Here is a 57,671-nt window from a genome sequence, read left to right on the forward strand (position 1 = left end):
ACCTGACAGTCTGCCTCTGCACGCCCTGAGCGAGGACAACCTGGCCTCGGCGAGTCCGGATCTGCTGCGCTCGATGGTCAAGACGTTCACCGACGCGTTGATGTCGGCGGAGGCCGACGCGATGTGCAACGCGGAGTACGGGCAGGCCAGCGACGAACGCGTCAACCACCGCAACGGGTACCGCCCGCGGGAGTGGGACACCCGGGTTGGGACCGTCGAACTCGCGATCCCCAAGCTGCGGCAGGGAAGCTACTTCCCGGCCTGGCTGCTGGAACGTCGCCGCCGGGCCGAACAGGCCCTCATCAGCGTGGTCGCCACCGCCTACCTCCTGGGTGTCTCTACTCGGCGGGTGGAGAAACTCGCGCAGTCCCTCGGCGTTACTCAGCTGTCGAAGTCGCAGGTCAGCGCGATGGCCAAGCATCTGGACGAGCAGGTGGCCGCGTTCCGGAACCGTCCGCTGGACGGCGGACCTTATGCGTTTGTCTGGGTCGACGCCCTGACCCAGAAGGTCCGCGAGGACGGCCGGATCATCAATGTCCATGCGCTGGTAGCGGTCGGTGTCAACGCCGACGGGCACCGTGAGATCCTCGGCATCGACGTCGCCACCGCCGAGGACGGCGCCGGCTGGCTGGCGTTCCTTCGGTCGTTGACCGCCCGCGGCCTGGGCGGCGTCCAGCTCGTTGTCTCCGACGCCCATACCGGCCTGGTGGCCGCGATCGGAGCCGTCCTGCCCGGAGCGTCCTGGCAGCGCTGCCGCACCCACTGAAGCCGTAAGGAATCAACCTGTCGGTGTGTCGTCTTCGCTTCGTCCTGCGGCGAGGAGGGCGGCCGCGGAGCGGTAGCGGGTGCCAGCCGGGGCTGGGAGGAGTCCGGCTTCGGCGAGCAGAGGGCGGACTTCGCGGATCGTGTTGCCGATCGAGGACCTGCTCACGTCGCCCAGCGCCTCGGTGAGGACATCCATGGTGCACAGCCTGCGCAGGTAGAGGAGTGCGAGGACGACGCGCTCTTCGTCGCCGATCTTCTTTGGGAAGACCCCGCCGCGGCTGCCGGGCTGGCGATCGGCGCCCCGGCGCTGGTAGGAGGCTCGTTCGGTCTGAGCGAGCTGGCGCGGGGCGAGTCGGCGGGCGAGCGAGCCCAGGTCCTCGCGTGACATGCCGGTCAGCCTCGGATGGGACAGGATCGACATGATCGAGGTGCGTCGAGGTGCCTCTGCCGTGTCGAGGAAGGCCAGCAGTTGGGTCGCGGTGGTGAAGCGGGTCGAGGCGTATCCGGGCTGGTGACGGTGGTCCTCCAGCACCCGCCGGGTCTCGGCGACGAGTTGGCCGATGCATCCGGGAGTCACCTCGAGCATGTCCGCCAGCAGTTTCATCGAGCAGACCTGCCGTTGGTAGAGGAGAGTCAGCATGACCCGGGTCGCATCATCGAACAGCGGCTTGGCCCGCTGTTTTCCAGTGGCCCGTCGGGCGCGTCCGCCGCGTTGCTCGCTGTGGCGTTCCTGGGCCCGTGCGGCCTGGAGCGGCGCCAACTCGGTGCATGGTTCGGCGAGTTCCGTATTGTCCATGCCGGTCAGTCGTGGATCGGCCAGGCGAGACAGGAGAGATCGGCGTCGTTCGGCGACGCCGTACGCTTCGCCGCTGACAGGCAGGTCCGTCGGCGCGGCGGGGCCGGGCAGCAGGGTGTAATTCCACTGCCCGTGGGTCTCGTGCTTGACCAAGGGCAGGGCGGCGAAGCGCTCCTTGCTGATCGCGATGCCGGTGGGGTAGTCACCGGTGTCCAGGTGGGCCTCCACCGTGAGTCCGGTGCGGGTGCGGGTGGCTGCGATTGTCTGCAGTACGACGTCGTGGCTGGTCAGCGGCCTTCCGCGCCAGTTGTGGGTGATGTGGGAGAAAAGCCGGTGCTCGATCTTGTTCCACTTCGACGTGCTTGGCGGGAAGTGGCAGACCGTGATCGCAAGGCGGGTCTCGGCGGCCAGCGCGGCCAGCTCGCTCTTCCAGACGCGGTAGCGGTATCCATTGGATCCGCCGGCGTCCGCGGTGATCAGCAGCCCCGGGTCGCGGTCGGGTAGTCGGTCTGCCCGCGAGTCTTCCACCAGCGGCGGATCGACTCGACAGCGAAGGTGGCGGTGTCGTGGTCGACGCCGACGTTGACCCAGCCGGTGTTGCGGGCGATGTCGTAGATTCCGTAGGGGATGGCTTGCTCGACGTCCGGTCCGCTGAAGAAGAAGTGGTGGTCCTCGACCTGGACCGGGTCGCCCTTGGGGCGCCACTCGCGTCCGGCCATGGGCAGGCGGCCGATCTGCTCGCGCTTCTTGGTGTCCACGCTGATCACCGGCTCGCCCGCAGCCTGGTGCTGCTTGACCTGCTCGTTCAGGTAGCGGAACTTCGCGTCGCGGTCGGGGTGCTGAGTGCCTTCGAGGGTCTTGGCGTTGCCCTGCAGGCTGAAGCCGGCCTGCTTGAGCAGCCGACCCACGGTCGGCGCCGAGACCCGATGGCCCTGCCGGCACAGTTCCTCGGCCAGGTGCCGCAGCGACTTCGTCGTCCAGCGCAGCGGGGATTCCGGGTCCCCGCGTTCATCGGGCTCGACCAGGGCCATCAGCGCGTCGACCAGGCCTGGAGCGACCGTTTCGGCGCGCCTGCGGCCTCCACCCGCGGCGCGAGTCCGCCCGCCGGGCAGTGGCCCGGCGCCGGACTCCAGCTCGCCGACGCCCCGGCGCACGGTGGTCTCGCTGATCCCAGCCGCCCGGGCGGCGGCTCGCACTCCGCCATGGCCGAGCAGCCTCGCCTCAGCCGCGACCGCCAGACGCCGCTGCCGCTCGTTCAGATGGGGCAGCAACACCGCAAAGCGGCAGCGGAGTTGGGACAGAATTGCCTCTGGGATCGCCATACCAGGCCAACGAGCCGAGGCCCCCGAAGCAATAGGTTGATTCCTTACGGCTTCACTACGCAAGGAATCTGCTCTCTCAGGTCCCGAAATCTGCCCAGCCCTGGGTGGCGACCCTGCTGCGGACGGTGTTCGAGCAGCCCGACGCCGACGCCGTCCGGGCCCAGATGCGGCACGTCCTGGACGCGCTGGAGTCCAAGTTCCCCAAGGCCGCCGACCACCTCGACACCGCCCAACACGATCTGCTGGCGTTCACCGCGTTCCCGCGTGAGATCTGGCGGCAGATCTGGTCCAACAACCCCCAGGAGCGGTTGAACAAGGAGATCCGCCGCCGCACCGACGTCGTCGGGATCTTCCCTGACCGCGCCGCCCTGATCCGCCTGGTCGGCGCCGTCCTGGCCGAACAGAACGACGAATGGACCGAAGCTCGCCGCTACATGAGCCGCGAACTGCTGGCCAAGGCCCACCACCCGATCGAGTCAGAAAACCACGAGACGGTCCTGCCCACCGAACTCACCGCATAGCGTCAAGAGCAAGATCGCCGAGAGGCCGTCGATACACCACTCCAGCGGACGTGACCGCGGTCGGCCATGGGCGGCAGGCGTTCACCGAGGTGACCTGGCGTGAAGGCTCCCGCGGGCCGATGCGCTCACGCTTCCTGGCCCTTCGGGTGCGGCCGGCCGGGGTCCGGGCCCGCCGCCTGGCCCAGGCCGCCGCCACCACGCGATACCGCTGCTGGGACGGTGTCCTGCCCGAAGTCACACTGCTGCTCGAATGGCCTGCCGGAGCCGAAACACCCACCGACTACTGGCTGTCCAACCTGCCCGCCGACACACCGATCGCCGAACTGGTCCGCCTGGCCAAGATCCGCTGGCGCATTGAGCACGACTACCGGGAACTCAAGCACGGCCTCGGCCTGGACCACTTCGAAGGACGTTCCTGGAGAGGCTGGCACCACCACGTCACCCTGGTCACCGCCGCTCACGCCTTCCTTACCGAACAGCGCCTGGCCCCAAAAGCCGATACAGCGGACTCACCCTCTATCAGACCCTCGAAGCCCTCCAAGACCTTCTGAACTGCTGGACCGGCACTTGCACCACCTGCCACCGCCCCCTGCCCAGAACGCCCACCACCAGCCTGAACCCAAGAGCCAGATCAACCTAACGGAGTCCTACTAGTCAATTCGTGTCAACTCTGGACGAGGAAATCCCAACTCTGGTCGACATACTCGCCGCACGGGTATGTATTGATCGGCGCTCCGGCGTCCGTGCGAGCTCCGGGAACAGAGATGCACCATTCCTGAGGCGTCTCCACTGTGCCGTCCCACGGCAGGGGGGCCAAGAGCTGCGTGTTCACGTTCCCGTTCGCCGCATGCGACCCGCAATACTGAAGCGTCAGCTGAGCGTAACTACCGGGCACGTAGGTCGCGCACAGACTGGCGTTCTGCCGGGGCTGAAAGTAGAACCAGCCGGGATGACTGTCCGAGGACTCCTCAATCCAATACTGGTCCGGGTAGAGTCCGCAATTCCATTGGTCGATCACCGCTCCCGCGTAGATATTGTCACCAGGTACGGACATGCAGAGGCCGGAGTGGTCGTTTTTGATAGCGGTCACATCAGCAATCGCACTGCTGGAGGCGGAAGCGGGGATCGTACTTGCGCAGAATCCGACGGACGCCAGGAGGCCCACCACGAGGGCGTACCACCTGCGGCTCGGCTTCCGCGCCGTGAGCGCTGTTGACATGCTGCTCCCTTCATGGTGGGGCAACCGGATGCCCCTCGGGAACGCTACGGACGCGGGTACGTGAACCGTCCTGGTTTCGTCCTAACGCCAGGTCAGGCCGGTCTGGGCTCTTCCCACGCCAAGCTGGGGGGAGCGCGTGCCGGGCGTCGGGAGCCCGGCATTGATCTTCAGTGCGCTCCTAGCGTTGATCATCTGGGCGGGCGAGTGGATTTGCCGTGGTGCGGGAGGCCAGTTCCGCTTCCTGGTCAACGTGGTCGGCGAGATGGATCAGCGTGGCTTGGGGGTCCATCCCGAATGCGGCGGCGACCGGCTTGGGGTCCATGGTGTTCACCAGGTCGACCGAACGGGTGCTGCGGATCATCCGGCGCGGGTATCCGCAGTCGTCAAGGACGTGAGCGAGATAGGCAGTTGAGGCCGGGCTGCGCTTGGACTTGGTTCCTTTGGTGACCATCTGTCGGTGTACCACGGCTTGTGCTCGAGCCGGTACAGGTGGACGCGCTCAGTTGAGGGCGGCCGTCCCGATAGGCGCGCATCTCGCCGAGTACGTCGAATCCAAGCCCGGGGATCAATCCAACCTCCTGAGGAGAAGCGATACGGCCGCCTCGAAGGCGGTGGTCCGTCCCCCACACCACTGGCACAGAGAGCCCGCACGACTTCACTGGTCCGCCGGTTCGTGTACCGGACCGGCGGACCTGGGTCAGTCGGTGTCGACCGAGTGCTGATTCAGCCCTGGCTCAACGGCGTGTGCTCGGGCCACCATCGCTGGACGGCCTTGACGGTCGTCGTCGGGCTCACGTTGAAGCAGATCTTCGCCTTCGGCGCCAGCTCGTGCGTGGCGTTGACCAATACTTCCAGGAGCGGCGTCAGCGCCGGATCCAGCCGGACGCCGGCGCCGATCACCACGAAGTCGTAGTCCCTGGCGGCCAGCGCGGCACGATAGACCGCCTCGGCCGTACGGCCGTAGTCGAGGAGGCAGACGTCGACGGTGAAGCCGAGTTCCTCGAGCCGGGCCTTGCCGGCGGCCACCCCGGCCCGGACCGCCTCGGCGTCCATCTCGGGGAACGCCGCCCGCGACGAGGGTGCGTCGTCCACCAGCGCCGGGTCCAGTCCGACGGTGAGCATGGACTTATTCATGGTGCGGTGCCTCCAGTTGCTTCGGTGTGTACCGATCGACGCTACGCGTCCGGAGGCCGCGTGACCCTCCCACATTTCTGGGACATCCGTCATCTCTGTGATAAACGGCTGGGATAAGGTTCGCCCGGTGAACCTTCCGCTGGGCCTACGCGAGACCGTACGTGACATCGAGGCCGTCTGCCGTCTCGATCTCGACTCCCGGGAACTGCGGCGCCGGATCACCGGCCGACTGACGCGACTCGTCCAGGCCGACTCCTACTGCTTCGGCGCGACCGACCCGACGACACTGCTCACCACCGACGAGGTGAGCGCCGGACTCGTACCGGAAGCGGCAGCCGCTGTCGCGCGCAACGAGTACCTGGTGGACGACGTAATGAAGTTCGCGGAGCTGGCCCGCGCCGAGGTGACCGCCGCCACACTCGGCACGGCCACCGGCGGCGATCCGGAGTCCAGCCACCGGTACCGCACCGTACTGCCGATGGTCGACGCACGGCACGAACTGCGGGCGGCTTTCGTGGTGGACGGCCGCTGCTGGGGCGCCATCGCCCTGTTCCGCGGCGGTGGGCGGCCCGACTTCACCCCGGCCGACGTCGATGTGCTGCGGCGGCTGTCCGCACCGGTCGGTGCCGCCCTGCGCCGGGCCACGCACCGAGCGGCCGACGCCGCCGCCCAGGGCCCCGCCGAAGCGGGTGTACTGCTGCTCGACGACGACCTGCGGCTGATCTCGGAGAACTTGGCTGCCAAACTCTGGCGGGACGAACTGGCCTCGCCGGGAGCCGGGCTGCCCCTCGCGGTTCTGGAAGTCGCCGCGCGGGGGAAGGCCGCGGACCTGCCGGCGTACGGGCGGATCCGTGGCCGGTCGGGCCGGTGGCTCTCGCTGCGCGCCTCCCCACTGAGCGGCGGCCCGCCTCCGGCGCCGGTGGCCGTGACGATGAACCCGGCGCCGACCACCGACGTTGCTGAGGTGCTGCTGCTCGCGTACGGGCTCACACCGCGTGAGCGGGACGTACTGAAGCGGGTCGTCGCCGGTCTGCCGTCTCGGGCCATCGCCATGGAACTGCACATCACCGTATCGACCGTGCAGGACCATCTGAAGAGCGTCTTCGCGAAGACCGGTGTCCGCAGCCGCAGCGAGTTGGTGGCGACGATCCTGAACCTGTGAGCCGGCGGCCGGGCGACACGTACTGTCCGCCCGTTCTCGTCACACGCTCCCGACGGCGGCACCGCGGGAGGGAGGTCGCATGCCGGGCGTTCATGCGGACCTTGGTGAGAAAGCGCCGAAGGCCGGAAACACAGGCGCTGTTCGCGAAGAGGTGCGGGTCTCGCCGGCGTCGGGCGGCCCCGGTTCGGTTGCTGTCGCCGGCTGTGGCGCGCTGTTCGATTGGGGTGGCGGTGCGGCTCAAGGTGACTCAGTGCGGCCAGGGGGCGGTGCCGCCGTCGACGCCGAGGGTCATGCCGCTGACGTAGCTCGCGCGGTCGCTGAGGAGCCAGGCGGCGGCCTCAGCGATCTCGTCCGGTTGGCCGGGGCGGCCCAGGGCGGCGAGGGAGCTGAGGTGATCGACGATGCTCGGATCGCGCTGCTGCCAGGAGACCATCATCCCGGTCATCGTAGCGCCTGGCGCGATGGCGTTGACGCGGACGCCGTCACGGCCGTATTCGGCTGCGGCGGCGCGGCTCAAGGCGATGACGGCGGCCTTCGTCGCCCCGTACACGCTCTGCCCGGCAGCGCCGAAGGTGCCTCCAATGCTGCTGATGTTCACGATCGAGCCACCAGCGGCGCCCTCCGCGGTCATCGCCTGCAGTTCGGCGCGCATCGCCAGCCACACGCCCTTGAAGTTGGTCTCGAGGACGGAGTCGAAGGTCTCGTCGGTGACCTCCGCGAGGCGGCCGCCGCCCTGGGTTCGGCCGGCGTTGTTCAGGGCACCGTCGAGGCGCCCCCACCTCTCGACCGCGGCCGCGACGGCTCGTTGCAGTTCGCCGGCGTCGGTGGTGTCGGCCTGAACGGCGAGCACGTTGCCTCCACCGGCGGCGATGTCCTCGGCGACACGGTCGAGTTCGGCTTTGCGGCGGGCTGTGATGACGACGTTCGCGCCTTCGCTGGCGAACAGACGCGCGGCGGATTCGCCGATGCCGGACGAGGCGCCGGTGATGAGGATGGTCTTGCCTGCGAGCAGATCGGTCATGGATGTTGCTCCATTGTGCGGGTTCTCGCTCGGTCCGGGGCCGGATCGGCGAGGAGTCAGTTACGTGTCCGGTCCCCGACGAGCGCGTGGATGAGCGCGTCGCGGACGACGGCGGACGTCGCTTCGTTGTCGCCGTTGACGGGGTTCGCGGCGACGGCGTGGGCGACACCGCGCAGGGCCGCGCGGAGCGCGTTCGTCGCCAGCGCTGCGGTGATTCCGGGCCGGAGGGCGCCTGCCTGTTCGAGCTCGTCGAAACCGGCGCGCAGCAGCGCACCGCTTCGTTCGACCTGGCTCGGCAGCGGCCCCCATGTCGGGTACATCGCCGGGTAGAGACCTGGGTAGGCGAGCGCGAATCCGATGTGCGCGTCCCATCCTGCGGCGACGCGGGCACGCGGGTCCGCGTCATCCACCGAGGCAGCGGTGTCCTTGCGGTGGAAGTACTCCTCGAACGCCACGTCGACGACCGCGCGGATCAGTGCCGACCGGTCGCCGAAGTGGTGGTACAGCGACGGGGCCTGCACACCTGCGGCGGTGCAGACCGCACGCGTGGAGACCGCGTCGACACCGTCACGTGTGGCGATCTCGAAGGCGGCGGCGAGCAGCCGCTCGCGGGCGCCACCGGCTGTATTCTGTAGCACCACTACAATGTAGCATCGCTATAGACGCTTGAGCAACATGGCTCCCAGTGCGCGGCTGTTAGAGGTCGTCCTGCTTGACGAAGCCATAGTTCATGGTTTGCGCCAGATTATGGTTGTTTCGCCCGTTGCTCCTTTCGCGAGGTTGGAGATCATCGCGAGGCGGATCATGCTCTCGGAGTGCGCCGGTTTGGTCTCATAGTCGCGGGCGAGACGACGGTGCATCATGATCCATCCGAAACTTCGCTCCACGACCCACCGCCGCGGGATCACGGAGAAGCCCTTGACCTGCTCGTTTCGTGGAACGACGTCGACGTCGATGCCGAGCGAGGCGCCGTGCTCGATCGCCTTCTTCTTGTAGCCGGTGTCGACCCATGCCTTGGTGATGGTGGGGTGGTCGGCGGCGACGCGGGTGAGTAGCTGTATGCCGGCCTCGTTGTCCGAGACACTGGCGGCAGTCACCATGACCAGCAGTAACAGGCCGAGGGTGTCGACGACGATGCTGCGTTTGCGTCCGACGATCTTCTTGCCGGCGTCGGTGCCCTGGGTGTCGGTGGGCACGCTGGTAGCGGTCTTGACGCTCTGGGCGTCAATGACGCAGGCAGTAGGTTCGGCGGTGCGTCCTGCCTGCTCGCGGACCATCCGGTGCAGGTGGAGGCCGAGTTTCTCGATGGTGGGCCTTGACCCCGGTTCCTGGACACACGAGACACTGGATCGGTCCTGAGGCTCTGAGGACGGACATCTCGTGGTCGTGAAGAACTATCCGCCGCAGTTCAAGGCGGACGCTGCTGGAGCGGCCACAGTCGCCCACCCTGACGCAGATCGAGGACGGCGACGAGGTGGTGACCGTCGCCGCGAGGCTGAACCACCGCCTGGCCGTCCCCGCACCGCCCGGCCTGCCCCGGCTCCATGAACAGGCCGACACCTGGCAGGAACCGCTCCGCAAGGACGCCCAAGAGCCGACACACACGCTCCCGCCCCCGGCGCCGGATGCCGCCCTGACGACCGTACGGGAACTCGGCCGCGTGCAGCCGGACACCCTCATCCACGGCGACCTCCACGCCGGGAACATCCGGTCGCTGCCGCGTGCGCCGCGCTTCCAGCCCGCCTCCGCAAGGCGGTGTCCCCCCGGTCAGCGGGCGATCGATATGGCGAAGGGTGCGAATCCGCTGGACCGGATGACGTGCGGCACGAACAGGATCGCGGCTTCCGTGGCGCGGGCGGTCCGGATTCCGCCGAGGTCGGTGATCCACTCGTGGCGCCAGCCGATGTCGGTGAGCGGGTCATGGACGGTCTGCTTGGCCTGCGGGTCGTCACCGGACAGGAAGGCGTCGGGCGGCCGGGTGAGCGTGGCCGGCGCGGTCATCACCGGGAAGAGCATGGTGTTGAGTGTCTTGACGACGCGCGTTGCGGGAAGCGCTTCCTGGAGTTGCTCGGCGAGGCTCGATCCCCCGGCGACACAACGCCGACTGGACTCGTGCCAGTACTGGACCCGCCGGGTGCGACTGTGGCGGTCGGCGAGGGCGTGGGGTGGGTCCGTGCGAGGGGCGACGGGGAAGTCGTCGCCGACGGTCGCAACGGCCGCGTGCTGTCCACCGGCGTCACCAAGCCGACCGCTGAAGCGGTGTCCAAGCGATGCGAGCGCAGCGTCGTGCGGGAGAAGGAGCCGTGGCGGGCACTTCCACCAGGTGCACACCGAATATGAATCAAACAATTTGACGAAAATGCCCATACATCACCCACGGGGCTGTGTCGCGGGCTACGGTGCGGTCGAAGTGATGCTGCGCCGGAAGGGCCGGCGCAGACGGGAGGAGAGATATGCGCGTCTCCATACGGACCAAGGCGGCCCTGGTCGGCGTGGCGGTCTCAGTGGCCGGCCTGCTGACTGCCACATCCGGGACGGCCTCGGGGGCCCAGCCCTCGACCGATCCGATACCTCCCGACAAAGGCGTCTGGACCGCCACGTTGACGTGGGAAGGCCACGTCAGGGGGGCGGCGATCTGGCACGCCTACGGCGACTCGCTGTATGCGCGGGACTCCTATGCCGACGGATTCGGGATCACCGCGTACCTGAGCACCGGTCGCAAGATCTCCACCGCCGGGAAACCGTCCCCCGTGACCGTGGGGCCGGCGACAGGGAACCTTCCCGAGTACCAGCCGTACGAGATCTGGGCCTGCCTGGAGAAGCACGGGGTCATATACGTCTGCACCAACACGGAACTCGTGTACTCCTGACGCGAGGTCGCAGAAGCCGGTAGCGGCTGTGTGCCCGGGGCTGCACTGAGACCCGCGGGCCGCCGCAGGTCACAGTCCTGCATCAGCCACGCCCGCGGCCTCCTGGGCTTCATCATCCACCTCCGGACCGGCCAGGACGATCCCGGCGACGTCGCCGCCACCCCGGAACCTCTGCGAGACGAACACCCGCGCCGGCGGCTCCCGCGGCCGGCTGACCGTCAGGGTGCCGTCACTCTCCTGCGATCCGTCCGGGGGCCTACTGCGGTTCGGGCGTGAGGTCCTGGGTGCCGAGGACCGAGAGCAATTCGAGCTTCTCGACCGCGTCGGTGCCCGGGACGGGGCTGAACCACAGCAGGCGCTGGCGCCCGTCCTCGCTCAGCAGGTTCAGGCAGTTGACATGGATCAGGCCGAGGGAAGGGTGCACGATGCGCTTGGTGTCCATGCGGCGCACCGCCACGTCGTGCCGGTCCCAGAGCTCGGCGAACTCGGGACTCCGCCGCAGCAGCTCGGCCACCATCGCGTTCGCCTCCTGGTCCCGCGAGCCGCGCCGCGCCACGGCCGCCCGCAGGTCGGTGACGAAGGTCTCCGCGTGGCGGCGGTGGTCCTCAGGCGGGTAGATGGCGCGGGAGTCCGGGTCGGTGAACCACCGGTGCACGAAGCTCGCGCCCACCCCCCTCACCGACGGTGGCGGACCGAGCAGGGCGACGGCCGGCGGGTTCTGCACCAGCATGACGTGCAGGTCGGTGATCACGCAGGCCGGCGTGCCGGCGAGCCGGTCGAGCAGATCGAGCATGCCGGGATGCACGTGTGCGGCACCGTTGTCCGACGGCGGGAGCGGGCGCTCGGCCAGGTGGTACAGGTGGTTACGCTCGTCCAGCGACAGGCGCAGCGCGCGGGCGAGGCCGGCGAGCATCTGCTCGGAGGGCTGGGCGCCCCGTCCTCGTTCGAGCTCGGTGTAGTAGTCGACCGACGCGCCTGCCAGCTGGGCCACCTCGTCGCGGCGCAGCCCGGGCACACGCCGGCGCGGGCCGGCCGGCAGCCCGACCTGCTGCGGGCGGATCCGGTCGCGCCGCGATTTCAGGAACGCTCCGAGTTCTGCGAGATCCACTCCTCCAGTGTCCACCCGCGTCCGGGGCCGAGCCAGGGGGTGACGACCTCCGGGTAACCAGCCACTGGTTCGCCCTGAGCGACCGTTGCACGGTAGGTGTGTCGCCCCGGCCGACCCGGCCGGACAGCTGACCGGGTGGCCGGGCGGCCGGCGCGTCGAGAGAACCGCGGAGGACACATGAGCGAGGACAGCACGGTGGTCCAGGAGGCGGGTCACGGGAAGGTCGTGGTGGTCACCGGCGCCTCCTCGGGCTTCGGCGACCTGACCGCGCGGGCCCTGGCCCGCGCCGGGCACACCGTCTACGCCGGCATGCGCGCCATCGACGGCCGCAACGCGCCCCGCGCCGCGGAGCTCGCCGAGCTGGCGGCGGCCGAGGGGGTGGACGTCCGCGGGATCGCGATGGATGTCCAGGACCAGGCCTGCGTCGACGCCGCCGTCGCACGGATCGTCGAAGAGCAGGGCCGACTCGACGTCGTCGTGCACAACGCAGGTCACATGGTCCTCGGACCGGCCGAGGCATTCCCACCCGAGCAGCTCGCCGAGCTCTACGACATCAACGTGCTCAGCACCCAGCGGGTGAACCGCGCGGCGCTGCCGGTCCTGCGCAAGCAGGGCTCGGGGCTGCTGGTGTGGGTGGCCAGCTCCAGCACCCGTGGCGGTCACCCGCCCTTCCTGGCACCGTACTTCGCCGCCAAGGCCGCGATGGACGCGATGGCCGAGAGCTACGCCGCCGAGGTCATCCGCTACGGCATCGACACCGTGATCGTTGTGCCTGGCGCCTACCCCAGCGGCACCAACCACTTCGCGCACGCCGGCGCCCCGGCCGACTCCGAGCGCCACACCGCCTACGAGGCGGCCTACGGGGAGCTGCGCGCGACGCTGCCCGAGCGCCTCGCCGCGCTCTTCCCCGCCGGCCGCACGGTGGACGAGGTCGCCGAGGAGATCGCGCGTGTCGTCGACCTGCCCGCCGGGCACCGCCCGTTCCGCGTCCACATAGACCCGTCGCGCGACGGCAGCGACGTGGTGTCCACGGTCAGCGACCGGATCCGGGCAGAGTTCTACCACCGCATCGGCATCGACGACCTGCTGCCGGAGCAGGCCAGCCGCTGATCGCGGGCAGAACGTCGCCGGCATCGAGAACGCCGGCATCAAGAACGTCGAGAACGCCGGCCTCACCACATGACAGAGAGACGCACCAGCATGAACATCTCAGGGAACACCGTCTTCATCCCCGGCGCGACCAGCGGCATCGGTCTCGCTCTCGCCCTCGCCCTCAAGGACCGCGGCAACACCGTGATCATCGGCGGGCGGCGGACCGACCTGCTGGAGAAGCTGGGCGCCGAGCACCCGGGCCTCGGCACCGTGCGCATCGACACGGCCGATCCGCAGAGCATCCAGGCCGCCGCGCAGGACGTGCTGGGCCGCTACCCGGAGCTGAACGTACTCGTCGCGATGGCGGGGATCATGCGCGTCGAGGACTGGCACCGGCCCGAGTCCTTCGTGGCCTCGGCCGAATCGGTCGTCACCACCAACCTGCTCGGCCCGATCCGGCTGATCGGGGCGTTCGTCGAGCACCTGCAGACGCGCCCCGACGCCACCATCGTCACGGTCTCCTCGGGGCTGGCCTTTACCCCGCTGGCGGTGACGCCGAGCTACAACGCATCGAAAGCCGCTATCCACATGCTCACCGAGTCGCTGCGGCTGCAACTGGCGGACACCTCGGTGCAGATCGTGGAGCTCGTGCCGCCGTCGGTGCGCACCGCGCTCCTGCCGGGACAGGAGACCAGCGACTTCGCGATGCCGCTGGAGGACTTCATCGCCGAGACCGTCGAACTGCTCGCGTCCCAGCCGGACGCCAAGGAGATCCAGGTCGAGCGCGTGAAGTTCCTGCGCTACAGCGAGGTCCGCGGCGAGTACGACAGCGTGGTGGAGACCCTCAACCACGCCGACCCGCACGGAAAGTGACCCCGCCCCCGCCCCCGCTACCGCAACCCCACCCGCACAGGAGGAATCCGTCATGCCCTTCGCCAACTTCAAGGTGCCGGCCGGAACGCTGAGCTCCGAGCAGAAGGAAGTCATCATCCACCGCACCACCGACCTGTACGCCGAGATCTACGGCGAACGGGCCCGGGCCACCACCATGGTGCTCGTCGAGGAGGTCCCCGACGGGGGCTGGGGCATCGGGGACAACGTCCTGACCCTGGCCATCCTCGACAGCCACGACTCCGAGCCCCCCTCGGAAGCAGGGCCGGCCTGACCCGCCGCCTTCGCGCCCGGCACGGGCGGGCCGCCTCCTGGGGGTGGACTTGCTTACCCGAGGAGCGTGGACGGCGCAGTCCACATGATCAGCACATGTTCAGGGAATTGGGTGCCGAGCCTGTCGGCGACTGTGATGCCCTGGTTCGGCACGGCGCGAGGACGACCTGCCGAGGCCAGGCGCTCGGCGAGCGCGTCCGGGTAGCGCCGGTCGGCAACCAGGGTGCTGCCCACGCCCTCGGCGAGGGATCGCCCGAACAGCACGACGCCCGCAGGTCGCCCAGGCCGCCGTCCACGTCCGACCCGCTCGGGTAATACCAGGACTGCGAGGTCTCGGCGAACGCCGTGCCGACGTCGTCCGGGTGATCACCGTCGGCGCGGCAGCTGGGACGCCGGGCGTCTGGCGCCCGGGTCGCCAGCAGCGGCCGCAGCCTCTCACGAGGCTCTCACGGACTGGGCGTCACCGGATGGCATCCCATATCTCGGCGGAGCCGCGGCATACAGGCTGGCCTGCACCGTCGGGACGAGCCTCGCCTCCCACGGGCGGCCCGTCAGGGCCCGCCGAACGCTGGGGGTCAAGGGGTCGCAGGTTCAAATCCTGTCGTCCCGACGGTGTTGTCGCAGGTGAGAGCCGGTTTTCCGACAACGGAAGACCGGCTCTCACTGCTTTCCGGCACACTCTGGGTGTGAACTGGGTGTGATCTTGGTCGGCGCTGCGCCCGGACCTGGCACGCTCCTGCAACAGCCGGTCCAGCACCGGCACAGGGGAACGCGGATGCAACACCAGACGGGCGTCCAGCGACTCGTACCAGACCTCCGTCAGACCCTCCACGAGCCCGGCCCGCATCGAGTCGGTGACGTGGGCATAGCGGGCACTGACCGATCCGCCTCGTGCCCCATCCGCTCGTCCATGAGCACCTTGGGCGTGCCCAGCTCCTCCATCAGCGTCCGGTGACCGTGCCGCAGGCCGTGCCGGGTCAGCCGGGTCTGAACGGGCAGCCAGCACGCCTCCGCCCGGTCGGAGGCGCCACGCCCCCGCACCGGCACCCCGGGAAACGGCCAGCCCGTCATGGGAACGGGATGGGCGGCGTGCGACTTCCTCGGGTACCAGCCGGTGGCAGCCGGGGTGAAGACCCACGTGGCGTGACCGGACCTGCGCCAGTGAGGAGCCTCACGCGACGGGCCGGCCTGCCGGACGAAGCCGAGCTCGGCGATCGCCTTCTCGACACGGACCCGGGTCCTCTCGGCGACCGCATCGGGCCGGTTGAGGACGTTGGAGACCGTGCCGGTCGAGACACCGGCCAGCTCGGCGACCTGGCGCAGCGTCGCCCCCCGGTGCCGAGTGCCAGGCGTGCCGCGGCCGCGGTACACGGACCTTGGCCCCGAATCCTGGACACGGTTTATGCGGTTGGTGTCAGCGTAGTTGATGGTGTCCGGGAGGCTGCCTCGTAGGCGATCGGGCTGCGCTGTCCGAGGCGGGAGTGACGGCGGCGGGTGTTGTAGCGGTGCAGCCATCCGAAGGACTCCCGGTTGTCCACCCGGCCCGGCCCCGGGGTTCGCCGTCGGCCGGTGACGGCATCGGCTTCGGCGGTCCGTGTGACGGACGGGTCCGTCACACGGCGGCGCGGGCGACGGACCCGTCCGTCACACGGACTCAGTCCTGTTTCTCGCCGGAGGCGAAGCGGGAGATGATCAGGGCGACGATGATGATCAGGCCGTTGAGGAACTGGTTCCACAGCGGTGGTACGCCCGCCAGCGTCATCACGTTGACCACCAGCTGGAGCGTCAGCACACCTGTCAGGGCCCCGAGCAGGGTTCCGCGGCCGCCGTTGAGGCTCACCCCGCCGATGACGGTGGCGGCGAACACCTGGAAGATCCAGCCGCTGCCCTGGTCTGCGGAGATGGAGCCGTAGTGCCCGGTGTACAGGACGCCCGCGAAGGCCGCGAGCATCCCGCCGGTGATCAGCACCGTCCACACCACCGCGTCGACACGGATGCCGGCGGTACGGGCGGCCTCGCTGTTACCGCCGATGGCGTAGAGGGCGCGGCCGTGCCGGAGCCAGGCCAGGGCCGCGCCGCCGAGCGCGTACAGGACGATGCAGATCCACACGGCGGCCGGCATGCCCAGCCACTGGCTCCTGCCCAGGTACGTGAAGGAACCGGGCACGTCGACGATCGACTTGCCCTGCGAGACGGCGACCTGGAGGCCGCGCAGCATGGTGAGTCCACCGAGGGTCACGATGAAGCCGTTGAGGCGGAGTTTGAGGATGAGGAAACCGTTGACCGCGCCGATCAGCGCGCCGACGAGCAGGCAGACGGGCACCGCCGTCCAGGCCGGCAGCAGGTCGACGCCGTTGAACCGGCCACCGTGGGCGGGCAGGACCAGCCAGACGGCGATCACCGGGGCGAGGCCAATGGTGGACTCCAGAGACAGGTCCATGCGGCCGGAGATGAGGATCATCGCCTCGGCCAGGACGAGCAGGCTCAGCTCGGTGGACTGCTGCGCCACGCCGATGAGGTTGTCGGAGGTGAGAAAGGCCGGGGAGACGATGAATCCGATGACGCCCAGGACGAACAGCACCGGGATGAGCGACAGATCACGGTAGCGCTGCAGGTCGAGTGCGCGCCGTCGGCCCGGGGCCGCCGGCGTGTTCTCCGCTGCCTCCTTGGCGGCGGTCGCGTCAGTGGTGGCTGGCATTGCCGGTGCTTCCCTTCGTACGTTGCGTGCCGGCCGTCCCGGCCATGCCTTCGATCGCGGCCACCAGTTGCTCGTCGGTCCACCCCGCGGGGAAGGAGGCGGTCACCCGGCCGTGGAACATCACCACGACGCGGTCGCAGACCCGCAGGTCGTCCAGTTCGTCGGAGACGACCAGCGCCGACTTGCCCGCGGCGGCCACCGCGCGGACGCGGCCGAGCAGGAACTCCTTCGACTTGATGTCCACGCCGTTGGTGGGCCGGATGGCGACGAGCAGGCGCGGGTCGGTAGCCAGCGCCCTGGCGACGACGACCTTCTGCTGGTTGCCGCCGGACAGCGCGGAGACCGGGGTGGCGGCCCCGGGCGTCTTGATGTCCAGGTCGTCGATCATGCGCCGGGCGAACGCCCTGGCCCGTGCGGGCAGGACGACCCCGTAGGGGCCCAGCTGGTCGGTCACGGTGAGGGTGGCGTTCTCCGCGACGCTGCGTTCGGGCACCAGCCCCTGCAGGTGGCGGTCCTCGGGGATGAACCCGACTCCCGCCGCCAGAGCCGCCGGTGCGCCGGCGCGCACCTCCCGGCCGGCTAGGCTGACGCTGCCGGAGCGGGAGCGGTGCAGCCCGGCCAGTGTCTCGCCCAGCTGGACGTTCCCACTGGCCGCCGCCCCGGCCAGGCCTACCACCTCGCCGGGACGCACCGTGAGGGAGACGTCCTCGTACACCCCTGGCAGGGTCAGCCCCGTCACTTGGAGCATCGGGGGGCCGGTGCCCGACAGGACACCGGCCCCCGCGGGGCGTGCCGGCTGTTGCGCGCCGGTGGTGCCCTCGCCGGTCATGGCCGCCACGAGAGCGTCGTGTCCCAGTCCGGCGACCGGCGCGGTCAGGACGTGCCGGGCGTCACGGTAGACGGTGACCGTGCTGCACAGTTCGTAGACCTCCTGCAGGTGGTGCGAGATGAACAGGAAGGCCACGCCCTTGTCCTGCAGTTCGCGCAGCTTGGTGAAGAGCCGCTCGATGCCGCGGGCGTCCAGCTTGGCGGTGGGTTCGTCCAGGATGATGAAACGCGCGCCGAAGCCCAGTGCCCTGGCGATCTCCACGAACTGGCGCTGCTCCACCGTCAGGTCCCTGATGCGGGCGCGCGGGGAGACGCCGACACCGTACTCGGCGAGCAGGGCCTCGGCGCCGGCGCGCAGTTGCCTCCACCGGATCGGGCGCAGCGCACCGGCGCTCTGTCGGTCCAGGAAGAGGTTCTCGGCCACGGTGAGGTCGGGGACGACGGTGGAGCGCTGGTAGACGCAGGCCACCTTCGAGCGCCACGCATCCGTGTCGCCCATGGCCGGGGCCGGCTTCCCGGAGAAGAGCAGGGTGCCGCTGTCCGGGCGCTGGATGCCGGTCAGCACGGAAACGAGGGTGGACTTGCCGGCTCCGTTGCGGCCGACAAGGGCGTGGGACTCCCCCGGGGCCACACGGATCCGGACGTCGCGCAGAGCCACGGTGGCTCCGAAGCGCTTGGTGATCCCGGTGGCCTCCACCACGGGAGTGGCGGTCACCGGATCGGCGGAGGCGGAGGGCGCGGGCGTGTCCGCCATGGTGCCGTCCTTTCGCAGGTGGGGCGCGGTCGCGCGCGGCGGGCTGGTCACTTGGAGATGTTGTTGCCCCACAGCGTCTTGTCGTCGACGTCGGCCTTCGTCACCAGTGGCGCCGGGAGCTGGTCCTCCAGTCCGTTGGGGAGCTGGATGATCGTGGAGCCGTGGTCGGTCGGGCCGGGCGTGAAGGTCTTCCCGGTGGCCGCCGCCCTGGCGTAGTACAGCGCGTACTTGGCGTAGAGGTCGGCCGGCTGGGAGATGGTGGCGTCGATCTGGCCCTTGCGGATCGCGTCGAACTCCTGCGGGATGCCGTCGTTGGAGATGATCGCGATGTGGCCGGGCTGCCCGGCCGGCTTGAGCAGGCCCTTCTGCTGCAGCAGCGCGAGAGTGGGCTGCAGGAAGACGCCGCCTGCCTGCATGTAGAGGCCGTTGATGTCGGGGTGCTGGGCCAGCAGCGTCTGCAGTTTGCTGGAGGCGACCGCGCCGTCCCAGTTGGTGGGCAGCGGGTAGACGGTGATCCCGGGGAACTTCTGCTTCATGCAGGAGCCGAACGCCTCCGAGCGGTCGCGGCCGTTGATGGAGCTGAGGTCTCCCTCGAACTCCGCCACCTTCCCCTTGCCGCCGAGCTGCTTGCCCAGGAAATCGCAGGCTTTGGTGCCGTACGCCCGGTTGTCGGCGCGCACGACCATGTACACCTTGCCCTTGTCCGGGCGGGTGTCGACGCTGACGACAGGGATGTTCTTCCCGGCCAGCTGGTCCAGCGTGGAGGCGATGGCGCCGGTGTCCTGCGGGGCCATGACGATGGCCTTGGCGCCCGTGCGCTCCAGCACCTGGACGTTGGCGACCAGCTTGGTGATGTCGTTCTGCGAGTTGCTGATCGGCAGGGCCTTCACACCCTGCGGGCCCAGGTAGTCCTGGATGTACTGGGCGTAGGAGTTCCAGAAGTCGGAGTCGGATCTGGGCAGGTCGATGCCTATGACCGGCTTGCCGGACGACCCCGAGGAACTGCTGTCACTGCCGCGGTTGCACGCGGTGGCGACTGCGGCGAACAACACCGCGCCGGCGACTGCGGCCGTGACACGAACGTAGCTGGGCTTCATGGGTCCGCACTTTCCTCGTCACCGAGGGCCGTCCTCGGATGCCTGTGAGACGTGGCGAGGACGTTACGAGCGCATTGCTGAGCTTGACAAGAGTTCATCCGATGAATTCGCGTTTTCGTGACCTGAGCCGTCCTTGACAGCGGCAAGATCCAAGGAACTTTCGCCATCTATAGGGAAGATTCGCTTCATCGTCCTCTCACTCGCCTAGGAAACCTCGGAGGTTTGTCTTGCGTTGGTCGGGTGGTGGCCGTAGGGTCGCGATCGCTGCGAGTGATTCCTCCGAAGACCGGGGTTCGCGCTGGTCGGACGGCCGTGCAGACGTGCGGACGGACGGGCTGCGGTGGCGGTGGGCGGCGGGTTCGGGCGCTTGAGGAGCGGGCGGGCCCCGGTGCGTAGGCCGGGGCGCGCGGGTGCCCGGTCCGGCTCGGCTTCCCGGGCCCGGCGGCGTGTCCGGCGTTGCCGGTGTGTGTTCGGCGGTCGGCTCCGGGTCCTCACCGCAGGGCCTGGCCTCCGGGGTCCGGTCCTGCGGTCCGGGCCCCGGTGGTGTGGCCCCCTCGTACCAGTGAAAGGCCCTTCTCGTGTCCTGCGGATCCTCCCGGATTACCGGCTTCCACACCTATGACGTGCGTTTCCCCACCTCGCGGGAGCTGGACGGGTCGGATGCCATGAACCCCGACCCCGACTACTCGGCCGCCTACGTGGTGCTGCGGACCGACGATGCCGACGGCCTGGAGGGCCACGGCTTCACCTTCACCATCGGCCGTGGCAACGACGTCCAGGTCGCCGCCATCGAGGCATTGCGCGCCCACGTCGTGGGTCGCGGCGTGGCGGAGGTGTGCGCCGATCCCGGCTCGCTCAGCCGCGACCTGATCGGCGACAGCCAGCTGCGCTGGCTCGGGCCGGAAAAAGGCGTGATGCACATGGCCGTCGGAGCGGTCGTCAACGCCGTGTGGGACCTGACGGCCAGACGTGCGGACAGGCCGCTGTGGCGGCTGCTCGCCGACGCCGACCCCCACTGGCTGGCCGACCAGATCGACTACCGCTACATCACCGACGCCCTCACCCGCGAGGAGGCCGTGGCGATCCTCCAGCAGGGACGCCAGGGCCGGGCCGCCCGGCAGGCCGACCTGCTGGCCCGCGGCTACCCCGCCTACGCCACCTCCCCCGGCTGGCTGGGTTACAGCGACCAGAAGCTGACCACGCTCGCCCGCCGGGCCGTCGCCGACGGCTTCACCCAGATCAAGCTGAAAGTCGGAGCCGACCTCCACGACGACATCCGGCGCATGCGCGCGGCCCGCGCCGCCGTCGGACCCGGGATACGTATCGCCATCGACGCGAACCAGCGGTGGAACCGCGACGAGGCCGTCACCTGGACCACCGCGCTGGCCCGGTTCGATCCGTACTGGATCGAGGAACCCACCAGCCCCGACGACATCCTCGCTCACGCCGCCATCCGCAGAGCCGTCGCACCGGTCAAGGTCGCCACCGGCGAACACGTGCACAACAGGATCGTCTTCAAACAGCTCCTGCAGGCCGACGCCGTCGACATACTCCAGCTGGACGCCGCCAGAGTCGCCGGCGTCAACGAGAACCTCGCCGTGCTCCTCATGGCCGCCAAGTACGGCGTGCCGGTCTGCCCGCACGCCGGAGGCGTCGGCCTGTGCGAACTCGTTCAGCACCTGGCCATGTTCGACTACCTCGCCGTCTCCGGCACCGTCCAGGACCGTGCGATCGAGTTCGTCGACCACCTCCACGAACACTTCACCGACCCCGTGACGATCAGCGACGGCCACTACCTCGCGCCCACCGCAGCCGGCTTCTCCGCGCGCATGCACCGCGGATCCCTCACCCGCTACGCCTACCCGCACGGCGAATTCTGGACGGCCGACCTCAGCGGCACGCCGCAAGCCACCGCCCCCCACCACACCCGCGATCAGGACGAGGACGAGGAGCTCACCGCATGAACGGACTGGAGGGCCTGCGGGCCCTGGTGACCGGCGGAGCCTCCGGGATCGGGCGGCCCACGGCCGAACTCCTGGCGCGCCAGGGCGCGCACGTGGCCGTATTGGACCTGAACACCCCCACCACTGCCGAGCCGCTCATCGCCCTCACCGCCGACCTCATCGACGACTCCCAGGTCCGCGCCGCCGTCGCCCACGCCGCCGAACGACTGGACGGCCTCGACATCCTGGTCAACAACGCCGGCATCGGCGCCATGGGCTCGGTCGAGGACAACCCCGACGAGCAGTGGCACCACGTGCTGGACGTCAACGTCCTCGGCGTCGTACGCACCACCCGCGCCGCACTCCCCCACCTGCGCCGGTCCCGGCACGCCGCCACCGTCAACACCTGTTCCATCGCCGCGACCGCCGGCCTGCCGCAACGGGCCCTGTACTCCGTCGGCAAGGGCGCCGGACTTTCCCTCACCCCGGCCATGGCCGCCGACCACGTGCACGAGGGCATCCGGGTCACCTGCGTCAACCCCGGGACCGCCGACACCCCCTGGATCAGCCGGCTGCTCGACGCGGCCGACGACCCCGAGGCGGAACGCGCCGCCCTCGACGCCCGCCGGCCCCTTGAGGCGCCTGGTGACCGCCGGCGAGGTCGCCGCCGCCATCGCGTACCTGGCCTCGCCCGCGGCCGCCTCGGTCACCGGCACGTCGCTGGCCGTCGACGGCGGCATGGCCGGCCTGCGACTGCGCCCCCGGCGATGACCCACATCACCCCCGCACACGTGTGGGACCTCGGCGCCGGCGGCGTGCCGCGCGGCCCGGAGGCCGGCCTGCGGCGTCCCGGGCCCGGCCACGTCGGTCACGCGCGCCGCCACGACGCCGGCACATACCCCGGCCACACCGCCTGCGTCCCCCCGGCGAAGGCGGGCGACGCCGGCGCCGCTTCGCCCGCACGGCGCCCGGACGCCGCGCGGGCCGGGCAACTCTCCGCCGGCCGCGCCCGGGCCGGCGCACCCACCGCGAAGGGGGCCCCGTAATGCGTATCGCCCTGTTCATCACCTGCTTCAACGACACGCTCCACCCGGACACCGGCAAGGCCGTCGTACGGGTGCTGGAGCGGCTCGGCCACACCGTCGAGTTCCCGCTCGCGCAGACCTGCTGCGGCCAGATGCACTTCAACTCGGGTTACCGGCCGGAGGCGATGCCGTTGGTGCGCGGCTTCGTCCGGGCCTTCGCCGGCTACGACGCCGTCGTCACCCCTTCCGCGTCGTGCGCGGGAATGGTCCGCCACCACCACCAGGTCCTGGCGGGGCAGTACGGCGACGAGCGCCTGCGGTCGGAGGTCGCCGACGTCAGTGCGCGGGTTCACGAGTTCACCGAGTTCCTCGTCGACGTGCTCGGGGTGACCGACGTCGGCGCGTGCTTCCCGCACCGGGTCACCTACCACCCCACCTGCCACTCGCTGCGCGGGCTGCGCCTGGCCGACAAGCCGCTGCGGCTGCTGCGCGCGGTGCGCGGCATCGACCTCGTCGAACTGCCCGGCGCGGAGTCCTGCTGCGGCTTCGGCGGCACCTTCGCGGTGAAGAACGCCGACACCTCCACGGCGATGCTCGCGGACAAGTTGCACGGCGTGATGGCCACGGGCGCGGAGGTGCTGTGCGCGGCCGACAATTCCTGCCTGCTGCACATCGGCGGCGGCCTGTCCCGGCTCAGGACCGGCATCGGCACCCTCCACCTGGCCGAGATCCTCGCCTCGACGCAGTCCCCGGTGAAATCCCCGGTGAAGCCCCAGGTGAAGCCCCAGGTGAAGTCCTCGGCGCGGGCGACCGCGGGCGACGCGACGAGCGGGGACGGTGCGCCGTGGTGAGGTCGGTCGACAAGCACGGGTCGCGTGCCGCCGCCACTCCCGGCACCGGCACCGGCACCGGCACCGGCACCAACGTGGTGTGGCTGGGCAGCCCTCCGTTCCCCGAAGCCGCCCGCGAGGCCCTGGCCGACTCGCAGCTGCGCCGCAATCTGCGCACGGCGACCACCGCCATCCGCGACAAGCGCACGGCCGTCACTGCCGAGCTGGACGACTGGGAGCAGCTGCGGGAGGCGGGCGCCGCGATCAAACGCCGGACCCTGCGCCACCTCGACCGGTACCTGGTGCAGTTGGAGGACTCCGTAACCCGGGCCGGCGGCACGGTCCACTGGGCCTGCGACGCCGCCGAGGCCAACAGCATCGTCACCGACCTCGTACGCCGCACCGGAGCGCACGAAGTGGTGAAGGTCAAGTCCATGGCCACCCAGGAAATCGGCCTGAACGAGCACCTCGCCCGGTCCGGCGTCCGCGCCTACGAGACCGATCTGGCGGAGCTCGTCGTCCAGCTCGGCGACGACCGGCCCTCCCACATCCTGGTCCCGGCCATCCACCGCAACAGGGCGGAGATCCGCGACATCTTCCTCCGGGAGATGGCCGCATGGGGGCGGCCGTCACCGGAGGAGCTGACGGACGAGCCGGGCGCCCTCGCCGAGGCCGCCCGGCTGCACCTGCGGGAGAAGTTCCTGCGCGCGAAGGTGGCGGTCTGCGGCGCCAACTTCGCCGTGGCCGACACCGGCACCATCGGCGTCGTGGAATCCGAGGGCAACGGCCGGATGTGCCTGAGCCTGCCGGAGACGCTGATCACCGTCATGGGCATCGAGAAGGTCCTGCCCACCTGGCAGGACCTCGAGGTGTTCCTGCAGCTGCTGCCGCGCTCCTCCACCGGCGAGCGGATGAACCCCTACACCTCGACCTGGACGGGCACCACCACCGGCGACGGCCCCCGCGCCTTCCACCTGGTCCTCCTCGACAACGGGCGTACGGCCACCCTCGCCGATCCCGTCGGCCGCCAAGCACTGGCCTGCATCCGCTGCTCGGCCTGCCTCAACGTCTGCCCGGTCTACGAACGCACCGGCGGCCGGGCCTACGGTTCGGTGTACCCCGGACCCATCGGCGCGGTCCTGACCCCCCAACTGGTCAGTGGCGGTCACGCCGACACGCTCCCCTTCGCCTCGACGCTGTGCGGGGCGTGCTACGAAGTCTGCCCGGTGATGATCGACATTCCCGAAGTCCTCACCCACCTGCGAGCCCGGGTCGTCGAGAACACGCGCGCGAGGCGGCGCACCCCCACTCCCGAGGCCGTCATGATGAAAGCCGCGACCGCCGTCCTGGCCGAGCCCGCGCGTCTGGTTGCCGCCCAGAAGGCGGCAGCGTGGGGCGGGCGGCTGCTGGGCAGGCGCGGCGTCATGGGCCCGCTCCCCGGGCCGCTGCGCGGCTGGAGCGACGCCCGCGACACCCCCGTTCCGCCACGCGAGACCTTCCGCGCCTGGTGGCGGGACCGCCGAGAGGAAGGAACCGCCGACCGGTGAACAGCCGCGACACCATCCTCGGCCGCGTGCGGGACGCGCTCGCCGACGTACCGCCGCAGGAGCGGCCCGAGCACGTTCCGGTCCCGCGCCACTACCGCCGCAGCCACGCGGGCCCGGCCGGCCTGCCGACACTGTTCACCGAACGGGTCGCCGGCTACGGCGCCCGGGTGACCGAAGCGGACGCGTCCGGGGCGCGCCGGGTCCTTGGCGGCATCCTGGCCGACCGCGGGCTGTCGTCCCTGGTGGTCCCGCCCGGCTTCCCCGAGGAGCTGCTGCCCGAGGGGCCGTGGCGGATCCTGCGCGAACCGCTGACCGTGCCCGCGCTCGACCGGGCCGACGGCGTACTGACCACGGCCGCCGCCGCCATCGCCGTCACCGGGACCGTCGTCCTGGACGGCGGTCCCGGCATGGGCCGCCGCGCCCTCAGCCTGCTCCCCGACTACCACCTGTGCGTGGTCCGCGAGGACAGGATCACCGCCGACGTCCCCGACGCCCTCGCGCTGCTGGACCCGTCCCGCCCTCTGACCTTCGTCTCCGGGCCCTCGGCCACCAGCGACATCGAACTCGCCCGCGTCGAAGGCGTCCACGGCCCCCGCACCCTCGACATCCTCGTCCTGCAAGGCCTCCGCCATGAGGACAGGACGTGAAAGCCGCCCCGCGCGCCCCCGCGTCCTCCCCCGCCCGTGCGTGCGCGGGCAGGCCCGGCGACCGCAGGCACGAGGTTCGGGCGCACCACCTCGGTCCGCGCCGGGCCGGAGGGGGACTCGCGCTGCCGCCCGGCTGGTGCTGTGCCCGGGAAGGTCAGCCGGTCGCTCGCGGCGTCCAGGGGGTGCATTCGCCGCAGGGCAGCGGGAGCTTCGCAAGGCACCGGATCGGCCGCGTAAGGGGCCTGTTCGGCCGGTTCGGCAACGCCGCTCAGGTGCCGTGACCGGGGGCACCTGCCGGCCGCCGGGTCAGCGCACCTTCACCGCGCTGGGGAGCCCGCCGTCCGTCCGGGCCGGGGGATCCCGGGCCCTCGGACCAGTCCGAGGGCCCGGGTCCGGGGAGTCGGCCGCGCGGACGTGCGCGGTGATGCCTTCACGCGGACGGGAGGGCCCCGCCGTGCTCCGCCCGGCACCGGCCTGCGCGGCAGACCTTGACGCGCCCGGCCCCCACGTCCGGGCGCGCGGCACTGCGGCTAGGCTTCCGGCACGGCGAGGGGGCGCCGGGCCCGCCTCGTGTGCCGGCGCCGTGCAGCGAGGAGCGTGTTGTGAGCACACCACCGGGGGGCCAGGGTCCCAACGGCAGTCCCGCCGCCGCGAGCGGTCCCTACGGACCCCCGCCCGCAGGCGGCAGCCCCTCCGGGTACGGCCCGTCCGCCAGTGGCCACCCGGCGTACGGCGGCTCGCCCTACGGGCCGGGCGGGTACGGCGGCGCCCCGCCGGCGGGCACGGTGCCCGGCCGGCCGGGCACGGACCGGGCCCCGGCGGGCGGCGGCTGGGTTCCCTCGGGGGCGACGCCACCGCCGAGGCAGACACAACCAGGAGTCGGCGAGAGGCAGTTCACGGCAGCCCCGCGGCGTTCGCGGACCGGCCTGGCCGCGCAGTACGTGCTTCAGTACGTCTACATCCCCGTGTGGGCCGCGCTCGCCTTCGCCCTGCTGGCCCTGGTGGTCGCCATCGACATCCTCGGCGACGGCAACCTCGGCCTGCCCGGCGCGGTGTTCGCCTTCAAGCAGACCGCCATCTCCTGGCGCCGGCTGCGTACCGAGTGGACCGGGCGCACCGACCTGTGGGCGGCATTCACCGACGAGCGCTTCGCCAACCTCTTCCCCGAGGCGGAGAAGAGCAGCGGCTGGCAGGCGGCCAAGCTGCCGCCCAGCGGGGTCCGGCGGGCCGAGTGCGTACTCCCGGTGCGCCACTACCGCGGGCTGGACTCGGCGGCGATCGAGCGGCTGGCCGGGCGGCGCGGCTGGTCGGTGGACTGGCAGGGGACCCGGGACCCGCGCAGCGAACTGCGTCTGCACCGGTTCCTCCCGCCCCCGCCGCACACGGGTCTGCCCGACCCGTACGGGCCCGCGCCCCGGCGGGGCGAGCCGTGGGGGCCGCTGCGACGGCGCTTCGCGATGCCGCTGCTCACCATGGTCTTCATGCCGCGGCTGCGCGCCCTCGAACTGCGCGACAGCGCCGACGCCTACCGCGCCCACCTCCGCACCCGGCTGCCGCGCCTCTTCGCCGCCGAGACCAAACGGGACCCGCGCCGGGGCTACCTGGCCGAGGAGGGCCGTATCCTGCGCCGGGTCAACGTGGCGTCCTGGCACTTCCGGGGCGCCGGAGCGCATGCCGTACTCGCCGTCGCCGCCGAGCACGGCTGGCACCTGGACCACTCCTTCCCGGCCGAACCGGACGGCCCGGTCCGCCTCTGCCGACCCGACGCGGCCACGCCGGCCCCGTGAGCCGGGTGCGCCGCCGCGCGCGCACGCGAAAGCGGCTGGGCGCCTGTCCTCCGGGCCGTCCCTCGGGGTACGGACGGGTGCGCCGCATGCGCCCGGCCGGTCCTCGGCCGGGCGCCGCGGACCGGGCTTGCGGGTAAGAGTGCGCTGATCTTCAAGCTCGTGGGTACGGGGAGGCTGCAGCAGTGACGACCGAAGTGACGCCCGAACTGGCAGAGGCCATCAGGCGTGGCTACGACCGGCGCGACCGGACGAACATGGCACCGACGATCGCCTACTTCCAGGAACTGCTCGCCCAACACCCCTACCACTCCGTCCTCGTGTACGAGGTGGGCGGCGCCTACGACACCGCGGGCCAGGAGCAGACCGCCCGCGGTTACTACGAGCGGGCGCTCGCCCTCGGCCTCGAAGGCGACGTCCTGCGCCGGTGCCTGTGCCAGTACGCCAGCACCCTGAGGTGGCTGGGCCGGCTGAACGAGTCACTGGCGGTGCTCGACCGCGCCCGCGAGCAGTTCCCCGGCTCCGACTCCGTACGTGTCTTCCGCGCCCTGACCCTCAACGAGGCCCGGCGGCCGGACGAGGCGGTGGCCGAACTGCTCACCGTCGTCACAGAGCACGCCGACGCCACCGACCTGGGGCGGTGGGCGACCGGGCTGCGCGGCCTCGCCCAGTGGCTCGCCGACGGCCGACCCGAACAGCACCGGACTGCTCACCCGGGCGGGCGCCGGGGGACGGGCGCGCGGTGGCCTCGGCCGCGGGGCGCCTGCGCGGCCGGCGTGGTCACAAGGGCGCCCGGGCGCACCCCGCGCCCGGGCACCGTTGCGCCCATATCAGGTGGAGTGATGCTCTGTCGGTCCGTGAGAGCGCGCCGGCAGCGTGACGTCCGTGCTGTGCGTCGGTTCGCCGCAGGTGCGGACCGAGGTCACGCGCCGGCCGCTCCCGTCATGGGCCGGCGCAGGTGAGCGATGGTGACGTCGGCGTTCCGCTGGCGGTGAAGCCGAACGTCGTCGAGGCCGAGGCCTGCAGTGCACCGTTGTAGTCGGCGTTCTTCACCGTCACGGCCGAGCCGCTGGTGCTGAGGTTTCCGTTCCACAGCTGGGTGATGGCCTGGCCGCTGCTCAGGTTCCACTTCACGGTCCACCCGCTGATGGGCTTGCTGCCCGCCGTCACGGTGACTTCACCCTGGTACCCGCCGGACCAGGAGCCGACCGTGCGGTAGTCCGCGGCGCACACCCCGCCGACCGGTGGCGGAGTAGTGGTGGGCGGCGGGCTGGGCAGGGACGAGCCGATGCGCGGCCCCGCGCAACTGCTGACGAGCGACGGGACGTCGGCGGCCGGATCGGCGGTGTAGCGGTACGGCGGAGTGGTGAAGGGCGTGACGCCGCCGCCCGTGCCCCCGGCGCCCGTGTCCCGGGAGCCCGTCGTGTGGTCGTACACATTGCCCCGGGCGACGATGTACGACGGCCGGACATACATGAACTGGTGCGGGTTGTGCGTGTCCTTGAAGTAGTTGTTCTCGATGAGCGCCGAGCCGAGCGCGCCGACGCCGATCGCGTAGGTGTTGCTGGGGTTGGTGTAGTAGTTGTCGTAGATGTGCCCTTTGCCGAACAGCAGTCGGGGCATGCGCTGGTCGGTGAGGTCCGCGAACCAGTTGTGGTGGTACGTGGCGTTGTTCTTGCCGAGGTCGGTGTCGTCGTGGTCGGCGCCCGAACCGATCAGACTGACGAGGCGGTGCTGGTTGGAGGTGGTCGTGTACCAGAACTTCACCCACGACACCGTGAGGTAGTCCGAGCCCTGGGTCAGGTCCATCAGGCCGTCCCCTGCGTCCCAGAGGTTCAGGTGGTCGAACCACAGGTGGTTGGCGCCGCGCGCGGCCACCGTGTCGGGTGGGTTGTAGTTGCCGTACCCGGCGCCCTGGATGTTCAGGTTGCGCACGATGATGTTGCTGCTGCCCGCCCGGATGTTGATGCCGCCCTGGATCTTGGCGTTCCCGTCGGCGCCGATCACCGTTTTGTTGCTCGCGATGTCCACCGCGTCCGGTTCGGTGACGATCGTCCCCGAGATCTTCAGGACGCGCGGGGTGGAGTCACCGGCGTACTTCTTCAGGTCGGACAGGTTGGTGATGGTCTGGGGGGTGGCGTTCCCGCCACCCGTGGTGGTCGCGACGCCGTCGCCGGGGACGGATGCCCATCCCGTCAGCGCCGTGTCGCATGTCGCCGCCTGTGAACTGCTCCGGCCGGCGAACACCATCACCGTGCTCGCCACCATCACCACGAGGACCACCGCGAAAGTGCGCCACCGGCGGGACAGGAACGGCGCGCCGGCTCCTGATGGCGGGGCGGTCCCGCCGGGTGTAGTGATCTGAAGGCTCATCAGATGCATTCCTCTGCTGTCGGGTGTCGTTTCCGATCGCAGGTGTGCGGTCGGACTGGACTCGGAGGGGGTGGCCGCCTGACGATGGGAGCGCTCCCACAGGCGGCCGAGGGTGTACACCGCCCGGCGGGAAGCGTCCGCCGGCACGCATGGCGCCGGAGCCGGCCAGGGGGCGGTGGAGTTCGTGCGGCGACGGCGTCCAGGAGTCGGTCGACGCCCCCCGGCGGGAAGCGGTCGCCGTTCGGGGAACCGCGACCTGCGCCTGGGTGGAGCCCGGCCACGGAGGCCGGCAACGACCGTCCCTGACACGGTGATCCGGTCATCGTCCCGGACGTCCGGTTCGATGCGCGAAATCGGCCCGGCAGCCGCCGGTCCGGCGGACCGCCCAGGCGCGATACCGCGCCGGAGGCGGGACGCCGACGGGTTACGGCCGCTTCACAGCCTCACCGTCACGGTCCGGCTGGGCTGCGGGACCCCCGGCGCCCCGCAGCCCAGCGGCGGGAACCGGTTGTCCGACGGGTTCGCCTTGCCGATCACCTCATGCGAGCGGGAGACGACCCCTCCGATGTTCTGGGGAAAACCTTCGCTGCGCCCACCGAGTGTCACCGTGATCGGCGCCGGTGTGCAGGAACGGACCGTCACCGCCGACGGCGCGTGAACGATGAAGTGCGCAGTGGCGGCGGCATGCCGCAACAGCCCTGGACGGTGGGACACAGGTCCTCCTGAGGCGTCGCAATACTGTGGGGGGATGCGACAAAAACCCGTCGATACATCGGATGTGTTATAGCGTGTTCCTCGCGATCCGTCCAGAGACGCCGGTCGCGGCGGACGGCTTTCGAGGGCCCGCGAGATCGACAGCGAGGTGGTCCGGGGAGCACGACCGGGGCGCGCGAGCTCACCGGGATCCGCGCGGTGCGCGCGCCAGGGGGCGCCGAGGCGGGCGCAGGCGTCCCGTCATCAGGCGTTGCCAGGTGACCTCGGTGCTCGTGGTGTCCCGGCCCGGACGGATCATCAGCCACCGCGAGCAGTGCGGAGATCGGCTGTTCGGTCGCCCGGACGTCCCCCTACCCGGAGTCCTCATGCCGGCGCACACCGTGCGTCGAGCGCCGACCGGAGGTGCGCCGTCGCATCCGCGGCGACGGGCCGTCCGGCCGTGGCGCGGACGGCCCTGCGTGCGGGGCCAACGGCCGGCACCGGCCGTGGGCCCCGCACGAGCGGTTCGCACGTCTCAGGACAGGCCGGCCCCGTGTTGCCAGTCGGCCACCTCGCTGGGGGTCAGCACTCGGTTGAACACCGCGGCTCGGTCGATCTCACCGGTCAGGGTCTGACCGCCACCCTGGTCGGCTCCCAGGTGGACCTCACCCGTCGCGCAGCCGTTGATGCCAGGGGGCTCGGTCTCTCCTATGGTGGTCTGTTCGACCTGCCGGCCGTCCAGGTACAGCGTCACGTCACCGGTGTCGGCCACGGTGACCACCAGGTTCACCCATGTGTCCATGGGCAGTTGGGTCGCGAAGCCGTGGTTCGTGCCCGTGGTGATGAGGCGAAGTGAGTTCCACGGCGTCAGATCGATGAGAAGTCCGTCGCCGTCACCCCCGCTTGACGATTTCCAGTCCCAGATCCGTCGGTACGTGGACGCCGGCTCCGCCTTGACCTCCACCGCGAACGTCGCGTCGGGCACGAAGCCCAACGATGTCGCCGCCGAGCTGAGGTATCCGCCGTTCCCCAGGGCGGCGGCCGTTCCGGTCGGTCCGTCCGAAGCGTAGGACGCTGGCTCGTTGGTGAAAGCCAGGTCGCGCTTGTTCCCGGAGGCGTCGGTGACCGTGGTCCCCGACGCAGGGTCGTAGGCGGCCAGCAGCGGCGTCGTGGGGGTGGCGCACGGCGGAGGCGTCGGCGTGTCGTCGAGCCCGATCTTCCGGTTGCCCAGGCGCTTGTCCGTAGTGGCCGGGACCCCGGTGACCTGTGCGTACGGCAGGGCCGTGGTCGGTGCGCCGGGCCGCTCGACCAGGTAGGAGGACCCGGCCCGGGCGTTCAGTGCCAGCACGGCTGCCGAGGTCGGGGCGACGACGACGTCTCCGGTGCCGCCGTCGACCACCTGGACCTGCTGGCCGGGCCAGGGGTTCTTGACCCGCAGGCTCTCGGTGGTGGCGGCTTCGATGGCGGCTGTGACGAGCCGACCGCCCTCGACCTGGACGTCGACCTTGTCCTTGTGCTGGATGTAGACGGAACCGCTGCCGTCCCAGTCGGAGGGCCACGCCGGCGCGAACCGGATGATGCCGTCGTAGTCCTGGGCGAGTGCCTCGTCGACCGCAGTGGCCACGTTGGCGGACTGTTCCTGGTACGGCTGGTAGCCGATGGAGTTGTTGATGTCGGCCAGGCCGTTGACGTAGACCTGGTGGGCCTCGGTGCTGGAGACGAGGTCGGCCTCGACCTGGGCGGAATCCCCGAGCCGGGCCGCGTCCACCGCGTCGTAGGACCAGTCGTTGCCGGCCTTGTTCGGCCGGTTGGCGTAGCTGCGCTGCTCCAGGGCGAACAGGTTGGCGTCCTGGTCGCCGACCTGGTTCCAGGGCCACAGCGGCTCGAGCTCGATGTTCTCGCCGTTGTGCCGCCGTGCGGCAGGCTGGTAGGAGATGCCGATCATGTCGGTGCCGGTGGCGTCGGCGGCTCGGGTCTCGGCCTCGGAGTAGCCGGGGTTGAGGAGCTGGGACCTGGTTCTGGTGTCGGTGCGCGGGTACGGGGGGATCTGCCGCAGCGCGGCGGCGAGCCGGTCGGGCAACGGGTCCCCGGCGGAGGCGTCACCGACGATCTCGGCGGCCTGCACGACGATCGGGAAGAGCGTCCGGTCCGCGACGATGTCCATGGTGGGGTCCTGCACCGACCACTGGGTCTCGTGCGCGTTCGCGACCGCGTGCAGCAGCCCGTCGGAGCCCACCTGCTGGTATGCCAGCAGGAACCGGGCGGTCGCCTCCATGAACGGGAAGGCCCTGCGCAGGAATCGGATGTCCTTGGTCCCCTGGTACTGCTCCCACATGTACAGCGACATCTCCGCGCCGCTGCTGATGTTCAGGGCGTTCCACTGCGGCGCCGCGCCCAGGGCGCACGAGGCGTCCGACGCGACCGGGCCGTCGTGGTAGTAGCCGTTGCCGTTGAAGCTCATGGTCTCGGGCACGCAGGCACCCGGCAGACCGCCCATCTGCTCCTTGGTCCACGCCTCGATGTTCGGCAGGTCGTTGATGTACATGTCGAAGATCGGCGTGTTGAGCCGGTAGTTGCCCGAGCTCATGTTCGCGGAGATCTCCCCGCGCAGGTTCCACAGCCAGTAGTCGTTCGGCGCCCAGGTCTGTTTGTCCTGGGCCCAGGCGAACATGTCGGCCTCACCGGCCTGGCTGCCGAAGTACGTGCCTTCCTTCGAACTGGCGGCCGCGTCATAGAGGTAGAGCGTCCGCAGGTTCTCGATGTAGGCCGCGGTCCCGTCGGCGGAGTCCATCTCCACGACGCCCGAATGCGCCCAGAACCGGTGCCACCAAGCGTTCTGCCTGCCCAGCAGTGCCGGCTCGGGCAGGGTGGCGCTGTCACCGATGACCTGCGCGGCGGTCGCCGCGGCGTCACCACCGGCCCAGTGGGGAGCGGCCACCACCACCCTGAAGTCGCCCCTGGCGTCCGGGGTGAAGCTGAGCTGCACCTTCGTCGAACCGGCGACCTGTGCCGTGACGTTGCGGCCGTTGGCCGTGAGGGCGGCCAGCGTCCCGAAGGTCTGCCCGCTGGCACCGTAACCGGAGTCGTCCTTCCAGGTCTCGGCCAGGGTGCCGGTCGTGCCGGAAACCGCGGCAGCCGGGTGACGACCGGACCACAAGCTGACCGAAGCGGTCTGGGTGACGTCCGGGTTCGCACCGGACACGTCGACGATCAGCTCGTCCGTGGTGGTGGAGACCCACGCCCTCATCGACATTCCGCCGCCGGACTCCTCCAGCACACCGTTCGTCAGGTCGAGCCGGCCACTGAAGTCGGCGGCCTGTGTCATCGCCGAGAGGCCCGGGATGGTGACCTGGCCCGGGGACTTGCGCGACGGCATCGTGTCCGACCGGTTGAGCTGGGCGGTGAACCCGTTCGCCGCCCAAGCGGCCACGCCCAGCGAGCCGTTGCCCAGGGGCATGGACGTGTTGGGGTTGGTGCCGGCCTCGGTCATCACGATGTCGTCACGGCTGACGACGCCGAGGGGGTCGAGGCCGAAGGCTCCGTCGCGCCAGGCGGTGGTGGAGGTGGTCGCCGCTCCGGCCGGCGCGGTTCCGGCCACGAGAGCGCCGCCGGACACGGCGGTGAGCAACGCCGCAACGCCGGCCACCATCGACCGGGTACGGCGTCCGGGTGGGGATGAGTGAGGGGATCGGAACGGGCTCAATGACACGGTGCCTCCACAGCGAGTACGACTGGCAGCAGCCTCGATCACCTTGATTGATCCGATGATCGAAGCCATGGAGTGCCCGATATGTCACGGTACTTCGGATGTCATCCCGCAAATCCGCACCCTGGTGAAGTCGGTCTTCCGCTTAACATCGGGTCAGTGCTTTATACGGCGAGCCCGTCAAGGCTGTACAGACCCGGGAGCTCCGATCTTTGGCAAGCCCTGACCCTCGGCCTGTCGCTGCGGTGATCCCGACGCAGGCCGGCGACGGCGGGGACGGGCGGTGGGTCCACGCCCGGTCGGTGCGGCAGGACATGGAGGTCCTGCCGGCAGCGGAGGCAGGATCCTGGCGGGCGCGGACCCGGTTCGGGCGCTGTTCCAGGTGCGGGGCCGGGGCCCGCCGTGATCACCGCGGGCGGATCGGTGCCGGACGGCTCGCTCCCGTGCGGGAGGCGAGGGGCAGGGGTCAGCAGGCTGCGCGCGCGTCGTTCCCGTACGGCTCGGGCATCAGTCTCCTCAAGGACGAGGCGGTCCTGCCGGCAGGCCACGACCCGGTCCTGCCGGCGAGCGCCTCGCCGAGCCCTGGCGCCGGGTCCGGGTGCCGACCGCGGGAAACCGGGTTGAGGTCACAGCAACCGGTCGACGAGCCCGTTGACGTAGTCCGGGGTGAGCGGGCCCATGCCGAACAGGACCCGGATGTACATCGGGTACTCCGCCGAAGGCTGCTACTTCGACGCCCACGACCACGCCGCGCTGTGCCGGGTCCTGCTCGATCCGCTCGGCCCCGGCGGCCCCGCCCAGCAGCTCTACTTCGCCACAGCCCGTCCGGCCGACCACGCAGACGTCATCGTGCACAACGATCAGTTGCAGAGCCCGGCCTGGGAAGTCCGACCGAACCTGGCGCCTCGGCCGGGAGGTGTCCCGCCGCAGGCTCGTCCGGCGCCCGGTCACCCTGTCAGGGACCCGGCGAAGATCTGCCAGGCCAGGAGGGACTTGGCGACCAGGCTGAGTACGAGATAGGCCTTCTCGCCGTGCGCGTAGTCGCTCCACCTGCCGATCCGGCGGTACTGCAGCCACTGGTTCGCGCCGAAGCTGAAGAAGAGCAGAGCCTGCACGACGACGATGCCGTACACGAAGCCCGGAACGGATCCCGCCCGGACCAGGTTGAACACGATGGCGATCCAGGGGGCGAGTCCCACGACGGCACCGAAACGGAAGGGCAGCATCGTGGTGGCCGTGCGGCCGGGTGGGTTCATGCGCTCCTGGAGCCATCCGAAGAAGATCATCCCCACGTTCGCGCCGGCGACGGCGATCAAGGCGTCGATGCCGGTGATGCCCGAGTACAGGCTGATGAGAATGACCATCAGGGTCGCGCTCAGCGTGTATTCGGCCCACCGGAAGCGGTTGATGCCCGAGCGCAGGTCGCGTTCGTAGACCTCGCGGAAGGCCGACGCCGTCAGCAGGTGGTCCAGCGCGGCCAGTCCCAGGAAGACCGCCACGGCCCAGCCGATCCGCACGTCGAAAAGTGCGTCGGGGCGGGGCGGCGGGGTCCCGGGCGGTCCCGCGGGGATGGACGAGGTCACGGCGACGGAGAAGCCCCCGGCAAGCGCCGCCATGACCGCGGCCTGGGCCAGATGCAGAAGGGTGAGCCACAGGTTCCAGGTACGCAGCTCGGCCAGGCGCCGCACGGAGATTCCGCCGGCCGCCCCCGCCTCGCCGTCCGCGCTCATCGACCCCTCATGGCTGTGCATGCCGCCACAATCACCCATTGTCCGCATATTCGCACGCAAAACCCACCGGCCGCTGCCCGCCATGCCGGAACCGACCGCGGTGACGGCCGGGGCCCTCGCGGGGCGAAGAGCTGCCGTCGGCGGACGGACCGCTGGTGCGCGTGGAGCTTCACGACGGCCAGCATCTGTACGCGGTGGTCAAGCGCCGGCGCCGCGAAAGCGACGGGTCGTGGTGGTACGACCTGCAGATCCATCTCCCGTCGGCCACCCGGACCTACGGCCGCCTGGCCGACGAACCCGCGCCCGTCGACTTCCGCGCCCCCGCGACGCGCTGCGAACCCGTCGAGGGCCAGCCCTACGAGCAGGTGCCGACCGAGCGGCACGGCGTCACACCCGATTGGAGGATCGAGCAGCCCGTGTACTTCGGCGCCCGGCGCGGCCCGGCACGGATCGTGCACCGGGGCTCCTGCCACGCCTGCCGGGATCTTTCCGAGCCCGCCACGGCCGACCAGGCCCGCGCCGCCCTCGTCCGGCCCGGCGCCGTGCCCTGCCGGCTCTGCCGCCCGGACCTGCCCCTGAATACAGCCGCATAGGCCACTGCGCCCTTCGCTTGTCACTCGACCGGCCCTGCGGTCCCGCCCCGGGGCACTGCGGAGATGCGTCTCCCCCACGGCCCCGAGAGCCTCCCCCCGTGATCGTCAGGACGCCGTACGGCAGGGATCTGTGCGCCCGACCGCTGCCCACGGGACCGCTTCCGCACCCACCGGACCGATCCACCTGTCCCGGGCCGGGCCGCCGCGGGCCGAGGACGCCGTGGGTGTTACGGACCGGTCCCGGCACCGTCACACTGCCGGAAGCGAGAGCCGGACTGCCGAGAGCGCGGGTCACATGTGGCCGCCTCCGCGCGGGGGCCGTACCAGTCCAGGCACAGCACGGTGGCGTCGTCCTGCAGCCGGCCCCCGCACGCCTCGGTGACCGCGGCGGTCAGACTGCGCACCACCTCGCGGGGGTGCTCGGCGGCTGTGTCGCGCACGAAGCCGGGCAGGTCGACACGTACGGCCCGGCGTTCCTGCATGCCGTCGGTGTAGAGGACGAGGCGGTCGCCGGGCCGCAGGTCGAGATCCTGCACCCGGTAGGGTCGGGGGGCGGGCACACCGAACGGCAGGTCGATCCTCAGGCGCACCTCGCCGACCGTGCCGTCACGCAGGCGCAGCGGCCAGGGGTGGCCGGCGTTTCGGCGGCGCCGTTACCCAAGGCGACCGACGGGCGCCTGGTCCTGGCGGTGGACATCTCACCGTGGCTGCGGCCGGACGCGGACACCGCCCCTGACCGGTGCTTCTGCCACACCTACGGGTACGGCGACAACAAGCACCTGAGGATCCCCGGCTGGCCGTACTCGATCGTCGCCGCGCTGGAGACCGGGCGCGCGTCGTGGACAGCACTCCTGGACGCCATCCGACTGGCTCCCGGCGCAGACGTCATCGCGGTCACCACCGCCCAGATACGCGAGGTCGTCGATCGACTGGTCGCCGCGGGTCAGTGGGAGGATGCCGTGCGCCCCTGCAACAGCAGGGGCGCACGAACAGCGCGGATGGGCCAGACACTGGCGGAGATCGCCGGCGAGGTCGACCGAGCCCGGCAACTCGTCGCCCAGGCACGCGGCGCCCACCGGGCCAGCGCATGCGCCCGCCACCCGGGCGGGCGGGCCGGCCGACCCGACCGCACCGAACGGCTGCCTACTGTGTGGCACGCAAGAACGGCGGCCGGCCCGGCCGCTGCCGCTGCCGCTGCCGCAGTGCATCGCGTCCGGCGAGGTCCTGCGGTTCCTCCAGGCCCACGGGCAGGACGCCGCCGCCCGCCGCTACGGAGCGCAGGCCGCCACCCGCGCCCTGGTCGCTGCCCACCGCCCCTCCTCGACCCCGCGGCCCGGCGCACCGGCCGGGCCTCATGACGACACCGAAGGAGCGAAGTGACGCTCAGCACGCCCGGCGAAGTGCGTGAATTCCTGCTGCAGCGGCCCTGACTGCGACGCAACCGCTACCACGGACACCGCCCTTGCTGCGTGGAGCCACCCGGCCGGCGGTCCGTGGCCGTGTCTGACGTGCTCCGAAAAGAACTTGTCGTCTGCGTCCCGCGCCCGGATCGCCGACGTCCCTCCCGGCCCGGAACCCGCCCGCACGCACGCGGCAGGGAGGCTCGCGGTGACGCGGGCCAGTTCGCTGATGGTCTGCCTGTTCGGCATCAGTTACCTCACCGCGACGCTGGCCAGCGCCAACGCAGCCACGCACGGGCACGGCGGATACGCCGCGGTGTTTTTGATCGCGTCGATCGTGCTGTTGGCCGCCGCGCACCGCGAGCTCCACCACTCGGCACGGCTGCTCCGCACCGTCGCCGTCTACCGGCACGGCCAGATGTCCGGGCCGCTGCGCGACGCGATCGACGACGCAACCGCGCTGCCACCCGAATGCACCTGCGACACCTGGTGGACCAGCCTCGGCGAGCAGCACGCGCCCGCCTGTCCCGCCCACGTGTGGGAGAACAGCCCGTGAGCTGCAAGCTTCCGCCCGTCCCGCCATACGAACCCCTGTATGCCACCCCCTCCGGCCGACGACGAGCCGCCCCGGACACGCTGCCGACCAAGATCGTCGAGTACAAGACCCGCAGCTCAAACCACTCTAAAAGGATCAGAGTGACCAATTCGTTAGCTTCATTGGATTCAGCATCAGCCACACGTTCGTGACGCCTTCATCACTGACGTCAAAGGTAACCATTCCGTATCGACGCCCCTCATTTCGAAGAATGTATCCGAGACCGTCGGCCGTGTCGCGTCGCTCAAGACGGAGGGCGGGCTGCTTGCGCATCACTCCCATGAACCACCGGGCTACATGATCCGACCCACGGATGACCTGAGGTGCGGCATTGACGAAGCCGCCGCCGTCCACTCGTAGTTCGACGTCGGGAGCCAACACGCGGAGCAGGTCCTCGATGTCCCCTCTGGCAGTTGCACCACGGAATGCCCGAACAACCTCATCATGCTGGCGGGGAGACACCTGTGCGCGTCTTCCTCGTCGAACGTGGCGGCGTGCGGACGTTGCCAATTGTCTTGTTGCTGCTGCTGAACGACCTACGACACCAGCAATCTCGTCAAACGGGACTCCGAACACATCATGCAGCACGAACGTCACTCGCTCTGCCGGGGTCATGGCCTCGAGCACCGTCAGCAATGCCATGCTGACGGCATCATCGAGAGTGACACGTTCGAGCGGATCAGCAGCGAGACGGCTGGAGTTCAGTGGCGTAATCGCTGTGTCTGCAAAGAGGTCAGCTGGAACCGGCTCGGGCAGCCATTGCCCGACGTACGTCTCCCGTCGCGCCCGCGCGGAACCCAGCAGGTCGAGTGAGATGCGGCTCGCAACTCGAATCAGCCATGCTGCGGGCGCGGCAATTTCGTCGCGTTCCTCGGGCTCAAGGCGGTACCACCTCACATATGTCTCTTGCACGACGTCCTCGGCATCGGCCAGGGTGCCCATCATGCGAAAGGCCAGCGACAGCAGACGATGCCGTTCCGCCATGATCGAATCGAGGGCGTGTGATTCATCACGCTCGGCTTTTCCGAACTCCGCGGATTCGAGAGGAAGATCTTCCGACATGGGGCACCCTTTCCCATTGGAGCGCAGCACGCCTGACCTATTGCCTGGCGGTCAGACGTTCCCGCCTCTCTCCACTATCGCATTCAGACAGTGGGGATCCCTGTAATCGGGTACCGCACGGTGCCTGTCCGGTACGCGCCGCGTGGAACCATGGCCTCGAGGGGCTCCTGCCCGTCCACGGTCACAACCTCACGATCGTCTCCGCGATCGGCCAGAGTGGCACGGAAGAGGTCGTCGTGGTAGAACCGGTCGGGTCCAGCGATCTCGACCACACTTCCCGGCTCCAGCGTCGTGACAGCCTCGGCGAGCAGCTCGATGACTTCGTCCAGCTCGACGGGCTGGATGAATGACCTCGGAGCGAGAACCTTTCCGTCCACGGTGTGCTGGTCGATGAGGACAGGAATGTAGCTCTGGAACTGGGTGGCCCGAATGATGGTGGCGGGGATCGAAGCGGATCGCGCCGCCTTCTCCTGCGCCACCTTACCGAGGTAGTACCCGATCTCGGATGCGTCTCCTTCCCCGACGCCGACAATGGAGAGCACGATGTGATGACGCACACCTGCCCGCTTGCCCTCCGCAGTCAGGTTGTCGGTCGCTCCCTCGAAGAACGAGATTGCCCCCTCCGCATCAAAGCGGGGGGTGTTGAGGACGTCCACGATGGTGTCGACTCCGACGAGCGCCTCGGCGAGCCCCTTGCCCGAGAGCACGTCGATCCCGTCCTCAAGTCCTCCCGTGACCACCTCGATGCCCTTGGCCTCCAGGTTGTCAGCAAGGCGGGACCCGACACGGCCGCGCCCACCAGCGATGAAAACCTTCATTTCCTCACTCCGTTCCGGGACACCAGTCGCTGCCCTCACCAACACGACGACGCAGGCCGGAGAAATGTGAGGCTGCGAAGCAGGCTTGCTACTACACCGTGGCCCATGTGGTGAGGCGGATGAGTCGCTTGCGGCAGCGCAGGGCGGCGGCTCGTCCGAGAAAGGCTAGGTGGTTACGGGGATCGAGTTCGTAGCGGGGGCTGAGCCGGCGGTAGCCGGACAGCCAGGGGATGGTGAGTTCGATGACCCAGCGGCATCGCCCTAACTGATCGTTTTGGAGTGGTTTGAGCTGCGGGTCTTGCACTCGACGATCTCGGTCGGCAGTGTGTCGCCTGCTCCCGAACGGCGCCAACGCTGTCCAGGGCGGCTGCGCGTTCCGGACCGCGTGGCACTCGCCGGCGTCATGTACGTGCTGCGGACGGGTGTCGCCTGGCGCGACGTCCCCGCGGAGACCGTGAGCTGCTCCGGGGTGACGGCCTGGCGTCGGCTGCGGGAGTGGACCGAGGCCGGTGTCCGGCTCCGCCTGCATGCCGTCTTGCTGGACGAGTTGCGCCGCGCCAGCCCGCCAGACTGTCGTGCTCGGGCACGACGTCAACGCCAACGCCGACTTCCTCAACAAGCTGATCGAGAACGACTGACCGCCGGGGCGCCGCCGCCCCCATACTGCGGCGCCCGGCCCGCCAGAACCAGGAAACAGGGCCCGCCACGCCCCTCCGCCGCACGTGGCGACCCTTGAGGAGAACCGTGCCCGCAACATCGTCCGCATCTTGAACCCGCTGACCCGGACACTCCGCGACCGGGTCAGCGGCGCCGTCTATCGCGCGAATGGTGGTGGCGGCGCGTCAACCATCGGGAACTGATGCAGTTCCTCGACCGCGCGCGGCTGGTTCGCGATTCCATCGAACCACCACCCAGGGCACTCAACCGACTGCGCGCCGACTACGCCCGCCAATTGGAGACGGACGAGCCCTGACTTCTAGGTACAGCCGCGCCACGCCGCCGCCACACCCACCGCGGCAGCTCCCACTACAGCAGGCGCAACGGCCAGTACAGGCAGTACACGATCAGCCACCAGTACAGCAGCCCGATGCCCTTGACCAGGGCCACAAACGCCCTACCGCCGCCGCTCGATCCACGCCGGCGGGGCCAGAGGACCATCCCGCCGACAGCCGGTACCTCCCAGACCCGCTCGGTGACGAGCGTCGTGCATGCGGTTGGCGGCGGCGCCGTCGCGCGCGGTGCCGGGGGCGGCGCCGTCCACGTACAACACAGCCTCGGCCGCACCTCGTTGAGCGAGGGTGGCCAGGGCCGTGCCCAACAGGGCCCGCCCCAGGCCCTTGCCCCGGACGTCGGGGACGTCCGGGGCAGTCGGTGACCTCCAATGCTGTCACGTGCAGGTCACTGCACGCTCAGCCTTCGGCGCCGCCGTACGGGTCAGCAGGAGGAGTAAGCACCCCAATTGGCGCCGTTGGCGTAGGCGTGCCAGGAACCACCGGCCTCGGAGCAGCCGTCGGGACTTTTGACGACCGCCTGCCAGGTGTCGGGGTTCGCTGAGTGGATGGGCACCCACAGGGTGTACACGTCCAGCGTCGGGGCGTCGACGGTGTCCCCGCTTGTGCACACCTGCGGCACGTAGTCCAGCGTCTGCACGCATGGGTTCGCCGAATAGAAGGTTCCGCTGTGGGCGGCCCAGAATCTCTGGGAGTACTGGAAGTGGGCTCGAACACTGCCGCAGCTGTCGTACTGCTGCTCCACCTGGCCCGCGTACATGCCGTCGATGTTGATGTTGCCGGGGTTGCCGATGTCGATGACCGTGCAACTGGCCGGGCTGACCTGCGCGGTGGCCGCCTGCGCGGTGCCGCCGACGCCGACGGCGGCACCGCCGGCGAGAGCGAAGGTGGCGGCAGCCATGGCGATGACACGCTTTTTCTTCCCACGTTTCAGCATGGGTGTTTTCCCCCTCGTCGTTGATGCCCCTCACCGGGACAGGTGCTTCCCTCGTGCTGGTACCGAGCAAAAGGACTTTCAGAAACGCGGCGGTTCCTGTCGGCCCCGGCTACGAAACATTGCTCCCGACCGCCTGGCGGTGACGCTACGGTCACGGGTCCTTGGCCTGTCCTAGATGCGTCCTGTCGGGGCGGCGATTGGCGAAGATGATCGCCACCGTTGGACCGCGGCCGAGGAGGACTTCTTCGAGGAGCTGTCGACATGGCGTAACTTCCTCGGACACGCCTCGCAGACGTCCCGCGACTGGTTGCGGGAGCGGCTGGTGGATCACGGCGAGGCCGCCACGCGCCGACGGCAACCGAGTGTGCAACCCGGCCCATGCACGGGTCGGGCAGGTAGTACAGCGGCCGCGAGCCGGCGTCCCGCAGCGCGGGCCACCACCCGCGGCTCGGCTTCCCACCCAAGTCCACGGCAGCCGACGGACGGCTCCCCCAGCCCTCGGCGACCGGGTCGTACGCACCGCCGCCGAACGCAGGGAGCACCGATGTCACTCCACGGCGCAAAATCCGTTCGAGTTGCCGCCCCCCGCACCAACGCGCGGATGTCTCACCGGCCGGCACACGAAGGACGCAGCGACGACCGATCCGTCCATCAGAACCCCAGCTTCAACGTCTGGGAAGGCCGCTGGAAACGCCTGGACATCCAGGTTGAGGTCCACAGCCGCCCCCCTGTCGCACAGCAAAGGCTCCCCGGCGTCCGCGGCGGCGGGTCCGGCACTCCAGCCGGGGTGCGGCCACCCCGGTGGCCAGGTCGTGCCAGGCACCGCGAGGCGGACGGGATGTGTCGGACGCGGCCTACGGCCGGCTGTCGAGGAACGGGATCCCGGCCGGGCGGTCGAGGGCCTGCCACAGCGCCATGGCCTGCGGGTCGATGCCCACCGCGCCCTCGCACTCGCGCTGGTACCCCTCCAGGTAGGCGCGCAACGGCGCGGGATCGACGGTGTCCGGGCCGGCTCCGCCGAACTTGGGGTCCGCGTGCAGGACGACGAGCATCAGGTGCGGTACCCGCCGGGTGTCCGGCCTGAGGGCCGCCTGGAAGTAGGGCAGGTCGAGCACACGGGCACCTCGGCGCTGGTAGAAGCGCCATCGCGCCGCCGGGTCCCCGTATGCCTCGCTGCCCCGGAAGTGGGCGGGGTCCTCGACCTCGGCCAGGATCAGGCAGGGGCTCAGCCGGGACCGCCACGCGTCGAGCGCCGCCCGCAGGAGCGAACCGCCGACCCCGCCGCCGCGTACCCCGGGCCGGACGGCGAGGTAGGACAGCAGGACGACCCGGTTCTCGGCGTCCCACTCGCCGACGGCGCCGCCGAGTATCCGCCCGTCGTCGTCCTCGGCGATCCAGATCGGGCCGGTGCCGGCTTCCAGCGCGCTGTGCAGGGTTCGCAGGCTGTGCAGTTCGTCGGGCGGGAAGGACGGGGTGAGAACCTCGGCATAGAGAGCCTGCGTCTTCTCACCCGGCGTGGTGAGCTCGTGGACCAACATGCTGTACGCCTTCGCTGTCGATGGGGGACTGAAGGGAACCTGGGACTGACGGGACGGGGACCGGGCGGGCTCACCGGCTAGGGGCGCAGCGGGTTCCCCCCGCTCGGCACCGCGGTTTCACCGGTGAGCGGCGCGCCGAGGGGCTCGGCCAGCCTGGTGCTCAGGGTGCGGGGCGGCAGCAGGGCGGGGTCGAAGTACAGTGCGCGTATGTCGTTGAAGTAGTCGCTCTCGCTGCCCTGCAAGGTGTCCGCGTGGGTGGGACGCGGCGGCAGGATCTCCCCGCGTACCGGACGGGTCAGCCGTACCCGGTCCCAGTACGGCGCGAACAGCGCCGCGATCTGCTCGTTCGCCGCCGCCCGGGCGGGTCTGCCGAGCTGATCGAGGCGGCGCATGAGCCGCTGGTGCGCCTCCTCGTGCCGCTGCCTGGTGTAGGCGTTGGGCGTACTGGGTTTGGTGACCCCGTCGGTCTCCTGCTGCAGGTGGTAGGCGTGCGCCCACAGGACGGCGCGAACCGCGTAGGCCACGCTCCTGTCGGGCCGGCCCTCGGCCCACTCCAGGTCCGACAGCATCTGGGCGACCAGTATCGTCATGTCGTTGTCGTGGATCTCGGCGACCCGGCGCTCCACGGACTCGATCAGCTCCCTGGCCCGCGCGAACTGACCGTTCTCGTAGTACGTCTCGGCCACCTGGTAGTCGATCCAGGGCGTCATCCAGCTCTCCCGGATCGTCTCGCGGGCCACACCGAACCAGCGGAAGGCCTCGTCGTGCAGGCCCTGGAAGCGGCAGACCGCTCCTCGCAGCAGGGCGATCAGGCCGTGGAGTCCGTGGCCGGCCTCGGCGCCCGGGGACAGGCCGAGGTGCCCGGCCAGGCTCCTCAGTGCCGTCTCCGCCTTCACCCACCGGCGCAAGTCGTTGGCGGGGCGCCAGCGGACCGAGTACGAGCCGGGGACGAAGTTCTCGCGCACGGCCCGCAGGTCGGCCACCCACGCCGCGGCGGGCCAGCGGCGCTCGTACTCCTCCAGCAACTGTGTGCAGTACGACGACGGGACGAACGCGTCCCACCAGGTGTAACAGGCGAGGAAGAGCTGTGCGCACGACCGGCTCACGTCCTGCGCCGCCATGGAGCCCGCGCCCTGCGCGTGGTCCAGCCATTCCAGGGTGAGGGCGTGCCACTGCGGGCTCTCGAAGCGGAGCATGGCCACGAGCTGGACATCGGCGGGTTCGTCGAGGTCGGCGTCGATGAACCCCCAGTACTTGCGCTCCACCACGGCCCGCAGGCTCTCCATCCGGCCCGGGTCCTGCCGGCGCAGCCTGTCGCGGCGGAACTCCTGGAGGAAGGGCACCAGTCTGACGCCGAGTTCCAGGTCGTCGTCGTAGGGCTGGATCTCCTGGTCCTGCTCGCGCAGCCACGAGACCACGGCGGCCGCCTCCTGCGGGGTCAGCCCCTCCTGCTCCTCGAGGATTTCCTCCAGGACGGTGGCGAGGTAGTGCCCGCCGAAACGGTCCAGCACCGCGAGCCAGTCGGTCAGCGGCAGCGAGGCGACGCCGGCGATCGCCGCGGCCTCCTCGTCCAGCCGGTCGAGCGCCGCCGTCGCGGCCTGGGCGACCGGCTGGTCGACCAGGTGGTCGGAGACGACGGTGTCCAGGACTGCCGGACCGCGGGCCGCCACCTGCCGGCACAGCCAGTCGAAGGCGAAGCACATGCCACCGCTGGCCTTCATGATCCGGTCGGTGACCGCCGGCAGCCGGTCCCTGTTCTGCCTTCCCAGACCCGCCAGCCGCCAGGCGGCCTCGGCCTCGCCCTGTGCCCGGGAGATCACCCCCAGGGGCAGGAGATGTCGGTCCGTCACCTGGCCGAGCGGTTCCTCCGCGGCCAGTACGACCAGCCCGGCCCGCTTGGCGACGACCGCCCTGCCCAGGGCCAGCAGCCACTCGACGGCCGCCGGCTCAAGGATGTGGTGGACGTCGTCGACCAGCAGGACGACATCGCGGCCGGCTCCACTGAGCACGCCGCTGACGGTCTCGGACAGCTCGTTCAGGACGAAGTCGACCGAGGTCTCCTCGAAGATCCTGGTCTGGGCCCGGGCTATCGCCTCCTTCAGCTGCCGGTCAAGGTCGGGGTCGACCTCGCGCAGGTCGTTGGCGATGGCCTCGACGAGGTACAGGCAGGTACGGGCGGTGGCGAAGCCGGTCGCGGTCAGGACGGTGACCCAGGCGACCAGCGCCCCGCGCCTGCGGAAACGGGCCGCCAGCGCGCCCAGCACGCTGGTCTTGCCGTAGCCGAGCGGCGCGGTGATCAGCCACTCGCGCTGGCCGTGGCCGTCCTGGTAGGCCCGTTCCACCTGGTCCACGAAACCGCTTACCCGCGGCGAGCGCATGACGTGGTCGGGCCGGGCGCGACGGCCCGGGCGGGGGCGGCGTACGCGACGGGGCCGGCTGTGGGAGGCCAGGGCCAGCCAGAGCACGCGGACCAGGACAAGCGCGACGGTGACCAGGAGCACCAGCAGCCATACGGACCTGGTCTGCTGTGCCACGATCCCGAGCAGGCCGATGACCGCCACCAGCAGCGACACCACGGCCCCCCGCCCGGGCGGACAGACCGCCGCCGCCCCGCCCGGCACCGGCGTCCGCACCGCCCGCCGGACCGGCCCCGGCCCCGGCCGCTCCCCCCTGGCTGCCCCCTTCGACCCGGCGGGCAGCCCACTCGCCCACGCCGCGTAAGCCCGCGGCCACCGCTCCCCGGGCAGCCGAGTCGGCGCCATCACCCGGGCCCTGAGCCTGCGACGGCCCCGCGTCGCCCTGCTGACCTTCTCCAGCGCCCTCCGGCACGACTTCCCTCCCCTGTCCGCTCCCGCGGTACGACCCCGCCCACAAGTATGTCGAATTCAGAACGTCGATGAGCTGTCAAGACCGGATAGACACCGTCACGCGTGCGCCCGGTTCCGCAAACGACCGCCTCACGCCCCGAACGGCTCCGACCTGATGAGCCCGACGGCCGCCGACTACAACGCCAGCGGCACCCTGACCGCCACCCACCAGTACAACCCGCTGGAACAGATCCAGTCCCAGACCCTGCCCACCGGCGCCGCCCACTTCCACCACCACGACCAAACTCACCGACAACGCCGGCACCTCCCGGACCAACTGGGCCTACACCGCCTACGGCCAGGCCACCGCCACCAACACCGCCCCCAACCCACCCGCCAATCCCTGTACCTGCACCGGCAAGTACACCGACCCCACCACCCCCGCCGCCGGCTGCGACCTGCGCGCCCGCAGCAACTGTCGCCCGCCTCCGACAACACCGTGCAGAGACGCCAGGGCTCGCAGCCCGCGGTCGGCCCCGACGGCACGGTGTACGTGGTGTGGGAGGAGAGCGGCGAACAGGTGGTCGCCACCTCCGCGGACGGCGGCACCTCCTGGTCCCGTCCGGTCACCGCCGGCCCGGTGGCCGACATCCAGGACCCCATCCCGGGGGCGAACTTCCGCACCGACAGCTTCACCTCCATCGCCGCCGACCCGCGGACCGGCTCCACCACGGTGTGGCTGGCCTGGGTCAACCGCACCGCGGACGGCGGCCGGGTGGTGGTCACGCATTCCGCCGACCGCGGCCGCACGTGGGCCCCGCTGACGACGGTGTCCACCGCCGCCGAGGGCTACGCCTTCTTCCAGGGCCTGGACGTCGCCCCCAACGGCCGCGTCGACGTGGCCTACCAGGGCCTGACTGCCAAGGACCCGACCACGTACGGCACTGGTAACGCCGCCATCAACACCTGGTACACCGGCAAGGCGGACGGCGGTTCGTGGACCACCCCGATCCGTACCTCCAGCGCCCCGAGCGACCCGGCGGCCGGCGCGCAGAACAACCTGGCACGCCAGTTCTGGGATGACTACAGCACCCTGGTGTCGACCGATGACCACGCGTGGTTCATCGACACCGACTCCCGGCACGGCGCCGACTGCCCGGTGGTCGACGCCTTCCAGCACCAGGTCGAGGGCACCGCGCCGGCACAGGAGGACGACGACGCGGTGGGCGGCGGCACGACCGCCGCCGATGGTCCGGCAGCCCCGGCGCCGTCGCTGGACTGCCCGCGGCAGTTCGGCAACACCGACGCGTACGTCAGCGTCATCACGCCGTGAGGTGACGGTTCCCCCCGGGGGCGGGCGCGGCACGCCGCGCCCGCCCCTTCGCTGTGCGCGGTGGTGCGTACGGGGCGAAGCGCGCGTGCGGCTCAGCGGTCCCGTCCCCCCGGCGCTCGGGCGGCGCTCCGGGCGGATCGCACCGCCACACCGCTCGCTCCGGCGGGCGGCGCGCTGACCGCCCCAGGCACTACCACCGCGTGCCGAACGGGTGACACCGCGCGCGAACGGGTGGTCCAGGCGATCTTTCCCATTGCCCGGTGGAAAAGAAAAGAGTGGCATTCGTCCGATGAAAGTACGTATGACCACTTGGGAGAGAAGATGCCGATACAAGCGAGCGCGCTCGTGCGCGGCGGCACGGTGCTGGCCACCGCCGCCGCGGTCGTCGCCGTGCTGGCCGCTCCTGCCGAGACCACCGGGGCCCGAGCCCAGGCCCAGACCCCGAGCAAAGCTCAGGCCCATGGCGGGCGAACGGCTGGAGGGCCGGCGGCCGAGAGCAGGCAGATCGCGTCCTCGGTGCTGGACGCGGACCGGAACGTCGAGTTCACCCTGACCGCGCTTCGGTCCACCGCCGACCCGCTGGCGGCCTCCGTACGCCTGAAGGCCTTCGTCCGGCAGCACGGCCGGTTCGTGCTGTCGGACGAGGTACGGGTCGGCGCGGTGGACGGCTGGTTCTGGTTCCCGGTCACCGGACGCGGCGCGATCTGCGAGTTCTCGGTGGCGAGCAGCAACCCCGCGCCCGTCACGGTGAGCTTGCTGGTCACCCCGTCGATCGGCTGCTCGCTGCCTGAGCACTTCGAGTTGCGGGACGGGAAGTTCGAGGCCGGCGGCAGCGGCGCCAAGGCCCCGCACGGCGCAGTGGGCGCCGGCGGTGGCGGCATGGCCGGACCGGCCGCCGGCCGGGGGACGCGGGGGACGCGGGGGACGCGGGAGACGCCGACCGACGGGTAGGAACGGCGGGGCGGTGCGCTCCGCACCGAGCGCCCCGGTCATCTGCCGGCCGCAGACGGACTGGCCGAGGCCCGCAAGCACCCCCGCGTCACCCAACTGGAGTTCTACCACTCCCCCGGTGACATCCTGAACGTGCCACCGCACGTCTCCCAGGGCACACGGGCATGTGCTGTTCACCGGTGCGAGCCGCGCTGCCCCGCCCGCACCTGGGCCGCCTGCTCCTGCGCGGCGGCGTGACCGACCTGCTCACCGACCAGGGCGACCCCGCCGACGGTCATGCCCCTGCTATGGATCGGATCGGCACTGCCCCGGCCCGACTGACGGCCGCCGCGTCGGCGGGGCAGCAGCCTTCAACCTCATCGCGTGTCTCGATCCGCGGTGAGGCGCTGAAGCAGGTCGAGCAGGGTTGCGCGGTCCGCGTCGGACAAGGCGGAGAAACAGTCGGCGAGCACCTCGTCGGCGACCTGGTGGCCGGCCGCCATGACTTGCTCGCCCAGGGGCGTGAGGTGGTGCTCGATGCGCCGGCCGTGTCCCGGTCGACGCTCCACGAGGCCTTGTGCCGCGAGGCGGCCGACGAGCGTTCCGAAGGCTTGCTCGGTCTGAAACGTCGCTGCGGCCAGCTCGCGGGCCGATGACCCGGGCGAGCGGCTGATCGCACGCAGGGCGTCCCACTGGGCCAGCGTGGTGCCGACGGCCGTGAGTGCGCTGTCAAGCGCCCGATGCTGCCGATACTGGGCTTGTTTGACCGCTCTGCCGAGTTCTTGCAGCTCACCATGCATGGAGCGAGTCTACGCCATAACTCAGCTAGCTTATATAAAGATATTTAGTTACTGTGGTGGGCATGCCTACAGACGCATCAACCGTGTACGCCGACCTGTCCCTCACTCTGGCCGAAGCCGGAGCCGGCAGGCCAGTTCTCATCCTGCACGGCGGCGGAGGCCCCGCCACGGTCGCCGGCCTCGCCCAGCACCTCGCCCGCGTCGCCCACACCCTCACGCCCGTGCACCCCGGCTGGGACGGCACGCACCGCCCCGCATGGCTCACCGGCATCGACGACCTCGCCCTGACCTACCTGCACACCCTGCGTCAACGCCGACTGCGCGACGTTCTCGTGATCGGCTCCTCCCTCGGGGGCTGGACAGCCGCCGAGATGGCCGTACGCGACAGCACGGGAATCATCACCGGCCTTGTCCTGATCGACGCTGTCGGCGTGGAGGTCGAGACGGAACCGATCACCGACTTCTTCACCCTTGACGCCCGCGGCGTTGCGGAGCACACCTGGCACGACCCGGACCGTCACTACCTCGACCCGGCCGACGTCCCATCCGAAGAACTCGCACGCCGACAAACCAACATGGCCACCATGCGCATCCTCGCCGGCGACCCCTACATGCACAACCCCAAGCTGCTGCGCCGGCTCGGGCATATCCACACGCCTGCCCTCCTGCTCTGGGGTGAGAGCGACCGCATCGTCACTCCCGCCTACGGCGCGGCGTACGCCGACGCCTTCGGCAACGGCCGGCTCGAGGTCATCCCAAAGGCGGGCCACCTCCCGCAGATCGAACAACCGGAAACCACCTTCGCGCTGATCGAGGCCCACCTGCGCCGGACGAGCAACACATCCCATCAACAGTGAGTAACTGCCGGCGGCCGGTCGACAGCCCGTGCGGGAACGCTGGTGGCATGACCGCCACCCGCTGCTGACAGATCACGACGAGGACATTCCGCGGCGCGTGGGGCGGACGCGGTACGGTCCTGCTGTACGAGCGCGACGACAAGCGGTTCGCGACGCTGCTGGAGCGCGCAGGCCACCGTCCCATCGGGCGGCAGACGGCCTGTCTGCTCGGTGAGGCCGGCGCCCGGGCGCACGTCCGCAGTGGACTCGAACAGCTCCCGTACTGCCCCATCACCTCAATGGCTTCCTCGCCGGGACCGGACTCTCCCCCGGCCTCCCACCGCCGTCACCTCGAAGCGCCGAAGTCGGTAAGCTGCCAGGCGATCAGGGCGGGACGGGCGGCGGAACGCCGGGCCGGGCGGGGACGGGGGGCGCGGTGGGGTACAGGTTGCTCGGCGGCCGGTACGAGTTGGTCGAGCAGTTGGGCCGAGGCGGCATGGGCACCGTCCACCGCGCTGTCGACAACCGGCTGCGCCGTACGGTCGCCGTGAAGGTCCTCTCAGAGGACCTGGCGCACTACTCCGAGGCCCGCGCTCGCTTCCAACGCGAGGCACACGCCGTCGCCGCGCTCAACCACCCCGCGGTGGCCACCATCCACGACGTCGGCGAGGAACCGGAACTCGAAGGGCCGCGGCCGTTCCTGGTCATGGAGTACGTCGAGGGCGAGACGCTGGCGGAGGCGCTGCGGTCCGGGCCGCTGCCGGTCGCCCAGGCGGTGGCCGTCGGCTGCGAGGTGCTGGACGCGCTGCACCACAGCCACCAGCACGGCATCGTCCACCGCGACATCAAGCCGTCGAACATCATGCGCGCCACCGCCGGGGCGAGTGCCGGGGCCGGCCGCACCGCGGTGAAGGTGCTCGACTTCGGCATCGCCAAGGCCCTCACCGAGGCCGCCACCCGCCTCACCGGCAGCGGCGCCGTCCCCGGCACGCCCGCGTACCTCTCGCCCGAGCAGATAAGCAGCGGAGACATCGACCACCGGGCCGACCTGTACGCCATGGGCTGCCTGCTGTACGAACTGCTGACCGGGCGCGTCCCCTTCACGGCGGACTCCCCGTTCGCCGTGATGCACGACCACCTCTTCACCGCGCCGGAACCCGTCACCGCACTCCAGCCGCGGATACCCGAGGCGGTCGGCGTGGTCGTCATGCGGGCGCTGGCGAAGAACCCGGCGGACCGGTTCGCCGACGCCGACGAGATGCGGCTCGCCCTCCAAAGCGCGCTCGCCGCCACCGCCACCCCCACCACCCGTCTGGCGGGCCCGGCCCCCCGCACCCGCCTGCGCCTCGCACTCACCCGGTTGCGTGCCGCCGCCCGGCCCCCGTCCGCCGGCGTCCTGCTCGCCGTCCTCGGTGCTCTGCTCTGCCTGCTGAGCGCGCACGGCCAGATGGTCGACACCGACCACTTCGGCCGCGTCGCCGACGTCGCCGCCGTCCTGGCCCTGCTGGTCCTGCCCCTGTCCCCGCGCCTGTCCTGCGCGCTGGCCTGGGGGCCCGCCGCCGAGACCTTCGCCGTCAACTCCGATCTGCGCCGCGCCTACGTCGGCTGGGCCGGGTCCTACGCGACTCTCGCCGCCCTCCTCTGCCTGACGGCCGCGCTGTGCGCCCTGACCGCGCTGCGCCGCCCCCGCGCCACCGGCGCGCTGCCCGTGGTCGCCTTCTGGGCGACCGCCGCCCCCGGCATCTGGTACTTCCTCGACGACCTGCACAAGCTCTACGTCTTCTACGCCCTCCTCTCCGCCGCCGGCTGCGTCACCGCCCTTCAGGAGGCGTGGCTCCTGCGGCGCACCCGCCGACGTACGCGATCCCTGCGCACACCCGGCGCCACGGCCCGCGCCTGACCCGAGTGTCCGGCAGGGCGTGCCGGTAAGGGGCTTCGACCCGCGTGGTGTTCGCCGAGGGCCGTACCGGACTTCCGGGCGCGGACACCCGTCGGCTGTCGAAGGCGGCGGCTTCACGCAGGCGTGTGACCACCTGGGTCGCCGTCTCGGGCGGGCCGGAGGGCAGCGTCGCCGTGCGCCTCGTGGCGGCCCAGGAAGGCAGGCCCGCTGTCCGCGGTCCTGTACGTCCGCGGCCCGGGGTGGGTCCTCGGCAGCGCACGTACACTCGACCGGCGGGTGCGCGAGACGGCGGTGGGCGCACGAGCGGCCCTCGCCTTCCCCGAGTACTCGCTGCCCCCCGAGCCGCGCCACCCCCGTCGCGCTGGAAGAGTGCCACACGGGGCAGTCATCCCCGAGAAGGACAGTCCCCAGGACCGGCAGCGGGTGCCGGGACCTCGTCTACGGCAGGAGAGCGCTGCTCGGGTGGCCGGTGGCATGGTCCGGCCGCTCCTCGGGAGCGGACCGGGTGCGCGCGCTGGAGAAGCGGTTCGGGGTGCAGCCGGCCATCTGCTTGAAAGTACGGTCGAAGTGCGGCTGGTCGAAGAAGCCGGCGGCAAGCGCGGCCCCGGCCCAGGGGAGGCCGCCCTCCTGGAGCCGCAGGGCACGCTGCAGGCGCAGGATCTGCGCGATGCCCTTCGGCGAGGGCCCGATCTCCCGGCGGAACCGGCGCTCCAACTGGCGGCTGCTCCAGCCGACCGCCCCGGCCATGGTCGACACCCGCACCTGGCCGTGGGCGCGGCGCAACTCGCCCCAGGCCCGCCCCACTTCCGCGCTGCACTGCGGCCCGGCGGGCATCCGGACGGCCAGCTCCGCGTCCAGCAAGGCGAATCGCGCTGCCCAGCCCCGGCATTCCGCCAGCCGCTCGACCAGCGCGGTCACCGGCGAGCAGCCCAGCAACTGCGCCGGGTGGACCACCAGTTCCGACCAGGCGGACATGGGCACCCCGAAAAGCCGGTAGGCCGCTTGCGGAGTCATCAGTACGGTCACGCACCGGACTCCGCCGCGGTGCTCGGCGACCAGTGCGGTGGTGCGGGCCGCGGTGAGGAAGGAGGCACCGGTGACGGCCCGGTCAGGTGATACGGCGTCCGCCAGACGCACCGGGGAGCCGAAGCCCAACGTCAGCCGGACGATTCCGTCCGGTATCAGGAGCCTGCGGCGCGGTGGGCACGGACCGGCTTCGAACGCCCGGTAGCCGAGCACCTGGCCGTGGAGCGCGGCTGCCGACGGGTGGCCGAGCAGGGTGCGTCTGCCACGGTCGCCGTTCGGGCGCATGACGGGCACAGCTGTCCCCTGCATGGCAATCCTCCGATGCGTGGTGGCTTCCGGTCGTGAGTCGAAGAACAGGTGGCGGCGGTGGCGGCCGGACCGCGGGGCAGTCGCGGCCCGTTGATCACCGAGGCGTCGTGCCGGTATCGGCGGGAGAGGAGTGGCCTTGCGTATACGGCAACCGGCCACCGTGGCGGTGATCGCCCGTGGGGACACCGCACGACACGGTGGCCGGGGGCGCCGTCGTCCCCGACGGAGCCTCGGCACGTGCTGCTCGGGCCGGTCGGGGAGGCGGGCGAGCGGGAACGGACGCCGCAGCCGCTGAGACGTGTCCGCGACGGACGGCCGTACCGGCGATTCGGCACGGCCGTCCCACGGTCCCTACGGTGGGAAATGCCGCCGACCGCGATCGGTCCCGCCACCAGGATGCGGTGCGACCTGCCGAAGACCCCCGCCTGTCGTCACGCCCGGCCGCGGGCCGTACGACACAGCGCCGGCTGCCCTTCGCGGCGCCGGAGCCTTCGCACGCCCTCCCGGCGACCTGCCGGAGAGCCCTTCGTTCAGCTCAGGGGCGCACGGCTGGGAGTGGGGTCGGTTGAAGTCGCTCCAGCCCGCGCTGTACGTGTGCGGGGCCTCGATGTACCCCGCGAGCCCGACGCCGTGGTAATCGATGACGCTGGACTCCTCACAGCCACCGGGGTTGGACCTGATGTTCGCGCCGTGAGGCACCCAGCCGCTGTTGACGTCCTGAAGCTCCAGGGCGTTCCCCGAGTCACCTTCCCCGACGCCGACGTAGACCGTGTCGGCACTGGACCGCTCGTTGCGGACCAGGTGGTACCGACCTCCCGCATTGTTCTCCGGGTAGGGACTGAACCAGTTCGTGCTCGCCGGCGGCGGGTTGCCGACAGAGGCGCCGGCGGTCCGCCGAGGCCGATGGTGGCGCCGCCGGCGAGGGCGGCAGTGGCGGCGGTGAGGCGAGGGTGCACTCGGTCTTCCCGAGTTTCCGCATGGTGTGCTTCCCCCTGTACGAGTGGAGCCCTGGTAAGGGGCCTTGGATGTTTCCCGTTGCTCGTCCGGGCATCGATGTGCCTGTTCTCGTTCCGTCGCGAGCGTAGGGTCGGCAACGCGGGGCGTGGCGTGGCGAGTTGCACAGTGAAGCGGGGGTTCCGGTGCCGCGGTGCACAGCGAGCCGGCATCTTGGCCTGCCCCGGTCCGTCGAGCCCGACGTCGCGCCCGGTGTCTTGGGGCGTGCCCCCGGCACGCCGAATCCCATGTCCCCCCGGCACTTCACGATCAGCGCCGACGGCCCTGACCGACCTGGCGCTAGGACGAATCCAGGACGGTCGACGGACGCGTGTCCATAACATCGCCGTGGGGGCGCTGAGGCGTTCGCGCGCGCCGAAACGGCCTCTCACCGGGCCCAGCGGCCATGACCAGCCGCGGCAGGACACCCATGAACCACCAGGGGATCCACACACGAAGGTCTCGAAGTATTCGAGACCTTCGAACAAGGCATCACTCAACGGGGAGTGCATCGTGTACCAGTCGTTGGTCGGCCCGCTCCGTCCCGCGGCCCGCGGAACGTTGTCCGGCGGACCGGCACACCCGGCCGGTTCCCGCCCCCGGGAGCGCCCTGAGATCGTGACGCTGCCGATCCCGCTGCTTCCTGCAGCCCCGGCCGATGCCGTCCCGGTCGAAGTGCGGACGCTGCGGGCCGATCCGGTCGCCGTGCCGGAGAGGCTGCTCCGGGATCCCTCGTTGCGCCACACGAGACCGGACGCCGACTCCCGCGCCTGCTGCGGGACTGCGCGGTCGGGGCCGGGAAGCGGTCCACCCTGGTCCCCGCCGTACCCGACGGCACTTCCATGTCCGCGAAGAACTTCGACATTCCGCTGAACCGAGCCGCGAAGGCCCCGGCTGCCACGACGGTGGCCGGAGGGCCGGTACGGACAGCGGCGCGAGGGACCTCTGCGCACGGTGAAGGTGTCCCGCCGGTGCCGGACCGCACAACGGCCTTCGTTGTGCGGTCCGGCACCGGGACAGTCTGCAATTGAACAGCTTTGGTCGTCTTTCGAAGGATTCGGGGGGATGACGTGAACCGTGACCACTCGCGTGCGGACACGGCGACCACAGGCAGGTCGCCTCAACGCGCCGACGACGTGCTCGACATGCAGCGTGCGGCCCGTAGGGGTGGTACCGCGCAGTTGCTCCGGTGGCTGGCCGCCCGTACCGGAGCCGCGGTCCTGCTGGTGAACCGCTCGGGCACCGTGGCCTCCCCGCCGCCGTCGTCCCTGGCCGGCGCCACGCGCGAGCTGGTTCTCCGCGCCGTGCGGGAGGTGGCCTCGCGGGGGCTGAAGTCCGTGGCCATCGACCAGGAACACCTCACCTGCGTCGCCCTTCCCCTCGACGGCCCGTCGGGGGTCCGCGCGCCCCTTCTCGCCGCCGTGAGGGAACGGCCGGCGCCGCCCGAGCTGCCGCTGCTGCTCGCGGACGCCACATCCGTCCTCAGCCTGTGCTGGCAGTCGGAGTACGCCGCGCGGCAGCAGCGGCGGCTGCGGCTCGCCGACGCCCGGAACCGGGAAGCCGTCCTGCACCTGCTGATGAACGGTCAGGTGAGCGCCGCACGCCAGGTCGCGGCGGCACTGCGCCCCGCGCTTCCGGACGTGGTGCGGGTGTACGTCATCGAGGGACCGCGCGCACAACGTGACGCGGTGGCGGACGCGGTGGCCGAGGCGGCCCAGGACGCGTGGGTCGTGCCGTGCCCCGTGTACGCCGACCACATGATGGTCCTCGTCTCCGCCGGACCCGGGGACCACACCACCGACAGCCCTCCGCAGGGGGCCTGGCTCCCGTCCGTGGCGGACGCCTGCCGGATCGGGGTGAGCGAGGCCGTGCCCTTGCGCGATACCGCCACCGGCTATGCCCAGGCATTCCACGCGCTCGCCGCCGCACGCCACCGCACCGAGCGCCAGGCCTCGTTCGCGGGCAGCCCCGACCTGACCCTCACCATCGGGCCGGACGCGGCGGCCTGGGCCGGGGCCTTCCTCGCCCCGCTGCGCGCCCACCGCGCCCGCCGTTCGCAGGACCCTGACAGCGCGGAGCTGCTGGCCACCGCGACGTCATGGCTCCATTTCGCCTCCCGTGCGGCAGTGCACCTGAAGATCCACCGCAACACCCTGACGACGCGTCTTGCCCTGGTCCAGGAACTGCTGGGCCTCGACCTGAACCGGCTCGCCGACCAAGCGGCGCTGGACCTCGCCCTGCGTACGGTCACCGCCAGCCTTCCGCCCCGCGACGAGCCCCGGCCCCCGGGAGCCGACGGCACGCCGTCCCTGGACCAGCTCCTCGCGTTGCCCCACGTCGTGGAGTGGGCGGAAGGCCGGTTCCGTCCCCTGCGGACGCCAGAGGTCCCGGCCTGCATCGCGCAGACGCTCACCACCTGGCTGCGCCTCGACGCGCGCATCGGCCCGACGGCCGCCGCGCTGTCCCTTTCGGCGTCCGCGGTACGCAAACGCCTGGCACGGAGCGAAGTCCTGCTCCAGCGTTCCTTCCTCCGGTCGCCCAGCGCCGTCCACGACCAGTGGCTCGCCCAGCGAGCCCTCGACCTGGCGGGGCACGCGGCGACCCGCTCGTACGAGCCGGCTCCGGCAGCGTGATCCGGCAGCGTGATCCGGTGGTGTGCGCTCCCGACTGTGTCGAAGGCGGCGTGCGTGCACGTGCGCGCGCGGCGCACGTGCACGCCGTGGTGTCGGCAGTCAATGCCGGGGACGGGTCAGTTGTAGGCGACCCAGCCCGTGTCGTACGGGTTGACCTGCCCGAGCAGGTCGTAGCCGTTGTAGTTGAGGATGTTGAACTCCTCGCAGCCGCCGTTGTTGAAGCTGATGTGGGTCCCGGTCGTCGTCCAGCCGGTGTTGACGTCCTGAAGCGTCGCGTAGGTGTCGCCCTGGTCGGCCACATGGACGTCGACCCAGACCCGCT

General features: G+C 70.7%; 42 protein-coding genes, 1 tRNA gene and 14 pseudogenes (1 of these 57 running past the window's edge). 26 read left to right on the plus strand and 31 right to left on the minus strand.

From position 1 onward, the window contains the following. Window positions 1-25: 25 nt before the first annotated feature. Window positions 26-763: pseudogene (locus tag K7G61_RS21545) on the plus strand (IS256 family transposase); the annotation flags it as partial. A 15-nt stretch (window positions 764-778) separates the two neighbouring features. Here K7G61_RS21545 and K7G61_RS21550 read toward each other — a convergent pair. After that, window positions 779-2,883: pseudogene (locus tag K7G61_RS21550) on the minus strand (ISAzo13 family transposase). Between the two features lie 47 nt (window positions 2,884-2,930). Here K7G61_RS21550 and K7G61_RS21555 point away from each other — a divergent pair. Together K7G61_RS21555 and K7G61_RS21560 are read left to right on the plus strand one after the other, a co-directional pair. Continuing rightward, window positions 2,931-3,404 (plus strand): annotated as a pseudogene (locus K7G61_RS21555) (transposase); the annotation flags it as partial. A 56-nt stretch (window positions 3,405-3,460) separates the two neighbouring features. Then, a pseudogene (locus tag K7G61_RS21560) lies at window positions 3,461-3,955 on the plus strand (transposase); the annotation flags it as partial. A gap of 113 nt (window positions 3,956-4,068) precedes the next feature. On the opposite strand, the gene K7G61_RS21565 reads toward K7G61_RS21560, so the two are convergent. From K7G61_RS21565 to K7G61_RS21575, 3 genes are all read right to left on the minus strand, one after another. Beyond that, window positions 4,069-4,494, minus strand: coding sequence for an RICIN domain-containing protein (locus K7G61_RS21565; RefSeq protein WP_225848572.1), 426 nt, complete (start codon window positions 4,492-4,494; stop codon window positions 4,069-4,071). 307 nt (window positions 4,495-4,801) lie between these two features. Next, on the minus strand, window positions 4,802-4,984 hold the full coding sequence (locus K7G61_RS21570) for a hypothetical protein (RefSeq protein ID WP_225848573.1): 183 nt from the start codon (window positions 4,982-4,984) through the stop codon (window positions 4,802-4,804). Window positions 4,985-5,346: 362 nt separating this feature from the next. Beyond that, window positions 5,347-5,757: a hypothetical protein gene (locus K7G61_RS21575; RefSeq protein WP_225848574.1), complete on the minus strand. Its 411-nt coding sequence runs from the start codon at window positions 5,755-5,757 to the stop codon at window positions 5,347-5,349. 127 nt (window positions 5,758-5,884) lie between these two features. Between K7G61_RS21575 and K7G61_RS37010 the strand changes: the two genes are divergently transcribed. Beyond that, window positions 5,885-6,919 (plus strand): helix-turn-helix transcriptional regulator, encoded by a 1,035-nt coding sequence (locus K7G61_RS37010; protein ID WP_225848575.1) that lies wholly within the window; start codon window positions 5,885-5,887, stop codon window positions 6,917-6,919. A gap of 247 nt (window positions 6,920-7,166) precedes the next feature. Here K7G61_RS37010 and K7G61_RS21585 read toward each other — a convergent pair whose 3' ends face one another. The 4 genes and pseudogenes from K7G61_RS21585 to K7G61_RS21600 all read right to left on the minus strand — a co-directional run. Next, window positions 7,167-7,940, minus strand: coding sequence for an SDR family NAD(P)-dependent oxidoreductase (locus tag K7G61_RS21585; protein WP_225848576.1), 774 nt, complete (start codon window positions 7,938-7,940; stop codon window positions 7,167-7,169). A gap of 56 nt (window positions 7,941-7,996) precedes the next feature. Beyond that, window positions 7,997-8,578 (minus strand): TetR/AcrR family transcriptional regulator, encoded by a 582-nt coding sequence (locus K7G61_RS21590; RefSeq protein ID WP_225848577.1) that lies wholly within the window; start codon window positions 8,576-8,578, stop codon window positions 7,997-7,999. A gap of 90 nt (window positions 8,579-8,668) precedes the next feature. Then, window positions 8,669-9,241 (minus strand): annotated as a pseudogene (locus K7G61_RS21595) (transposase); the annotation flags it as partial. Window positions 9,242-9,707: 466 nt separating this feature from the next. Next, window positions 9,708-10,025 (minus strand): annotated as a pseudogene (locus K7G61_RS21600) (NADP oxidoreductase); the annotation flags it as partial. A 368-nt stretch (window positions 10,026-10,393) separates the two neighbouring features. Here K7G61_RS21600 and K7G61_RS21605 point away from each other — a divergent pair. Next, window positions 10,394-10,810 (plus strand): hypothetical protein, encoded by a 417-nt coding sequence (locus K7G61_RS21605; protein WP_225848578.1) that lies wholly within the window; start codon window positions 10,394-10,396, stop codon window positions 10,808-10,810. Between the two features lie 256 nt (window positions 10,811-11,066). Here K7G61_RS21605 and K7G61_RS21610 read toward each other — a convergent pair whose 3' ends face one another. Beyond that, window positions 11,067-11,918, minus strand: coding sequence for a helix-turn-helix transcriptional regulator (locus K7G61_RS21610; RefSeq protein ID WP_225848579.1), 852 nt, complete (start codon window positions 11,916-11,918; stop codon window positions 11,067-11,069). A gap of 177 nt (window positions 11,919-12,095) precedes the next feature. Here K7G61_RS21610 and K7G61_RS21615 point away from each other — a divergent pair, with 177 nt between their 5' ends. The 3 genes from K7G61_RS21615 (at window position 12,096) to K7G61_RS21625 (ending at window position 14,175) form a co-directional block, all read left to right on the plus strand. Then, the gene (locus K7G61_RS21615; RefSeq protein WP_225848580.1) at window positions 12,096-13,028 is read left to right on the plus strand and encodes an SDR family NAD(P)-dependent oxidoreductase; all 933 of its coding nucleotides are present in this window, start codon (window positions 12,096-12,098) and stop codon (window positions 13,026-13,028) included. Between the two features lie 90 nt (window positions 13,029-13,118). After that, a complete protein-coding gene (locus K7G61_RS21620) occupies window positions 13,119-13,883 on the plus strand; it encodes an SDR family oxidoreductase (protein WP_225848581.1) in 765 nt (254 codons plus the stop codon). Between the two features lie 52 nt (window positions 13,884-13,935). After that, window positions 13,936-14,175 (plus strand): tautomerase family protein, encoded by a 240-nt coding sequence (locus tag K7G61_RS21625; RefSeq protein ID WP_225848582.1) that lies wholly within the window; start codon window positions 13,936-13,938, stop codon window positions 14,173-14,175. A gap of 53 nt (window positions 14,176-14,228) precedes the next feature. On the opposite strand, the gene K7G61_RS21630 is transcribed toward K7G61_RS21625, so the two are convergent. Continuing rightward, on the minus strand, window positions 14,229-14,438 hold the full coding sequence (locus K7G61_RS21630) for a hypothetical protein (RefSeq protein WP_225848583.1): 210 nt from the start codon (window positions 14,436-14,438) through the stop codon (window positions 14,229-14,231). Between the two features lie 255 nt (window positions 14,439-14,693). On the opposite strand from K7G61_RS21630, the gene K7G61_RS21635 reads away from it, so the two are divergent. Next, a tRNA-OTHER gene (locus tag K7G61_RS21635) sits at window positions 14,694-14,784 on the plus strand. A 111-nt stretch (window positions 14,785-14,895) separates the two neighbouring features. Here K7G61_RS21635 and K7G61_RS21640 read toward each other — a convergent pair. From K7G61_RS21640 to K7G61_RS21655, 4 genes and pseudogenes are all read right to left on the minus strand, one after another. Continuing rightward, window positions 14,896-15,557 (minus strand): annotated as a pseudogene (locus K7G61_RS21640) (LacI family DNA-binding transcriptional regulator); the annotation flags it as partial. A gap of 271 nt (window positions 15,558-15,828) precedes the next feature. Beyond that, a complete protein-coding gene (locus K7G61_RS21645) occupies window positions 15,829-16,872 on the minus strand; it encodes an ABC transporter permease (RefSeq protein ID WP_225848584.1) in 1,044 nt (347 codons plus the stop codon). After that, on the minus strand, window positions 16,856-18,454 hold the full coding sequence (locus K7G61_RS21650; protein WP_225848585.1) for a sugar ABC transporter ATP-binding protein: 1,599 nt from the start codon (window positions 18,452-18,454) through the stop codon (window positions 16,856-16,858). Before K7G61_RS21650 ends, K7G61_RS21645 begins: the two co-directional genes overlap by 17 nt. A 47-nt stretch (window positions 18,455-18,501) precedes the next feature. Next, window positions 18,502-19,551 (minus strand): sugar ABC transporter substrate-binding protein, encoded by a 1,050-nt coding sequence (locus K7G61_RS21655; RefSeq protein WP_225848586.1) that lies wholly within the window; start codon window positions 19,549-19,551, stop codon window positions 18,502-18,504. 623 nt (window positions 19,552-20,174) lie between these two features. On the opposite strand from K7G61_RS21655, the gene K7G61_RS21660 reads away from it, so the two are divergent. The 7 genes and pseudogenes from K7G61_RS21660 (at window position 20,175) to K7G61_RS21690 (ending at window position 28,289) form a co-directional block, all read left to right on the plus strand. After that, on the plus strand, window positions 20,175-21,515 hold the full coding sequence (locus tag K7G61_RS21660; protein WP_374204198.1) for an enolase C-terminal domain-like protein: 1,341 nt from the start codon (window positions 20,175-20,177) through the stop codon (window positions 21,513-21,515). Next, a pseudogene (locus K7G61_RS21665) lies at window positions 21,512-22,265 on the plus strand (SDR family NAD(P)-dependent oxidoreductase). Before K7G61_RS21660 ends, K7G61_RS21665 begins: the two are co-directional and overlap by 4 nt. A gap of 274 nt (window positions 22,266-22,539) precedes the next feature. After that, complete coding sequence (locus tag K7G61_RS21670) at window positions 22,540-23,370, plus strand: (Fe-S)-binding protein (RefSeq protein ID WP_225848588.1); 831 nt, start codon at window positions 22,540-22,542, stop codon at window positions 23,368-23,370. A gap of 74 nt (window positions 23,371-23,444) precedes the next feature. Beyond that, window positions 23,445-24,896, plus strand: coding sequence for a lactate utilization protein B (locus tag K7G61_RS21675; protein ID WP_225848679.1), 1,452 nt, complete (start codon window positions 23,445-23,447; stop codon window positions 24,894-24,896). Beyond that, on the plus strand, window positions 24,893-25,543 hold the full coding sequence (locus K7G61_RS21680; RefSeq protein ID WP_225848589.1) for an LUD domain-containing protein: 651 nt from the start codon (window positions 24,893-24,895) through the stop codon (window positions 25,541-25,543). The genes K7G61_RS21675 and K7G61_RS21680 overlap by 4 nt, the downstream gene beginning before the upstream one ends. A 602-nt stretch (window positions 25,544-26,145) precedes the next feature. Beyond that, on the plus strand, window positions 26,146-27,330 hold the full coding sequence (locus K7G61_RS21685; protein ID WP_225848590.1) for a hypothetical protein: 1,185 nt from the start codon (window positions 26,146-26,148) through the stop codon (window positions 27,328-27,330). 182 nt (window positions 27,331-27,512) lie between these two features. Beyond that, window positions 27,513-28,289 (plus strand): tetratricopeptide repeat protein, encoded by a 777-nt coding sequence (locus K7G61_RS21690; RefSeq protein ID WP_225848591.1) that lies wholly within the window; start codon window positions 27,513-27,515, stop codon window positions 28,287-28,289. Here the strand turns inward: K7G61_RS21690 and K7G61_RS21695 are convergent. From K7G61_RS21695 to K7G61_RS21705, 3 genes and pseudogenes are all read right to left on the minus strand, one after another. After that, a complete protein-coding gene (locus K7G61_RS21695) occupies window positions 28,270-29,700 on the minus strand; it encodes a cellulose binding domain-containing protein (RefSeq protein ID WP_225848592.1) in 1,431 nt (476 codons plus the stop codon). The genes K7G61_RS21690 and K7G61_RS21695 overlap by 20 nt on opposite strands. A 1,228-nt stretch (window positions 29,701-30,928) precedes the next feature. Continuing rightward, window positions 30,929-34,042: a LamG domain-containing protein gene (locus K7G61_RS21700; RefSeq protein WP_225848593.1), complete on the minus strand. Its 3,114-nt coding sequence runs from the start codon at window positions 34,040-34,042 to the stop codon at window positions 30,929-30,931. A 683-nt stretch (window positions 34,043-34,725) separates the two neighbouring features. Beyond that, window positions 34,726-34,806, minus strand: a pseudogene (locus K7G61_RS21705) (TetR family transcriptional regulator); the annotation flags it as partial. Between K7G61_RS21705 and K7G61_RS21710 the strand changes: the two are divergent. Next, window positions 34,778-35,119 (plus strand): hypothetical protein, encoded by a 342-nt coding sequence (locus tag K7G61_RS21710; protein WP_225848594.1) that lies wholly within the window; start codon window positions 34,778-34,780, stop codon window positions 35,117-35,119. The pseudogene K7G61_RS21705 and the gene K7G61_RS21710 overlap by 29 nt on opposite strands. Here the strand turns inward: K7G61_RS21710 and heR are convergent. Further along, on the minus strand, window positions 35,047-35,850 hold the full coding sequence (heR, locus tag K7G61_RS21715) for a heliorhodopsin HeR (RefSeq protein ID WP_225848595.1): 804 nt from the start codon (window positions 35,848-35,850) through the stop codon (window positions 35,047-35,049). The genes K7G61_RS21710 and heR overlap by 73 nt on opposite strands. Window positions 35,851-35,984: 134 nt before the next feature. Between heR and K7G61_RS21720 the strand changes: the two genes are divergently transcribed. Then, window positions 35,985-36,422 (plus strand): DUF6233 domain-containing protein, encoded by a 438-nt coding sequence (locus K7G61_RS21720; RefSeq protein ID WP_225848596.1) that lies wholly within the window; start codon window positions 35,985-35,987, stop codon window positions 36,420-36,422. Window positions 36,423-36,649: 227 nt separating this feature from the next. On the opposite strand, the pseudogene K7G61_RS21725 reads toward K7G61_RS21720, so the two are convergent. Continuing rightward, a pseudogene (locus K7G61_RS21725) lies at window positions 36,650-37,063 on the minus strand (PP2C family protein-serine/threonine phosphatase); the annotation flags it as partial. On the opposite strand from K7G61_RS21725, the pseudogene K7G61_RS36530 reads away from it, so the two are divergent. Further along, window positions 37,061-37,373, plus strand: a pseudogene (locus K7G61_RS36530) (transposase); the annotation flags it as partial. The pseudogenes K7G61_RS21725 and K7G61_RS36530 overlap by 3 nt on opposite strands. A gap of 192 nt (window positions 37,374-37,565) precedes the next feature. Here K7G61_RS36530 and K7G61_RS21730 read toward each other — a convergent pair. Next, on the minus strand, window positions 37,566-37,733 hold the full coding sequence (locus K7G61_RS21730; RefSeq protein WP_225848597.1) for a hypothetical protein: 168 nt from the start codon (window positions 37,731-37,733) through the stop codon (window positions 37,566-37,568). Between the two features lie 297 nt (window positions 37,734-38,030). On the opposite strand from K7G61_RS21730, the gene K7G61_RS21735 reads away from it, so the two are divergent. Further along, window positions 38,031-38,378: a hypothetical protein gene (locus tag K7G61_RS21735; RefSeq protein WP_225848598.1), complete on the plus strand. Its 348-nt coding sequence runs from the start codon at window positions 38,031-38,033 to the stop codon at window positions 38,376-38,378. Between the two features lie 135 nt (window positions 38,379-38,513). Here K7G61_RS21735 and sigJ read toward each other — a convergent pair whose 3' ends face one another. The 3 genes and pseudogenes from sigJ to K7G61_RS21750 form a co-directional block, all read right to left on the minus strand. After that, window positions 38,514-39,479: an RNA polymerase sigma factor SigJ gene (gene sigJ, locus K7G61_RS21740; protein WP_225848599.1), complete on the minus strand. Its 966-nt coding sequence runs from the start codon at window positions 39,477-39,479 to the stop codon at window positions 38,514-38,516. An 83-nt stretch (window positions 39,480-39,562) separates the two neighbouring features. Next, window positions 39,563-40,297 (minus strand): SDR family oxidoreductase, encoded by a 735-nt coding sequence (locus tag K7G61_RS21745; RefSeq protein WP_225848600.1) that lies wholly within the window; start codon window positions 40,295-40,297, stop codon window positions 39,563-39,565. 91 nt (window positions 40,298-40,388) lie between these two features. Then, window positions 40,389-40,571: pseudogene (locus K7G61_RS21750) on the minus strand (IS5/IS1182 family transposase); the annotation flags it as partial. A gap of 57 nt (window positions 40,572-40,628) precedes the next feature. Here K7G61_RS21750 and K7G61_RS21755 point away from each other — a divergent pair. Beyond that, window positions 40,629-40,868 (plus strand): annotated as a pseudogene (locus K7G61_RS21755) (transposase); the annotation flags it as partial. 455 nt (window positions 40,869-41,323) lie between these two features. On the opposite strand, the gene K7G61_RS36535 reads toward K7G61_RS21755, so the two are convergent. The 5 genes and pseudogenes from K7G61_RS36535 to K7G61_RS21770 form a co-directional block, all read right to left on the minus strand. After that, complete coding sequence (locus K7G61_RS36535) at window positions 41,324-41,455, minus strand: hypothetical protein (RefSeq protein ID WP_263984677.1); 132 nt, start codon at window positions 41,453-41,455, stop codon at window positions 41,324-41,326. Next, window positions 41,412-41,639 (minus strand): annotated as a pseudogene (locus K7G61_RS37335) (hypothetical protein); the annotation flags it as partial. The pseudogene K7G61_RS37335 and the gene K7G61_RS36535, both read right to left, overlap by 44 nt. A 92-nt stretch (window positions 41,640-41,731) precedes the next feature. After that, window positions 41,732-42,244, minus strand: coding sequence for a hypothetical protein (locus tag K7G61_RS21760; protein WP_225848601.1), 513 nt, complete (start codon window positions 42,242-42,244; stop codon window positions 41,732-41,734). An 854-nt stretch (window positions 42,245-43,098) separates the two neighbouring features. Continuing rightward, a complete protein-coding gene (locus tag K7G61_RS21765; protein ID WP_225848602.1) occupies window positions 43,099-43,782 on the minus strand; it encodes a GNAT family N-acetyltransferase in 684 nt (227 codons plus the stop codon). Window positions 43,783-43,859: 77 nt separating this feature from the next. Further along, entirely contained in the window at window positions 43,860-46,358 is a 2,499-nt protein-coding gene (locus K7G61_RS21770; protein WP_225848603.1) for a hypothetical protein, read from the minus strand. A 406-nt stretch (window positions 46,359-46,764) separates the two neighbouring features. On the opposite strand from K7G61_RS21770, the gene K7G61_RS21775 reads away from it, so the two are divergent. Both K7G61_RS21775 and K7G61_RS21780 read left to right on the plus strand, forming a co-directional pair. Beyond that, on the plus strand, window positions 46,765-47,922 hold the full coding sequence (locus K7G61_RS21775; protein WP_225848604.1) for a sialidase family protein: 1,158 nt from the start codon (window positions 46,765-46,767) through the stop codon (window positions 47,920-47,922). A 321-nt stretch (window positions 47,923-48,243) separates the two neighbouring features. After that, window positions 48,244-48,873: a hypothetical protein gene (locus tag K7G61_RS21780; RefSeq protein ID WP_225848605.1), complete on the plus strand. Its 630-nt coding sequence runs from the start codon at window positions 48,244-48,246 to the stop codon at window positions 48,871-48,873. Window positions 48,874-49,229: 356 nt separating this feature from the next. Here the strand turns inward: K7G61_RS21780 and K7G61_RS21790 are convergent, their stop codons facing one another. Continuing rightward, a complete protein-coding gene (locus tag K7G61_RS21790) occupies window positions 49,230-49,652 on the minus strand; it encodes a MarR family winged helix-turn-helix transcriptional regulator (RefSeq protein ID WP_225848606.1) in 423 nt (140 codons plus the stop codon). Window positions 49,653-49,714: 62 nt separating this feature from the next. Here K7G61_RS21790 and K7G61_RS21795 point away from each other — a divergent pair, with 62 nt between their 5' ends. Both K7G61_RS21795 and K7G61_RS21800 read left to right on the plus strand, forming a co-directional pair. Beyond that, window positions 49,715-50,509, plus strand: a complete 795-nt coding sequence (locus K7G61_RS21795; RefSeq protein WP_225848607.1) for an alpha/beta fold hydrolase — start codon at window positions 49,715-49,717, stop codon at window positions 50,507-50,509. Between the two features lie 415 nt (window positions 50,510-50,924). Then, window positions 50,925-52,388, plus strand: coding sequence for a protein kinase (locus K7G61_RS21800; protein ID WP_225848608.1), 1,464 nt, complete (start codon window positions 50,925-50,927; stop codon window positions 52,386-52,388). Between the two features lie 438 nt (window positions 52,389-52,826). On the opposite strand, the gene K7G61_RS21810 is transcribed toward K7G61_RS21800, so the two are convergent. Next, entirely contained in the window at window positions 52,827-53,723 is an 897-nt protein-coding gene (locus K7G61_RS21810) for an AraC family transcriptional regulator (RefSeq protein WP_225848609.1), read from the minus strand. A gap of 2,063 nt (window positions 53,724-55,786) precedes the next feature. On the opposite strand from K7G61_RS21810, the gene K7G61_RS21815 reads away from it, so the two are divergent. Next, window positions 55,787-57,349: a helix-turn-helix domain-containing protein gene (locus K7G61_RS21815; protein ID WP_225848610.1), complete on the plus strand. Its 1,563-nt coding sequence runs from the start codon at window positions 55,787-55,789 to the stop codon at window positions 57,347-57,349. Window positions 57,350-57,465: 116 nt separating this feature from the next. On the opposite strand, the gene K7G61_RS21820 is transcribed toward K7G61_RS21815, so the two are convergent. Further along, window positions 57,466-57,671 carry the end of a hypothetical protein gene (locus K7G61_RS21820; RefSeq protein WP_225848611.1) on the minus strand. The gene runs 211 nt beyond the window's last position, so only the last 206 of its 417 coding nucleotides appear in the window; the start codon falls outside the window, past its right edge; its stop codon occupies window positions 57,466-57,468.

Source organism: Streptomyces sp. HPF1205 (assembly GCF_020400825.1).
GTDB lineage: Bacteria > Actinomycetota > Actinomycetes > Streptomycetales > Streptomycetaceae > Actinacidiphila.

Bases quoted from the DNA above. Each gene is read 5' to 3' on its own strand.
- K7G61_RS21570 (WP_225848573.1), bottom strand. From the start codon at position 4,984: ATGATCCGCAGCACCCGTTCGGTCGACCTGGTGAACACCATGGACCCC.
- K7G61_RS21575 (WP_225848574.1), bottom strand. From the start codon at position 5,757: ATGAATAAGTCCATGCTCACCGTCGGACTGGACCCGGCGCTGGTGGAC.
- K7G61_RS21585 (WP_225848576.1), bottom strand. From the start codon at position 7,940: ATGACCGATCTGCTCGCAGGCAAGACCATCCTCATCACCGGCGCCTCG.
- K7G61_RS21605 (WP_225848578.1), top strand. From the start codon at position 10,394: ATGCGCGTCTCCATACGGACCAAGGCGGCCCTGGTCGGCGTGGCGGTC.
- K7G61_RS21615 (WP_225848580.1), top strand. From the start codon at position 12,096: ATGAGCGAGGACAGCACGGTGGTCCAGGAGGCGGGTCACGGGAAGGTC.
- K7G61_RS21620 (WP_225848581.1), top strand. From the start codon at position 13,119: ATGAACATCTCAGGGAACACCGTCTTCATCCCCGGCGCGACCAGCGGC.
- K7G61_RS21625 (WP_225848582.1), top strand. From the start codon at position 13,936: ATGCCCTTCGCCAACTTCAAGGTGCCGGCCGGAACGCTGAGCTCCGAG.
- K7G61_RS21645 (WP_225848584.1), bottom strand. From the start codon at position 16,872: ATGCCAGCCACCACTGACGCGACCGCCGCCAAGGAGGCAGCGGAGAAC.
- K7G61_RS21650 (WP_225848585.1), bottom strand. From the start codon at position 18,454: ATGGCGGACACGCCCGCGCCCTCCGCCTCCGCCGATCCGGTGACCGCC.
- K7G61_RS21655 (WP_225848586.1), bottom strand. From the start codon at position 19,551: ATGAAGCCCAGCTACGTTCGTGTCACGGCCGCAGTCGCCGGCGCGGTG.
- K7G61_RS21670 (WP_225848588.1), top strand. From the start codon at position 22,540: ATGCGTATCGCCCTGTTCATCACCTGCTTCAACGACACGCTCCACCCG.
- K7G61_RS21695 (WP_225848592.1), bottom strand. From the start codon at position 29,700: ATGAGCCTTCAGATCACTACACCCGGCGGGACCGCCCCGCCATCAGGA.
- K7G61_RS21700 (WP_225848593.1), bottom strand. From the start codon at position 34,042: ATGGTGGCCGGCGTTGCGGCGTTGCTCACCGCCGTGTCCGGCGGCGCT.
- K7G61_RS21710 (WP_225848594.1), top strand. From the start codon at position 34,778: ATGCCGAACAGGACCCGGATGTACATCGGGTACTCCGCCGAAGGCTGC.
- heR (WP_225848595.1), bottom strand. From the start codon at position 35,850: ATGCACAGCCATGAGGGGTCGATGAGCGCGGACGGCGAGGCGGGGGCG.
- sigJ (WP_225848599.1), bottom strand. From the start codon at position 39,479: ATGTCGGAAGATCTTCCTCTCGAATCCGCGGAGTTCGGAAAAGCCGAG.
- K7G61_RS21745 (WP_225848600.1), bottom strand. From the start codon at position 40,297: ATGAAGGTTTTCATCGCTGGTGGGCGCGGCCGTGTCGGGTCCCGCCTT.
- K7G61_RS36535 (WP_263984677.1), bottom strand. From the start codon at position 41,455: ATGGTCCTCTGGCCCCGCCGGCGTGGATCGAGCGGCGGCGGTAGGGCG.
- K7G61_RS21760 (WP_225848601.1), bottom strand. From the start codon at position 42,244: ATGCTGAAACGTGGGAAGAAAAAGCGTGTCATCGCCATGGCTGCCGCC.
- K7G61_RS21765 (WP_225848602.1), bottom strand. From the start codon at position 43,782: ATGTTGGTCCACGAGCTCACCACGCCGGGTGAGAAGACGCAGGCTCTC.
- K7G61_RS21775 (WP_225848604.1), top strand. From the start codon at position 46,765: ATGAGCCCGACGGCCGCCGACTACAACGCCAGCGGCACCCTGACCGCC.
- K7G61_RS21780 (WP_225848605.1), top strand. From the start codon at position 48,244: ATGCCGATACAAGCGAGCGCGCTCGTGCGCGGCGGCACGGTGCTGGCC.
- K7G61_RS21790 (WP_225848606.1), bottom strand. From the start codon at position 49,652: ATGCATGGTGAGCTGCAAGAACTCGGCAGAGCGGTCAAACAAGCCCAG.
- K7G61_RS21795 (WP_225848607.1), top strand. From the start codon at position 49,715: ATGCCTACAGACGCATCAACCGTGTACGCCGACCTGTCCCTCACTCTG.
- K7G61_RS21810 (WP_225848609.1), bottom strand. From the start codon at position 53,723: ATGCAGGGGACAGCTGTGCCCGTCATGCGCCCGAACGGCGACCGTGGC.